Annotated in this window: 56 protein-coding genes and 1 pseudogene (2 of these 57 only partly in view); 43 read left to right on the top strand and 14 right to left on the bottom strand. The window is 68.2% G+C overall.

Translation table 11 applies throughout. The features are described 5' to 3' along the window. Both EV643_RS21885 and EV643_RS21890 read left to right on the top strand, forming a co-directional pair. A protein-coding gene (locus EV643_RS21885) for a tetratricopeptide repeat protein (RefSeq protein WP_166665531.1) crosses the window boundary here: on the top strand, positions 1–700 show its 3' portion. 296 nt of this gene lie to the left of the window's left edge; only the last 700 of its 996 coding nucleotides appear in the window; its start codon lies beyond the left edge, outside the window; its stop codon occupies positions 698–700. Between the two features lie 13 nt (positions 701–713). Beyond that, positions 714–1,532 carry a pentapeptide repeat-containing protein gene (locus tag EV643_RS21890; protein WP_133801969.1) on the top strand — a complete coding sequence of 273 codons (819 nt, stop codon included), beginning with the start codon at positions 714–716 and terminating at the stop codon, positions 1,530–1,532. 554 nt (positions 1,533–2,086) lie between these two features. Here the strand turns inward: EV643_RS21890 and EV643_RS21895 are convergent. From EV643_RS21895 to EV643_RS21910, 3 genes are all read right to left on the bottom strand, one after another. After that, positions 2,087–2,827 (bottom strand): class F sortase, encoded by a 741-nt coding sequence (locus EV643_RS21895; protein ID WP_133801970.1) that lies wholly within the window; start codon positions 2,825–2,827, stop codon positions 2,087–2,089. Between the two features lie 15 nt (positions 2,828–2,842). Further along, on the bottom strand, positions 2,843–3,622 hold the full coding sequence (locus EV643_RS21900; RefSeq protein ID WP_133801971.1) for a hypothetical protein: 780 nt from the start codon (positions 3,620–3,622) through the stop codon (positions 2,843–2,845). A 421-nt stretch (positions 3,623–4,043) separates the two neighbouring features. Next, positions 4,044–4,532: an allene oxide cyclase barrel-like domain-containing protein gene (locus EV643_RS21910; protein WP_133801972.1), complete on the bottom strand. Its 489-nt coding sequence runs from the start codon at positions 4,530–4,532 to the stop codon at positions 4,044–4,046. Between the two features lie 162 nt (positions 4,533–4,694). On the opposite strand from EV643_RS21910, the gene EV643_RS21915 reads away from it, so the two are divergent. From EV643_RS21915 to EV643_RS21930, 5 genes are all read left to right on the top strand, one after another. Further along, entirely contained in the window at positions 4,695–5,672 is a 978-nt protein-coding gene (locus tag EV643_RS21915) for an ATP-binding protein (RefSeq protein WP_166665532.1), read from the top strand. 30 nt (positions 5,673–5,702) lie between these two features. Next, complete coding sequence (locus EV643_RS21920; protein ID WP_133801974.1) at positions 5,703–7,559, top strand: LuxR family transcriptional regulator; 1,857 nt, start codon at positions 5,703–5,705, stop codon at positions 7,557–7,559. A gap of 88 nt (positions 7,560–7,647) precedes the next feature. After that, a complete protein-coding gene (locus EV643_RS44235) occupies positions 7,648–7,872 on the top strand; it encodes a hypothetical protein (RefSeq protein WP_166665533.1) in 225 nt (74 codons plus the stop codon). Beyond that, a complete protein-coding gene (locus tag EV643_RS21925) occupies positions 7,869–9,452 on the top strand; it encodes an FAD-dependent monooxygenase (protein ID WP_166665534.1) in 1,584 nt (527 codons plus the stop codon). The genes EV643_RS44235 and EV643_RS21925 overlap by 4 nt, the downstream gene beginning before the upstream one ends. 178 nt (positions 9,453–9,630) lie before the next feature. Beyond that, positions 9,631–10,629 carry a hypothetical protein gene (locus EV643_RS21930; RefSeq protein WP_133801976.1) on the top strand — a complete coding sequence of 333 codons (999 nt, stop codon included), beginning with the start codon at positions 9,631–9,633 and terminating at the stop codon, positions 10,627–10,629. 108 nt (positions 10,630–10,737) lie between these two features. Here EV643_RS21930 and EV643_RS21935 read toward each other — a convergent pair whose 3' ends face one another. Continuing rightward, entirely contained in the window at positions 10,738–11,679 is a 942-nt protein-coding gene (locus EV643_RS21935; protein WP_133801977.1) for an acyl-CoA desaturase, read from the bottom strand. Positions 11,680–12,141: 462 nt separating this feature from the next. After that, a complete protein-coding gene (locus EV643_RS21940) occupies positions 12,142–12,864 on the bottom strand; it encodes a DUF4386 family protein (protein ID WP_133801978.1) in 723 nt (240 codons plus the stop codon). A 314-nt stretch (positions 12,865–13,178) separates the two neighbouring features. Between EV643_RS21940 and EV643_RS44995 the strand changes: the two genes are divergently transcribed. The 5 genes from EV643_RS44995 to EV643_RS21960 all read left to right on the top strand — a co-directional run bounded on the left by EV643_RS44995 (position 13,179) and on the right by EV643_RS21960 (position 17,140). After that, the gene (locus EV643_RS44995; protein WP_202869683.1) at positions 13,179–13,421 is read left to right on the top strand and encodes a hypothetical protein; all 243 of its coding nucleotides are present in this window, start codon (positions 13,179–13,181) and stop codon (positions 13,419–13,421) included. Between the two features lie 87 nt (positions 13,422–13,508). After that, positions 13,509–14,618 (top strand): glycosyltransferase, encoded by a 1,110-nt coding sequence (locus EV643_RS21945; protein ID WP_202869684.1) that lies wholly within the window; start codon positions 13,509–13,511, stop codon positions 14,616–14,618. A gap of 219 nt (positions 14,619–14,837) precedes the next feature. Continuing rightward, on the top strand, positions 14,838–15,428 hold the full coding sequence (locus EV643_RS21950; protein ID WP_202869685.1) for an AMIN-like domain-containing (lipo)protein: 591 nt from the start codon (positions 14,838–14,840) through the stop codon (positions 15,426–15,428). 420 nt (positions 15,429–15,848) lie between these two features. Next, a complete protein-coding gene (locus EV643_RS21955; RefSeq protein WP_133801979.1) occupies positions 15,849–16,835 on the top strand; it encodes a GNAT family N-acetyltransferase in 987 nt (328 codons plus the stop codon). Between the two features lie 101 nt (positions 16,836–16,936). After that, complete coding sequence (locus tag EV643_RS21960; RefSeq protein WP_133801980.1) at positions 16,937–17,140, top strand: hypothetical protein; 204 nt, start codon at positions 16,937–16,939, stop codon at positions 17,138–17,140. An 800-nt stretch (positions 17,141–17,940) separates the two neighbouring features. Here EV643_RS21960 and EV643_RS21965 read toward each other — a convergent pair. Further along, positions 17,941–18,621: a TetR/AcrR family transcriptional regulator gene (locus EV643_RS21965; RefSeq protein WP_133801981.1), complete on the bottom strand. Its 681-nt coding sequence runs from the start codon at positions 18,619–18,621 to the stop codon at positions 17,941–17,943. 98 nt (positions 18,622–18,719) lie between these two features. Between EV643_RS21965 and EV643_RS21970 the strand changes: the two genes are divergently transcribed. Continuing rightward, the gene (locus tag EV643_RS21970) at positions 18,720–19,655 is read left to right on the top strand and encodes an NADP-dependent oxidoreductase (RefSeq protein WP_133801982.1); all 936 of its coding nucleotides are present in this window, start codon (positions 18,720–18,722) and stop codon (positions 19,653–19,655) included. A 41-nt stretch (positions 19,656–19,696) separates the two neighbouring features. Further along, positions 19,697–20,335: an NAD(P)-dependent oxidoreductase gene (locus EV643_RS21975; protein WP_133801983.1), complete on the top strand. Its 639-nt coding sequence runs from the start codon at positions 19,697–19,699 to the stop codon at positions 20,333–20,335. Between the two features lie 145 nt (positions 20,336–20,480). Here EV643_RS21975 and EV643_RS21980 read toward each other — a convergent pair whose 3' ends face one another. Beyond that, the gene (locus EV643_RS21980; protein WP_202869686.1) at positions 20,481–21,254 is read right to left on the bottom strand and encodes a FadR/GntR family transcriptional regulator; all 774 of its coding nucleotides are present in this window, start codon (positions 21,252–21,254) and stop codon (positions 20,481–20,483) included. A 124-nt stretch (positions 21,255–21,378) separates the two neighbouring features. Here EV643_RS21980 and EV643_RS21985 point away from each other — a divergent pair, with 124 nt between their 5' ends. From EV643_RS21985 to EV643_RS22000, 4 genes are read left to right on the top strand one after another with little or no spacing between them, the layout of a single operon-like run. After that, entirely contained in the window at positions 21,379–22,185 is an 807-nt protein-coding gene (locus EV643_RS21985) for an enoyl-CoA hydratase/isomerase family protein (RefSeq protein ID WP_133801984.1), read from the top strand. Then, positions 22,182–22,988 (top strand): enoyl-CoA hydratase/isomerase family protein, encoded by an 807-nt coding sequence (locus EV643_RS21990; protein ID WP_133801985.1) that lies wholly within the window; start codon positions 22,182–22,184, stop codon positions 22,986–22,988. The genes EV643_RS21985 and EV643_RS21990 overlap by 4 nt, the downstream gene beginning before the upstream one ends. Positions 22,989–22,993: 5 nt before the next feature. Next, positions 22,994–23,989 carry a phosphotransferase family protein gene (locus EV643_RS21995; protein ID WP_133801986.1) on the top strand — a complete coding sequence of 332 codons (996 nt, stop codon included), beginning with the start codon at positions 22,994–22,996 and terminating at the stop codon, positions 23,987–23,989. Further along, the gene (locus EV643_RS22000) at positions 23,989–24,912 is read left to right on the top strand and encodes an Rv3169 family protein (protein ID WP_133801987.1); all 924 of its coding nucleotides are present in this window, start codon (positions 23,989–23,991) and stop codon (positions 24,910–24,912) included. The genes EV643_RS21995 and EV643_RS22000 overlap by 1 nt, the downstream gene beginning before the upstream one ends. Here EV643_RS22000 and EV643_RS22005 read toward each other — a convergent pair. Both EV643_RS22005 and EV643_RS22010 read right to left on the bottom strand, forming a co-directional pair. Continuing rightward, entirely contained in the window at positions 24,905–25,780 is an 876-nt protein-coding gene (locus EV643_RS22005; RefSeq protein WP_202869687.1) for an SDR family oxidoreductase, read from the bottom strand. The two genes, EV643_RS22000 and EV643_RS22005, sit on opposite strands and share 8 nt — an antisense overlap. A 1-nt stretch (position 25,781) precedes the next feature. Next, positions 25,782–26,576 (bottom strand): enoyl-CoA hydratase-related protein, encoded by a 795-nt coding sequence (locus EV643_RS22010; protein ID WP_133801989.1) that lies wholly within the window; start codon positions 26,574–26,576, stop codon positions 25,782–25,784. 78 nt (positions 26,577–26,654) lie between these two features. Here EV643_RS22010 and EV643_RS22015 point away from each other — a divergent pair, with 78 nt between their 5' ends. The 17 genes from EV643_RS22015 to EV643_RS22095 all read left to right on the top strand — a co-directional run bounded on the left by EV643_RS22015 (position 26,655) and on the right by EV643_RS22095 (position 44,406). Then, a complete protein-coding gene (locus tag EV643_RS22015) occupies positions 26,655–27,041 on the top strand; it encodes a hotdog family protein (protein WP_133801990.1) in 387 nt (128 codons plus the stop codon). Between the two features lie 4 nt (positions 27,042–27,045). Further along, positions 27,046–28,017 carry a quinone oxidoreductase family protein gene (locus EV643_RS22020; protein ID WP_133801991.1) on the top strand — a complete coding sequence of 324 codons (972 nt, stop codon included), beginning with the start codon at positions 27,046–27,048 and terminating at the stop codon, positions 28,015–28,017. Next, positions 28,014–28,796 carry an enoyl-CoA hydratase/isomerase family protein gene (locus EV643_RS22025; protein ID WP_133801992.1) on the top strand — a complete coding sequence of 261 codons (783 nt, stop codon included), beginning with the start codon at positions 28,014–28,016 and terminating at the stop codon, positions 28,794–28,796. The genes EV643_RS22020 and EV643_RS22025 overlap by 4 nt, the downstream gene beginning before the upstream one ends. 81 nt (positions 28,797–28,877) lie before the next feature. After that, positions 28,878–29,684, top strand: a complete 807-nt coding sequence (locus tag EV643_RS22030) for an alpha/beta hydrolase (protein WP_133801993.1) — start codon at positions 28,878–28,880, stop codon at positions 29,682–29,684. Next, a complete protein-coding gene (locus EV643_RS22035) occupies positions 29,681–31,327 on the top strand; it encodes an AMP-binding protein (protein ID WP_133801994.1) in 1,647 nt (548 codons plus the stop codon). Before EV643_RS22030 ends, EV643_RS22035 begins: the two co-directional genes overlap by 4 nt. Continuing rightward, on the top strand, positions 31,327–32,505 hold the full coding sequence (locus tag EV643_RS22040; RefSeq protein WP_133801995.1) for an acyl-CoA dehydrogenase family protein: 1,179 nt from the start codon (positions 31,327–31,329) through the stop codon (positions 32,503–32,505). Before EV643_RS22035 ends, EV643_RS22040 begins: the two co-directional genes overlap by 1 nt. Position 32,506: 1 nt before the next feature. Then, positions 32,507–34,396 carry an AMP-binding protein gene (locus EV643_RS22045; protein WP_133801996.1) on the top strand — a complete coding sequence of 630 codons (1,890 nt, stop codon included), beginning with the start codon at positions 32,507–32,509 and terminating at the stop codon, positions 34,394–34,396. Beyond that, complete coding sequence (locus EV643_RS22050) at positions 34,396–35,487, top strand: acyl-CoA dehydrogenase family protein (protein WP_133801997.1); 1,092 nt, start codon at positions 34,396–34,398, stop codon at positions 35,485–35,487. The genes EV643_RS22045 and EV643_RS22050 overlap by 1 nt, the downstream gene beginning before the upstream one ends. A gap of 56 nt (positions 35,488–35,543) precedes the next feature. Then, positions 35,544–36,710, top strand: coding sequence for an acyl-CoA dehydrogenase family protein (locus EV643_RS22055; RefSeq protein ID WP_133801998.1), 1,167 nt, complete (start codon positions 35,544–35,546; stop codon positions 36,708–36,710). Further along, on the top strand, positions 36,710–37,459 hold the full coding sequence (locus EV643_RS22060) for an SDR family NAD(P)-dependent oxidoreductase (RefSeq protein WP_133801999.1): 750 nt from the start codon (positions 36,710–36,712) through the stop codon (positions 37,457–37,459). The genes EV643_RS22055 and EV643_RS22060 overlap by 1 nt, the downstream gene beginning before the upstream one ends. Then, positions 37,459–38,637 (top strand): thiolase family protein, encoded by a 1,179-nt coding sequence (locus EV643_RS22065; RefSeq protein WP_133802000.1) that lies wholly within the window; start codon positions 37,459–37,461, stop codon positions 38,635–38,637. Before EV643_RS22060 ends, EV643_RS22065 begins: the two co-directional genes overlap by 1 nt. Further along, positions 38,634–39,875 (top strand): acetyl-CoA hydrolase/transferase family protein, encoded by a 1,242-nt coding sequence (locus tag EV643_RS22070; protein ID WP_133802001.1) that lies wholly within the window; start codon positions 38,634–38,636, stop codon positions 39,873–39,875. The genes EV643_RS22065 and EV643_RS22070 overlap by 4 nt, the downstream gene beginning before the upstream one ends. Then, positions 39,872–40,798 (top strand): hydroxymethylglutaryl-CoA lyase, encoded by a 927-nt coding sequence (locus tag EV643_RS22075; protein WP_133802002.1) that lies wholly within the window; start codon positions 39,872–39,874, stop codon positions 40,796–40,798. Before EV643_RS22070 ends, EV643_RS22075 begins: the two co-directional genes overlap by 4 nt. After that, a complete protein-coding gene (locus EV643_RS22080) occupies positions 40,795–41,544 on the top strand; it encodes an SDR family NAD(P)-dependent oxidoreductase (protein ID WP_133802003.1) in 750 nt (249 codons plus the stop codon). The genes EV643_RS22075 and EV643_RS22080 overlap by 4 nt, the downstream gene beginning before the upstream one ends. A 13-nt stretch (positions 41,545–41,557) precedes the next feature. After that, positions 41,558–42,328 carry an enoyl-CoA hydratase/isomerase family protein gene (locus EV643_RS22085; protein ID WP_133802004.1) on the top strand — a complete coding sequence of 257 codons (771 nt, stop codon included), beginning with the start codon at positions 41,558–41,560 and terminating at the stop codon, positions 42,326–42,328. 15 nt (positions 42,329–42,343) lie between these two features. Continuing rightward, positions 42,344–43,498, top strand: coding sequence for an acyl-CoA dehydrogenase family protein (locus tag EV643_RS22090; RefSeq protein ID WP_133802005.1), 1,155 nt, complete (start codon positions 42,344–42,346; stop codon positions 43,496–43,498). Further along, the gene (locus tag EV643_RS22095; RefSeq protein ID WP_202869688.1) at positions 43,495–44,406 is read left to right on the top strand and encodes an LLM class flavin-dependent oxidoreductase; all 912 of its coding nucleotides are present in this window, start codon (positions 43,495–43,497) and stop codon (positions 44,404–44,406) included. Before EV643_RS22090 ends, EV643_RS22095 begins: the two co-directional genes overlap by 4 nt. Here the strand turns inward: EV643_RS22095 and EV643_RS22100 are convergent. Next, positions 44,396–45,178 carry a PaaI family thioesterase gene (locus EV643_RS22100; protein ID WP_133802006.1) on the bottom strand — a complete coding sequence of 261 codons (783 nt, stop codon included), beginning with the start codon at positions 45,176–45,178 and terminating at the stop codon, positions 44,396–44,398. The two genes, EV643_RS22095 and EV643_RS22100, sit on opposite strands and share 11 nt — an antisense overlap. Before the next feature lie 62 nt (positions 45,179–45,240). Between EV643_RS22100 and EV643_RS45780 the strand changes: the two genes are divergently transcribed. From EV643_RS45780 to EV643_RS22130, 7 genes and pseudogenes are all read left to right on the top strand, one after another. After that, positions 45,241–46,086 carry a LuxR C-terminal-related transcriptional regulator gene (locus tag EV643_RS45780; RefSeq protein ID WP_133802007.1) on the top strand — a complete coding sequence of 282 codons (846 nt, stop codon included), beginning with the start codon at positions 45,241–45,243 and terminating at the stop codon, positions 46,084–46,086. A gap of 92 nt (positions 46,087–46,178) precedes the next feature. After that, entirely contained in the window at positions 46,179–46,658 is a 480-nt protein-coding gene (locus tag EV643_RS45785) for a cytochrome P450 family protein (protein ID WP_238165712.1), read from the top strand. Further along, positions 46,655–47,503: a cytochrome P450 gene (locus EV643_RS45790; protein ID WP_238165713.1), complete on the top strand. Its 849-nt coding sequence runs from the start codon at positions 46,655–46,657 to the stop codon at positions 47,501–47,503. The genes EV643_RS45785 and EV643_RS45790 overlap by 4 nt, the downstream gene beginning before the upstream one ends. Then, a complete protein-coding gene (locus EV643_RS22115) occupies positions 47,500–48,666 on the top strand; it encodes an NAD(P)/FAD-dependent oxidoreductase (protein ID WP_133802008.1) in 1,167 nt (388 codons plus the stop codon). Before EV643_RS45790 ends, EV643_RS22115 begins: the two co-directional genes overlap by 4 nt. Continuing rightward, on the top strand, positions 48,647–48,961 hold the full coding sequence (locus EV643_RS22120) for a 2Fe-2S iron-sulfur cluster-binding protein (RefSeq protein WP_133802009.1): 315 nt from the start codon (positions 48,647–48,649) through the stop codon (positions 48,959–48,961). The genes EV643_RS22115 and EV643_RS22120 overlap by 20 nt, the downstream gene beginning before the upstream one ends. A 13-nt stretch (positions 48,962–48,974) precedes the next feature. Beyond that, positions 48,975–50,078 carry an NAD(P)-dependent alcohol dehydrogenase gene (locus tag EV643_RS22125; RefSeq protein ID WP_133802010.1) on the top strand — a complete coding sequence of 368 codons (1,104 nt, stop codon included), beginning with the start codon at positions 48,975–48,977 and terminating at the stop codon, positions 50,076–50,078. Between the two features lie 18 nt (positions 50,079–50,096). Continuing rightward, positions 50,097–51,538 (top strand): annotated as a pseudogene (locus tag EV643_RS22130) (aldehyde dehydrogenase). A 299-nt stretch (positions 51,539–51,837) separates the two neighbouring features. Here the strand turns inward: EV643_RS22130 and EV643_RS22135 are convergent. The 4 genes from EV643_RS22135 to EV643_RS22145 form a co-directional block, all read right to left on the bottom strand. Further along, the gene (locus EV643_RS22135) at positions 51,838–52,254 is read right to left on the bottom strand and encodes an ester cyclase (RefSeq protein ID WP_133802011.1); all 417 of its coding nucleotides are present in this window, start codon (positions 52,252–52,254) and stop codon (positions 51,838–51,840) included. Between the two features lie 187 nt (positions 52,255–52,441). Continuing rightward, a complete protein-coding gene (locus EV643_RS45005) occupies positions 52,442–52,993 on the bottom strand; it encodes an alpha/beta hydrolase (protein ID WP_202869690.1) in 552 nt (183 codons plus the stop codon). Next, positions 52,954–53,298, bottom strand: a complete 345-nt coding sequence (locus tag EV643_RS45010; RefSeq protein WP_202869691.1) for an alpha/beta fold hydrolase — start codon at positions 53,296–53,298, stop codon at positions 52,954–52,956. Before EV643_RS45010 ends, EV643_RS45005 begins: the two co-directional genes overlap by 40 nt. A 54-nt stretch (positions 53,299–53,352) precedes the next feature. Then, a complete protein-coding gene (locus EV643_RS22145; RefSeq protein ID WP_133802012.1) occupies positions 53,353–54,783 on the bottom strand; it encodes an FAD-dependent oxidoreductase in 1,431 nt (476 codons plus the stop codon). Positions 54,784–54,979: 196 nt separating this feature from the next. Here EV643_RS22145 and EV643_RS22150 point away from each other — a divergent pair, with 196 nt between their 5' ends. Further along, positions 54,980–56,195, top strand: the 5' portion of a protein-coding gene (locus EV643_RS22150; RefSeq protein ID WP_202869692.1) for an ATP-binding protein. It continues 326 nt past the right edge of the window; the window shows 1,216 of its 1,542 coding nt (coding positions 1–1,216); the start codon lies at positions 54,980–54,982; its stop codon lies off the right edge, out of view.

The following is a 56,195-nucleotide window of genomic DNA, read 5'->3' on the forward strand; positions in this document are numbered from 1 at the left end:
CACAGACATGGCCCCGATGGCAGCGGTCAACCTCGGGGTGCTCCATGACGATCAGGACGGGGCGGAGCGGGCCTATCGGCTGGCGATCGACTCCGGGCACGCCGACCAGGCCCCGAAGGCTGCGGTCAACCTCGGGGTGCTCTGTGAGGGGCGGGGCGACTTCGCTGGGGCGGAGCGGGCCTATCGGCTGGCTATTGACCTCGGGCACGCCGACATGGCCCCGATGGCTGCGGTCAACCTCGGGGTGCTCTGTGAGGGGCGGGGCGACTTCGCTGGGGCGGAGCGGGCGTATCGGCTGGCGATTGACTCCGGGCACGCCGACCTGGCCGCGAAGGCGGCGGTCAACCTGGGGGTGCTCCGCGAAGGGCGGGAAGACTTCGCTGGGGCGGAGCAGGCGTACCAGCTGGCGATCGACTCCGGGCACGCCGACCAGGCCCCGCAGGCGGCGGTCAACCTGGGGGTGCTCTGTCACAGTCGGAAGGACTTCGCCGGGGCGGAGCTGGCTTTCCAGCTGGCGATTGACTCCGGGCACGCCGACCTGGCCCCGAAGGCGGCGTTCAACCTCGGGGTGCTCCGTGAGGATCAGGGCGACTTCGCCGGGGCGGAGCGGGCCTATCAAATCGCCATCGACTCCGGGCATCCAGTGGCTGCTTCATTCGCGCGAGAGGCGATGATGCAGCCACGCATACGCGACGGCTAGCCTCGACAGGGACATGCCCGCTACCCACCAGCCCGTACGACGCTCGGACCTGCGCGCCAATTGCGCGCAGTGCGCCGGGCTGTGCTGCGTGGCGCTGACGCTGACCGCGTCCGCCGACTTCGCTATCGACAAGCCGGCCGGTGAACCGTGCCCGAACCTGAAGCATGACTTCCGCTGCGGCATCCACGCGCGGCTGCGGGACGGTGGTTTCCCCGGCTGCACCGTGTACGACTGCTTCGGCGCCGGCCAGAAGGTCACGCAGGTGACCTTCGGCGGCCGCGACTGGCGGCAGGCGGCGGACTCGGGCGCGCAGATGTTCGAGGTGTTCGCGGTGGTGCGGCTGCTACACGAGCTGCTTTGGTACCTGACCGAGGCGCTGGAACTGGCACGTCCCCTCCACGGCGAGCTCAGGCGTGCGCTCGACGATACCGATCGCCTGACCCTCGGCAGCCCGGAGTCGCTCGCGGAGCTCGACGTGTCCGCCCACCGCTCACGGATCAACGACCTGCTGTTACGGACCAGCGAGCTCGTCCGTGCCGGCGTCTCGCCCACACCGATGAACCGCCGCGGCGCGGACCTCATCGGAGCGAAGCTGCGCGGCGCCGACCTCCGCGGCGCCGATCTGCGCAGCGCCTACCTGACCGCCGCCGACCTGCGTCAGGCCGATCTCACGGCCGCCGACCTGATCGGTGCCGATCTCCGGGACACCGACCTGCGCGGCGCCGACCTGGCGCGGAGCATCTTCCTGACCCAGATGCAGGTCAACGCGGCACGCGGCGACGCCGGTACGACGCTCCCGCCCCGGCTGATCCGCCCGTCGCACTGGTCCTAGCCTCGATCTCTCGCGTCTTGGGTGTCTGCATCGTTCTGATGGTGGATGGAGTTATCGGTGAGGAGCCTGACCCGGTTCTCCGGGGTGGTGTGGTGACTATGCTGCTCGTTCGGGGGGTTGCCGTCGAATGCGCCGGCGGTGGCCTCACGGGCTGGGGCTGGCACATCCCGGAGTTGTGAGGTCGGCGAAGCGCTTCGGGCGTTCACGCGCGTCCGTCGTGGCTTGCTGGCTGAGCCGGGCACTCGCTTGGCTCAGCCTCGCCGCCGGAACCCGTTTCCATATGGTTCGCCCTGGAACGCGATCACGATCTACGGCTGTAGTACTAGGACGCGGCTATGCGACCCGGCGATGTCTGCGGCGATGCGACTAACCCGCGGGCCCTTACTCACCGCGAGGCATTGCCGACGATCGCAACCACAACGGCGCCAGCGGCAAGCAGTACCGCGATGCCTCTGACGCTCTTCCAAGATGCGGTACTCGGTGCGGGCTTCGGCATCGCGGGGGGTGTCGGCGATGCGCTGGTCGCGCCGCAGGTGTTGGTGATGTGTTCGTGGTCACCGGACTGGTTCGGCGATGACGACGGCGTTGCTGAGGTAGACCTTGCCGTTCCAGTCCTCGCAGGTGACGAGTACGAGCCGGCCGCGGGTGGTCTGGTCGAAGACCTTCGCGGCGTGCTTCGCGAGTGATCGTTTGGGGTGGTTCGTCACCGAGGTCGTGACGTAGGTGATCGGGCCGGTGCTGGTCATGACGGTCACGATGGCGCCCACTCGAAGTTTGTCGAGATCGTCGAAGGCGCCACCGCCGGTGTGGACGGTGTGCGCGGTCATGACGGCCGAGCCGATCTTGGCCCCGGGTCGGGCGCCGCCCGACCACCAGCCCACGACGCGCGGGTTCGACGGCGGTGTGAGAGAGCCGTCTTTGGCGGCTATCGGTATCACCTGCGCCGACACTGCGATCTGTGGGAGCAGGATTCGCCTCGGACCGCCCTGGCCGGCATTCTCGGACTGGGCAGCCGGAGGGCTCGTGGTCGGTGTGACCGGCTTGGTCGTCGGTGACGTCTGGGGGATTGTCGGCGGGCGCGCGGCCGGCGGCCAGGACGGCGAGGTCTGTGGACCTGCGGGCGGCTGGTTTGTCGGCGCGTTCGTCTCGGACGGTAGGGCGGCCTCATCGCCGGCCGGCCGGCCGAACACGACCCACCCGCCCAGCAACGCGAGCAGGACGCCGGCCACCACGACCGGCGGGCCTAGAAGTGATGAGGTCGGCCGGTCGCGGCGTGTACGCCGGTTTCTGCCCATGCGGGGCGTTTCCTGTCAGAGCTGGTGCAGTCCGCGGCGTCGCCGAACCAGGAGCGAGGCTAGGCCGATCATGATGCCGACGGCCGCCAGCAGGCCGGCGGCGACGATCGTCCGGCCGTGGTAGGAGTCATCCTGCGCGACAGGGCCAGGAAGACCAGCCTCCACCGCGGTTGGCACGCCCACCGGGGTCGACGGCACGGCGGTCGTCGCGGACGACGTGCCGGTCGTCGGCGACGTAGTCGGCGTCTCCGATGGCGATGCGGTTGGCGTACTCGTAGGCGTTTCGGTCGGCGTACCGGTCGGCGTTCCGGTTGGCGTTGCGGTTGGTGTGCCGGTCGGCGTACCGGTTGGCGTTGCGGTTGGTGTGCCGGTCGGCGGCGTGGCATCGCACAGCACACGCACCCGGGTCTGGGCGACGAAGTCCCCGTCGGCGTTCTGGACCCGGAGCAGGTAGGTGCCGTCGTTGGGGGCGCCGAACTGGACGAGTTCGGTGCCGTGGGCGGCCACCGTCACAACGTAGTCGTCATCGTCCGGTGTGATCCCGACCATGTAGTGCTGGACCGTCGTGTTGGGGTTGCGCAGCTTGGCCACGACGCTGGGGCCCCCGTCGTGGCAGGTGACCCGTGCCTTGCTGAGCACCGGCGGCCGGACCGTGGTGGCGTGGCGCTTGTGGTCTGTGCTGCCGGTGACAGCCTGGGCCGGGGTCTGGGCTGACGCAGATGTGCTCCCCACGAGGAGCAGACCTGTCGCCAGCGTTGCGGTCAACAGACTGCCCACGAACGAATGACGTTTCATTGCCAGACCTGAATTCGCGTGCCGAGGTTTCGGACACAACAGGAACAAGCCAGTGGGCGCAGAGCCGGCGCCGACGATCGCCGGGACAGCGATCGCTCCCACCGGTACGGCGGCGAGTTCGAGCACGTGGCGGGGATAGGTAGACGGATTCTGACAGAACGGATGATGTGAAAAGACTTCACGATGCCCCCCTTAGGACACCTACTTGATGCGCCGCGGGGGATCAAAGTTATCGACCCGCGTCGCATCGCGTCACGCGATCCGGGTACCTGAAGGACGTCACCCCGGATTGGTGAGCCCGACCGGTCGTCCGGCCGGCACCGGACGGCCCAGCCTGAGCCCCGATCTCGAACAACCCCAGGTCGTGGTCATTGGTCGACCCGGGCGCCCGCAGGCCGCTGGGCGAGGATCACGGGTGCGGTCAACGGGTGAGTCTTACGGCGATCTGCTCGGTGCCGCCGGGGTTGTCGGTGATGTCGGCGGATCCGTGGGCGCTACGGAATCGTCCCGTGCCGCCGGTCACCGCGAAGGTGATCTTGGTCGGCTCGCTGGGCGGCCCGGTCGGTCCGTCCGCCATGGCCTGCAGGGTCAGCAGTCCTTCCGGTAGAGCGATCGTCATCACCCAGTTGCAGGTGAGCGTCTGTGCCGTCGCCTTCACCACAGTGCAGGTGACTGCGTCGGTGCCGGCGGCCTTGCCGTTGCGGAAGACCTTGTCGGAGCTGATGATCTGGTCACCCAGCCCCAGCACGGGCCCGGGCGTGCCGACGTCGATGACGGCGAACTGCTCGGTCTGAGCCGTGAGATTGAGTACTTCGATTCCGTCGGACGACCCGCCGGCGAGGGCTCCGCCGACAGTGGTGGCCGCGAAGATGGCCGTGGCGACGGCCGCGGCGGTGTGGATGCTGCGCATCTGAATTCTCCTTGTACTGGTTGTGGTGTCGCTATGAGAGTGCGGCGCCGCCGCGCGACGAGACATCCGTGCCGCCTACGGAGTTAGCCGCGCCGGATGCGGCTCACCCGGGCGTTCTGCAGCCCTGTTCACCTGCTGGGCTCTTGGGGTGTACTGAGTGTCGTGACTGCGGCGCTGGGTCCGTCTGCACTGGTCGGCCGCGAGATCGAGGTGGCCGTACTCCGGCGCGCGGTCGATGAGGCGAGGGCCGGTACGGGCGGTGTAGTGCTGGTCACTGGCGAGGCCGGCATCGGCAAGTCGAGACTGGTTCGTGAAGCGGCGCTCTATGCGCGGGAAGCCGGCCTCACGGTGTTGTCGGGTCGCGCGGTCCCGCAGGGTGGCGCATATCGCCCGCTGGTGGATGCGCTCCTCGGACAGTTGCGCGACGCAACGATGTCCGAGTCTCCGGAGCTGCGGCCCTTCCGTTCCGCGCTGTCGCGCCTCATCCCCGGCTGGTCCGGATCGGAAGCCGCCACCGAACCGGCGGTGGACTCCGTGGTCGTCCTTGGAGAAGGCTTGGTCCGGCTGCTGCGCCGGGTCGGCGGCGACGCGGGGTGCCTGGTCGTGCTGGACGACCTGCATTGGGCAGATGCCGACAGTCTCGCGTTGCTCGAGTTCCTCGCCGGCGCCGTCGGTACGTCGCGGATCCTCGCTGTCGGCGCGGCACGAACCGATGAGCGGTGGCACCGGGACCGGCTGATGCTGAACGAGAACGTGCTCGCCCTTGCGCTGGACAGGTTCGGCCGGGACGACATAGTCGGTCTCATTTCCAGCCGCCTCCGGCAGGAAGAGTCGCTCTCACCCGGTTTCGAGGAGCTGATCGTTGCGCGTTCCGAAGGCGTACCACTCGTAGTGGAGGAGTTGCTGGCGGGGCTGGTCGAGTCGGGTGCTCTGACGCCCGTCGGGTCGGTCCAGCACCTCACTGCGGAGTCAGGCCGGTTGGTTCCGGCGGGACTCGCGGCGCTGGTGGCCCGCCGCCTCGGATCGTTGACCGAGGATCAGCGCAAGGTCGTTCACGCCGCCGCCGTACTGGGCCGTGAGGTCGACTGGGCGCTGCTTCCGCTGGTGGCCGCGCTGGATGAGGACTCCGTCCTCGAGTGATTGCGCGCCGCTGCCGACAGTCATCTTCTGGTGCCGACCGGGTCGCCCGGGCGGCTCAGCTGGCGTCACGGGCTGATCCGGGATGCTGTCCTGGCCATGGTCGGGCCCGGCGACCAGAGTGTGCTGGCCCGCCGTGCGGCTGAGGCCCTCGTCTCTCGGCCGAACCGGACCGGCTCTACTCCTGACGACCTGGCCGCAGCGGTAGAGCTCTTCGTGGCTGCGGGTGACGGACCCCGGGCGGCACAACTGCTGACCGACCTCGCCCGGCGGGCGATCGCGGTCGGAGCCCTGAGCACTGCAGACGAGCAGCTGGAGCACGCAGTACGGCTTGCACCGAACGAGCCCGGTCTCGCTGCCGATCGCGTCCGGGTCCAAACCTTGTCAGGCCAGATGGATGCCGCGTTCGCGACAGGTGACGCGGGCCTCGGGCAGATGTCGGGAGACCAGCATGCCGACCTGTGCTTCCAGCTGGCCCAGGCGGCCGTTGCGGCCGGTCGCTGGCAGCGGGCGAGTGGCTACCTCGAGCGGGCCGGACGACCGGCGGATGCCCGGACACCCGCGATCGCCGCAGATGTGGCCTTCGGCAACGGTCAGATCGTCGAAGCCGCACGGCTCGCCGGTCGTGCGGTCGATCAGGCGGAGCGCGATGGTCTGCCCGAGCAGTGCTGCGCTGCACTCGAGGTACTGGGGCGCTGCGCCCGTGAAACGGATCCTCAAGCCGCGGCGGCCGCCTTCCGGCGTGCCGCGCAGATCGCCGCGGATCATGGTCTCGCGCCGGCCAGGATCAGCGCGCTGCTCGCTCTGGGAACGACCGAGCTGCTCGAGTCGGACACGTCGGACACGCTGCTCGAAGCACGCCGGCTGGCGCTCGATTGCGGGATGCTCGGCCGGGTGTGTGACATCGACCAGCTGCTCACCGATTGTGCCCTGGTGGTCGAGGGTCCGGCAGCCGGCGCCGTGATCGCCCGCCGTACTGCGGAGTTGGCCGCGGGGATCCGGCTGTACCGGGTGCAGTCGATGGTCGAGATGATGGCTGCGGCCGGAGCCGGCGTACGCGGTGATCTGGCAGCGATGACGGCGGTTCTCGATGCTGCCGCGCTGCGACCCGACGCGCCGTTCGAGGCGACCGCCGCGCGCCCTTGTATCGAGGCGATGGTGCCACTCGTCGGCCACGACCTGCCCCGTGCCAGGGACCTGCTCGACCTCGGCATCGATGCGCTGGCAGCCCATGGCTCGTCGGCTCCGATCGGCCATTGGGGTCTGTGGGCGCTGGTCCGGACGGTGCTTGACGACCGGGGAGACGAGGCCCGCGAGGCGCTACGGCACGCTCCGCCGGTGATGCGAGCGATCAATCGAGCCGCGCTCGAATTCGCCGATGCGGTCGCCGCTGGACGAGCGGGCCGGTCGGCTGAGGCGGTTGCCCTGCTGGCGGCTGGGAACGGGAGTCTGCCGGGTCAGCACTGGTGGCGCAGGCTGCTGCGGCTGCTGACCGCTGAGGCGATGATCGCGGACGGTTGGGGCGACCCGGTCGCGATGTTGCGGGCGGACCTCACCGCCTTCGAGGCCGCGGGTGACGAGCAGCTCGCTCGGACCTGCCGGACCCAGCTGCGGCGAGCCGGTGTGACCGTGCGCCGCGGCCGCGGTAGCGCCGCAGTACCGCCTGCGTTGCGGGCGATCGGAGTGACCAGCCGCGAGATGGACGTCCTCGGCCTGGTCGCCGACGGGCTGACTAACCAGCAGGTCGCCGAGCGGCTCTTCCTGTCACCACGCACGGTGGAGACCCATGTCACGAACCTGCTGGCCAAGACAGGCACCACCAGTCGTACCGATCTCGTCGCCTATGCAAGTCGCGCGATCGGGGCTGACAGGGATGCCTTAAGTCCGTAGCGGCCACGGATCCGCCAGCAGCCCGGCAAGTGGAGTCTCGGACCTGTAGACCTCGCATCCTGACGAGGTCCGGACCGGAAGGACTCCCATGATCATCGGATTCGACTACGTGGTAGCGGCCGCCGAGGCCCCTGTCGTCGGCCATCGGCGCCATGCAGACCAGTTGCGGGTGGGACAAGATACTGAGCCACGGCCCTCCCAATGGCGTTCCCGGCTGATGGCGGCTCTGCGCGCGATCGCCTTCGCTTCGGCCGCGCAGTACTCGCTGCCGTTCGTTCCGGAACCTCGCGACTACCCGGTGAGTCGGCCGTGACAGCGGATCGGAGGTCCACGTCGAGCACCGTCGAGCACGTCGAGGTGCTCGTCGTGGGTGCGGGACCCGCGGGTCTCGCCACGGCGATCAGCATGGCCTGCCATGGAATCTCACCGGTCGTGGTCGAACGGCACCCCGGTACGTCGATCTTCCCGCGCGCGACGTTCGTCAGCACGCGGACGATGGAGGTCCTTCGGTCGTGGGGGCTGGACGAGGAGGTTCGAGCCGGCGGAATGGACATCCAGCCGCAGATGTCGGTGTCGGCGACGCTGGCCGCCGGCCGCCACACTGTGGTGCCGATGGGTGTCCCGTCCGCCGACGATCTCCGGTCGATCAGTCCCACGGCTCCGTGCCTGTGCCCGCAGGACCACCTCGAGCCTGTTCTGGCGGAGCACCTCCGCAAGCTCGGCGGCGAGCTGCTCTTCGGCACCGAGGTCGTCTCGCTCGACCAGGACGCCACCGGTGTCACCGTGTCGCTGCGCGACCGCCGTACAGACGCAGTGCGCACGCTTCGGGCTGGGTATGTCGTTGCCGCTGACGGCGCCGGCAGCGCGATCCGTACTGGTCTTGGGCTGCGGATGGAGGGCCCGGACAACCTGGGCGACTTCGTCAGCACGCTGTTCCGAGCCGACTTGTGGGACACGCTGGGCGAGCGTCGCTGTGCGCTCTATAGGATCGAGGCCCCAGAGGCCGCGGGTGTCTTGCTGCCTACCAGTTCCGGCGATCGCTGGGTCTACGGGCGGGAGTGGCACCCCGAGCTCGGTGAGCAATTGACGGACTACTCGGTCGAGCGCTGTACCGAGCTGATCCGTGCGGCCACCGGTCTACCTGACCTGCAGCTCGAGGTTCTCGCCGTTCAGACCTTCGAGTTCGCTGCCCAGGTCGCCGAACGCAGCCGTGAGGGCCGGGTCTTCCTGGTCGGCGACGCCGCGCACCGGATGACGCCCGTCGGTGGGATGGGTATGAACACCGCATTCCTGGACGGCCACAACCTCGGCTGGAAACTGGCCTGGACTGTGCGAGGTTGGGGCGGCGAGACACTACTGGACAGCTACCAGGCGGAGCGGCGGCCGGTTGGTGTGCGGAACACGCTCCGGTCGATGGGCGACAGCAGCAGATCGGTTGCCGACGGCCTCGCCAACGATCTCGGCGTCAGGTACCGCTCGGAGGTCGTCCAGCAGAGTCCTGTCGAGGAGGACGAGGTCGGGGAGTTCCGTCAATCGGCTCGCCCCGGCGAGCGAGCCCCGCACGTCGAGGTCTGCCGCTCCGGTCGCCGACTGTCCGCCCATGACCTGTTCGGCGCTCACTTGACCTTGCTGGTGGGCGCGGATGGGGACGCGTGGAACGGAGCAGCAACAGAAGCAGAGGCTGGCGGGCCGTTGGTATCCCTGCGGTGCGGTGCCGACTTCGAGGATCCAACCGGGACCTTCCACGACTTGTACGGCATCGGACCGGACGGCGCCGTACTCATCCGTCCCGACGGACACGTCGCCTGGCGCAGCCACACCGTCACCACTGATCCGCTCACGACTCTGCGCTCCGCCATCACCGGCTGCCTCGGCACAAGCCTCCAACACTGAGGATGGATGTGCTCGCGGGCGCTCGGTGGTGGGGTGTGGTTGCCGGTGGCAATCGGCAGAGTCAGCCGGCTGCCTGGATAGTCCACAGGGTTCACCCAGCAAAGTTGTCGGCGGTTCAGTCTCGGCCCATTGACGCCCCTTCCTCGATGGCTGAGGCTCAAGAAGGGTGGGGGGCGCGATGCGACGCGAGCGACGAGCGAGGCGGCTGGGGTCGCCGGTGGTCACGATCGGCACGGTCGGGTTGTTGTTCGCTGGTGCCGCGGCGCTCGGCGTTGATGACTCGACCGGAACCAAGGACAGCAAGGACTTCGTCAGCAGTGTGCCCTGGACGGTCTGGCGGATGGTTGCTGCCGCGGCGATCCTGTTGTTCCTCGGGATGCTGCTGACGGCGGCCCGCGTGTTGGCCGAAGGCGGCAAGTGGGGGATTGTGGCGACCCCGGGCCGCCGTTGGGTGTATGTCGCAATCGCGGCAGCGGCGATCGGCGCCTTCTTCGTCTTCCTCAGCTTGGCCGGCGGCCGGTTCCCTGATGTGCCCGTCAAGAGTTTGGTGCTCCGCCTCCGCGCGGTTCTGTTGACCGGGATGGTCGCTAGCGTTCCTTGGCTCGCTCTGGTCTGGCTCGCGCACGAGGCGTGCCACTCCCTCCACGACCGGATCGAGTCACTTTCACCGATCGCGACGAAGCCAGAGAAGGCGGCATCGCCTCCGGCCTCGCGCGCGGAGCCCGCGCCGTACCGGGAAGTGATCGCACAGCTCTTGAACCTGTGGAGCCTGCTCGTCCTGTGTGTCGGGGCGTTCGCGTTGGGTGTCGTGGCCGCCATCGTGACCTCAGGCGCGCTGCGCGCCGCCTTCATCGCTGCCCATCCTGATCGAGCCGGGGAGTTCCCGGCGGTCAACGTTTTGTACTACGGCGCGCTGTTCGCCGTGCTCCTGTCTGTACTCGCCGTACCGCTGGCCGCAAGCTGGCGGTCCTGCGCACGCAGCATCGTCGATCATGCCTACCCCCTTCCGCCCGACGGCCAACCGACCGAGGAATGGGTGGCTAGCCGGGCCCGGCTCGAGGCCCTGTTGCACCTCGACGTATCGCTGCTGCGCAACCCCCTGACTGCGCTAACCATCCTGTCGCCGCTACTCACCGGCGCGCTCGCGGCCTTCATCCCGGAGCTCGGCAGGGCCTGACGTGCGGTGTCGTGTCAGCACTCGTCGGGGCGGGGCGCTGGATAAGTTGCGTCGAGCAACTTTCCAGCCTGGTTCTGGTACGGTCGCGGATGGCTGGAGCTCATCAAGTCAAGCGGCGGCCGCGCGCTTTTTCTCGAGGCGTTCGTGGTCTGGCCATTTGACGTCGTACGCCAAGCCAAGCCGTTCGAATCGCTTGATGAACCAGGCGTTGACGTCGGCCTGGCCTTTGAGTACACCGTGGCGTGCGCAAGTGGGGTCGGCGTGGTGGAGGTTGTGCCATGACTCGCCCTGACTCAGGATGGCAAGCCACCAGACGTTTCCCGATCGGTCGCGGGCGTCGAAGGGTTTCTCGCCGGTGACATGACAGATCGAGTTGATCGAGAATGTGACGTGGTGCATCAGGGCGATGCGGACCAGAGTGCCCCAGAAGAATCCGGTAGCGGCACCGTGCCACGACCTGTCCCAAAGCCCGCCGATGAGCGCCGGTGCTAGCAAAGAGACCGCCGCCAATCCACGGAAATGCCGCGAAATCCAAACCATGTCGCGGTCGTTCAGGAGGTCTGGGGCGTAGTGCTTCGGGTCAGCGCGATCCTCGCCCCAGAGCACCCACCCGACGTGGGCGAAAATGAACCCCTTGGTCACCGCCCAAGCGGTGGTGCCGTAGCGCCAGGGCGAGTGTGGATCTCCATCTCGATCGGAGAACTTGTGGTGTTTGCGGTGGTCGGCCACCCAGCGGATGACGGGTCCTTCAAGCGCCATACTGCCGGCGATTGCGAGTCCGATCTTGAGGCCACGCTTGCTCTTGAAGGAGCCGTGGGTGAAGCCTCGGTGGTAACCGGCGCCTATGCCGGTGGCGGTGATCACGTAGAACACGACCAGGAGGACGATGTCGCGCCAGCCGATCCAGCCGCCCCAGGCGAAGAAGATCCCTGGCAGTAGCGCGAGAGTAGGCACGACGATGAAAACCCAGATGAGCCCACGCTCGAGCTTGCCACCAACGGGTTGGAATTCGCCCGGAGGCGAATTATCGGAATCTGCTGTTGAAGTCATGGTCCACTCCTAGACGTTGGTCTCCTTGGACCGACACCCGAGCACGGGTGGGGCCGGTGAGCCGCCTCTTGGGTGGCCCCGGCGTGTCGCTTCTGAAGGCCGAAGCGTCGACGTCTCGGTCGGCCCGGGCGGACCGGCGCATATCCACCAGGTGCCCCGATGCACGATCATCCACTCGCGGCTCCGCGCGGGTTCGGCCGATCTAGCCGGGTGGTTAACCGGTTCCTTGAATTTCCGTGCCACGTCATGCAGTTCACGACGGGAGGGTTTCACCAGCGGCCGTCCGGCAGCGAGCGGCCGCCGTGGGTTCGGTGCCTCGCGCAACCACTTCACGAACTCGCCCACATCCAGCCGCTCCGCTCGCTCCCGCTGCCCCATCCGCGGTGCAGGACCGCCTGCTGGCACCCGCACTCCCTTCCGCGCTCGCAGCCGCCCCCCACGATCAACAGCAAGGTCGCCGCGCTACGCCATTTTACGGGTTCCACCGGCGCTGGTGGTCGCGCGTCGGCGGAGCAGGCATATACCCATGCTGACCATGAACACGAAGAAGCCGATGAAGCCGAGGAAGGAGATGCCGCTGATCACATCCGACACGGGACTGAGCAATCCGAGCCATCCGGCGAAAGCTGCGACGAATAGGCCAAGCCATCCGATCCACCGCGGCAGCGCTCGCGTCGTGAAAATCGCCAGCGCGTAGAGCGGTAGCGCCACACCCCAGCCTAGGAAGTTGCCCGCAGCATTGGTGACAGCGGCAATCGAGGCAAAGGTCTCGAACACGCCGCCCAGACTCGACTGAGTGGCGGGGGCGGCGTCGGTGTACGCCGGCACCAACTCGTAGGCCAACGCGATGGGAACCAGGTGGGAGACGGTCACCAGCGTCATGCCGACAGCGCCCAGGACCGGTGCCAGCACGAGCATCTGGCCGGCGTCCCGCAGGACGTCGTAGAACGCCACGAATGCCACGATCGCCAGAAACCCCATCAGGACGATGAGCCATGCACCCGCGAAAAAGAGCCCGCTGGCGCCGTCCACATCCGTGATCCAGGAGCGGCCCTGCTGGCCGGTGTCCGGGATGAGAGTGTCGACCCCGCTGATCCCCATGGCGACGGCCCCCAGCACGAAACAGAACGAGGTGGAGATCGCACAGACGGCCCCGATCGAGGAAAGGCGCACGGACTGAAGCATGGGTCCCCCTTTGCTGCTGTTATGAGGCTGCGCCGCGCGATGCCTAACGTCAATAGCCGCACCCGGACCGCGAGATTGCGAGTCGTGCCCTCACCTCGCCAGGCGGATTCCAACGCCATTGGCCGTGAGAACACGCCTGCCATGCGGTTGCACACCACCGACACGGGTGCCCGTTACAACATCGGCGTACGGGTTCTGATATCGCCCACCTCCTACCCCCACGTCGGATTCGCCGTCATGGTGATGACCGCTAGCCTGACTACTCGCAAATGGACGCGGCGGATCGGATACGGTCCGGCCGGACAGTCGGTACTGTGCGGCCGATACGGATCTTGTTCACGTTCAGCGGGGGTAGCGGGCATTTCCGGCCCCTGGTTCCAGTTGCTCGCGCGGTCGAGGCTGCTGGGCACACCGTCGCGGTCGCCGGGTCGGGCAAGGTCAGGCCGAGCTTCGAAGCGGCTGGGTTCACGGCCTTCGCCACCAGCGGGCCGCGGCCGAGTGGTGCGCCGGCTCCGGCTCCGGAGCGGCTGGTGAAGGTCGACCCTGCGGCGGAGTAGCGGCACTTCAGCGAGACCTTCGCGCGGCGTGGAGCACGTCGGCACGCGGCTGCCGGGCTCGAGATCGCCAGCCGGTGGAAGCCCGATGTGATCGTGCGCGATGAGGTCGATTTCGGCGCCGCGATCGCCGCCGAACGGCTCGGTGTTCCCTGTCCGAGCGTGCTCGTCCTCGCGGCCGGATCGCTGCTGCGCAAGGAGCTCATCGCGGAACCGTTGGCGGAGTTGCGGGCCGAGTACGGCCTGCCCTCGGATCCCGGGCTCGCCATGCTCGACCGGGATCTGGTCCTGACTCCGTTCCCGCCGAGCTTCCGGAGCCCGGGATTCCCGTTGCCTGCGAGTGCGTTCTCCTACCGGCCCGCGGACGTCGTACCGGCCCTGGTCAGGTCGAAGACCCCGACCGTCTACTTCACGTTGGGGACGGTGTTCCAGCCGGACGCCGACGACTTGTTCTCGCGGGTGCTCGCGGGTCTGCGGACGGTGCCCGCGAAGGTGATCGTGACAGTGGGCGAGCGCAATGATCCCGCGGCGCTGGGACCGCAGCCTGACCACGTCCGAGTCGAGCGGTTCATCCCGCAGGAGGAACTGCTGCCGTACTGCGATCTGGTCGTCTCGCACGGCGGCTCCGGCAGTCTCCTCGGAGCCCTCGCGCACGGTCTGCCGTCCGTGCTGCTGCCCCTCGGCGCCGATCAGCCGCACAATGCTCAGCGCTGCGTCGAACTCGGCCTCGGCCAAATGCACGACGCGGCGACCGTCACCCCGGACGAGGTCGCCGCGACGGTTTCGGCCGTGCTCGCCGACCAGAACTACCGCCACGCAGCCGAGCGCTGGCGATGTTCGGGACCACGGAACCCACCTCCGGACGGATGCTCCCAGGGCTGTCCGGTCGCCCGCGCACATTATCGAGTCCGCTTCGCTGTGTCCAACGCCACGAACAGCGGTGAGGCGACCGTTCTACCCCCCGCAGGTATTCGACCGATTGAGCGATCGCAACGGAGCGATCCTCGACCTCATTTGCGTCGGGGACGTGGTCGGACTACGAGCCGGTCTTTTGCCAACGCGGACGGCGACTACCGCGATCCGGCCAACGTACGGCGGGATCCGAGGAGGCGCGATCACCGATCGGTAGCGAGGCGCTCGCGTCCGGTTGGAGATGCCCGCCGTCGGCCCGTTGCTCGACCTGTACCACGTCGCTGGTAGCGACCGAGCCGAACTGATGGGCGTCGCCACACAGGCCGCCAGAGGAAGTCAGGCCGACCGCGGACCTCGAGGAGGCCCGGGAGTGGCATGTTGTGGCGGAAATCCCTCGCGATGTCTGATCGCGGTGCGTGCCGGTTCGGGCACCTGAAATCACCGCGGCATTATGTCAACTTCGGTTCGCGGGAGTGCATCTAAGAGGTGTCTCTAAGGGGGGACCAAGTGAAATCCATTCACACCATCAAAACCATCCGAAGACCGATCCGTACCGCATTCGCCGTCCTCGCGGTCGCCGCAGTCCCGGTGGGCGCGGTCGCTGTGCCGGCGGTCGCCGGCGCCAACGCTGCGGCGAGCTCCAGCACCACCTGCCCGACCGGCTGGGGTTCGTTGCCTGAGGCAAACACCCGGGTCAGCACCGCGACGCTGGAGGCGGTCCGGACCGGTCGGCATGCCTGCTTCGACCGCGTGGTGTTCGACATCGCGGGCAAGCCGCCCGGCTACACCGCGCGGTACGTGTCGAACGTCTTCCGCCCGGGGGCGGGCCATCTCGTCCCGCTCCGTGGTGGCGCAAAGCTGGAGATCATGCTGGGCGTCCGCGAGTTCGACGAGGCCGGCCACTGGGCCTTCCAGCCTACGCACGAATCAAGTGTGACCGGTTACCGGACCTTCCGGCAGGTCGAGTACGCCGGCAGCACCGAGGGCGCCGCCTGGATCGGGCTCGGACTCCGCGCCCGCCTGCCGTTCCGCGTCTTCACCCTCGCAGGTCCGGGCGCCGGCAGCCGGATCGTGGTGGATGTCGCCCATCGCTGGTAAAACGGCCGCTGGACCTGCCGCCTCTCGGCGGCAGGTCCAGACTCATTTCGCCTCGGGGCCAGTACGACTGGGCGGATCGATAACTTTGATCTCCCCGGGTGCATCTAAGCAAGTGTCCTGAGGGGGCACCGTGAAATCCTTTCACACCACCCGTTCTGTCAATCTCCGTCTACCGATCCGCACGGCGTGCGCGCAATTGTCCCAGTCGTCGCCGTACCGGTGGGAGCGGTTGCTCTCCCGGCGATCGTCGGCGCCAACTCTGCGGCGAACCGCTTCTACCTGCCGCGCGCGGGACCTCTGGATGCAACTGCCGGTTCGCGGAAGGGGCCGGCGATGAAACGCCGTTCGTTCGTTGGCGGTGCGGTGCAATGTCAAGCCGCCGGCCCTTCCGCGGCAATGCGTACAGGTGCACGCTGAATCATGAAGACCATCGCTGGACTGCCCGACGGTTACACCGTCCGTTCGCCGGAGCCGACCGATGCCGAGGCACTGTTCGACATGCTCGCGGCCTACAACAAGGCGGTGGTCGGGTTCGCCGACACCACGTTGGAGGAAGTCGCCTACTGCATAGACAGGCCCGGCTTCGACCGCTCGACCGACGGCTGGCTGGTGCTCGCCGCGGACGGCCGGCCGGCCGGGTATGCGACCACGCTCGGCATCGGTGACCGTCAGCTGATCAACATCGAAGTGGCGTCGCAGGACCCAGAGGTCGCCGCCTGGCTGGTCGATCGGACGATGCAGCGCGCCCGGGAGATGGGACGCGAGCGTGGCCATGCCGAGGTCACCGTCGACGCGTTCGTGTACCGGGCCGACGAGTCGCTGCGCGCGCAGTTGTCCGACCACGACTTCACCACTGGTACGACGTACCACCGGATGCGGATCGACCACACCGGCCCGGCTGCCACCCCGGACGGACCCGCGGGCGTCGTGGTCCGCCGCGGTGCCTTCGACGAGGCCGCCCGCCGGGCCGCACACGAGGCCATCAACGAGTGCTTCCGCGGCCAGTTCGGCTGGGTCGAAACCCCACGCGAGGAGTGGCTCGAGGCGCACGAGGGTCTGCCCATCTTCGAGTGGTCCCAGCTCACGCTGCTCGAGGTTGATGGCCGGGCGGTCGCGGTCCGCGTGTGCAACGACGGGTACGTCGAGACCGAGAATTGCGGTCACATCGGCATGCTCGGCGTGGTCGAGGAGTTCCGGGGGCGTGGTCTGGCGAAGTTCCTGCTGCGCGACGCCTTCGCCCTCGACGCAGCCACCGGCCGGGCCGGCACGATCCTGCATGTCGATACGAACAACCCGACGCCGGCCCTCGGCCTGTACCTGTCGGTCGGCATGAACGCCACCGTCGTCTTCGACGGCTGGCGCCGCGTCGTCCCCGTCACCTGGCTCCCGGGCCGCATGCCCCGCTGACTCCGGACCTCCCGAGCGGTGTCGCGGATACCACCAGGAAGGCCCAGATGCGACAGCGCACGACGGTTTCCAACGCCCGATGAAAGGTGAAGCACCGCGCCATGGAGGAAGCAGTCGTCGGCGGGGTACTCGGCCCGATCGACCGCTTCGACGACGTCGTTGTCGACGAACTGGTCGACCGGATCCGGTCCATCGTGGCCGGTACCGCGGCGGCGCAAGGAGTCGAGGCGGAGGCCGGGGTGATGGGCCAGTCCGCGACTCTCACACGTCCAGGGGCCGCGGCGGTCAGGGCGCGTACATCATGATCGGCGCGTCGAGTCCCGGGCCCCACCACAGTGCGACCTTCGACCTCGCCGAGGACGCCATCGCCATCGGCATCTACACCCTGGAAGCCCTGATCCGCTCCAACTGACGAGTTCCTGGTAGGCGATTCCGGCGGAAGAACCGACCGGTGGCAGGAGACAAGGTGAACGGACTTGTCGGTCGCGTTGCATGCGGGGCTGCAGGCTTCTCGTTCGCATCCCGTGACCGCATACGCAGCGGACCTCGCCTTGGTCGCACCACAGTCCGGGGCGACCTGAGCCCATCGGCACCGGACCGCAATTCCAGGAGTCCGGGACTAACCGTTCCGGGTTCGTGCCCGTCCGATGTACGGCGACACTGGTGCTGTGAACACGCAGTGGAGTGTGAATGGCGGACCGCCGCCGCGAGCCCAGAAATGAGAAAGGGTTCATATCCCTAGGGACATGAACCCCCACGTGTCCGAGGAGGGACACGCACCCTAACCACACGCATCGCACTCAACGTCTGAGCGGGCGACGCATGTGCCGGTGGTTTGTGCCCCGGGTCGCGCTCGGGTCAGCTCGCGGGTGGTCAGGTCTCGGGGACGGTGACGGTGGTTCGGTCTTGTACTTCCAGGACGACGGACTGGTCGAGCTCGACGTGTACTGGGTACAAGTGGCGGGTGTCGATCCGCAGTGGTGGTGGGCGAAGTCGCCGAGAGGGTCCGCTTCCTTCAGGTTAAGGATGGGCCGGGGCTGCGGTCCTCGACGTGATCCGTCAGTCGGACGGTGGGGCGTAGGCCGCGGCTTGGTGGGGGTGTGGGTCAGTCGCGAGATGGTGGGGTCCGGGTCAGGCGGATCATGGCGCGGTACAGGGCTCGGGGTGCTGGGGCGGGTGGTAGCTCCTCGGATCGGGCCGGGTTGGCGGCGTACGACTGGAGCATGTAGGCGACCAGGCGTCGCCAGGTGTCGCGGGCGGCGTCGCCGGTGGCGGTGATGACGCCGGCGTTGGCCATCAGCAGGACCGGCAGGTCCTCGGGGGAGAAGTCTGGACGCAGTTGTCCGCTGTCCTTGGCATGGGCGATCAGTTCGAGCCATCCGTGGTAGGCCGTGGTGCGTTTGGCCTCCAGCGCCTTGGCGGTGGGAAAAGTCAGGGTGAGCAGGTCGGCGAAGCCGCGGTCGGCCGCCTGCATGGCGCAGATGCGCTCGATGTAGGTGGTGAAGCCGTGCCAGGGGTCGGGGTCGGCGAGCGCCTCGGTGATGGCGTCCACGTAGGCGTCCATTCGGTCGGCGAAGACGGCTCCGATGAGGTCCTCGCGGGTGGGGAAGCGCCGGTAGAGGGTGGCGATGCCGACCCCGGCCCGGCGGGCGATCACCGTCATCGGCACCTCGAGGCCCTGCTCGCAGAAGACACTCCGCGCCGCCGAGAGCACCCGCTCGCGGTTGCGTTCGGCATCGGTGCGCAGCGATTGCCGCGCGTCGTCGGGAGTCGCGGGCGGTGTCATGTCGCCATCCTAGCCAACTGGAATACCCCGTCCAATTCGGCTGCTAAGGTAGAGGGAGGAATCGGAAAACCCCATCCACTTCGTCGAGGAGAGCTTTCATGCGCGCTCTGACCGTCCACTCCGTCCCCGCGGCCCCCGCCGTGACCGAGACGCCCGTGCCGCGGCCCGACGCCGGCGAGCTGCTGGTCCGGGTCCAGGCGTCGTCGGTCAACGGCTTCGACGCAGCCACGGCCGCCGGCTACGTGCAGGGGATGATGGAGCACCGCTTCCCGCTGGTGCTCGGCAAGGACTTCGCCGGCACAGTCGAGGCGGTCGGTGAGGGTGTGACCGAGTTTGCCGCCGGTGATCCTGTCTTCGGCGTTGTGGCGAAGCCGTTCCTGGGTGCCGGCTCGCTGGCCGAGTATGTCGTCGTTCCGGCCGGGTCGGGTGTGGCGCGCATCCCCGACGGCGTCTCGGTCACCGACGCCGGTGCACTCGGTCTCGCCGGCGCGGCCGCTCTCGACAGCCTCGCGGCTGTCGAACCCGCGGAGGGGGAGACGGTCCTGATCGCGGGGGCGACCGGTGGCGTGGGTGCGATCGCGGTGCAGTACGCCGCGGCGCGGGGCGCCCGGGTGATCGCCACCGCGCTGCCCGGCGCGCAGGCCGACTTCGTCCGCTCCCTCGGCGCGAATGTCCACGTCGTGGATTACACCGGCGACCTCGCCGCACAGGTGAAGGACTTCGCTCCCAGCGGTGTCGACGTCGCGCTTCACCTGGCCGGCGACGGTCAGGCCGTCGCCGAGTTGGTGAGAGCAGGCGGCCGGGTCGCCTCCACACTCGGCTTCGGGCCGGACGCGGTCGCGGGCCGCGACCTCACCGTCGTCCCCGTGATGGCCGACGCGAACGCCGCGACTCTGGAGCGCCTCGCAGCCGACGTGGCCGCAGGGCGACTGCGCGTGCCCGTCACCACCACCTACCCGCTGGAGCAGGCGCCGCAGGCATTCGCCGACTTCGGCGCCGGGTCGCTCGGCAAACTCGGCATCACCTGCGCCTGACCACTCACCTCCCTTCAGCCCGACCCCGCAAGGAGATGTCCATGCGCGTCACCGTGTTCGGTGCCACCGGAAAAGTCGGCCGGCTGGTCGTCGACCAGCTACTCGGCGACGGCCATCAGGTCACGGCATTCGTCCGCAACCCTGCCAAGCTCGAGCAGCCCCGGCCCCGACTAGCCGTGCAGGTCGGCCAGTTGGGAGAGGTCGCCACCGTACGGCAGGCGATCGACGGCACCGACGCGGTGATCAGCGCACTTGGGCCCACCCTCAAACCATTCGCCAACGGCACCGCCCTGACCGAGGGCACCCGCGCCATCGTGCAGGCCATGAAGGAGACCGGCGTACGCCGGTTCATCGGACTGGCCACACCATCCGTGCCGGACGAACGCGACCTGCCCACGCTTCAAGGCCGGATCATCCCGTTGATGGCCAAGACCATGTTCCCCCGTGCCCTCGCGGAGGTGATCGGCATGTCCGCAGCCGTCGCCGGCTCCGGGCTCGACTGGACCCTGGCCCGCATCACCAACCCCACCGACCGACCAGGCGTAGGCACACTGCGAGCCGGGTTCCTCGGCCACGACAAGATCGGCGGGGCCATGACCCGCACCGACATCGCCGCCTTCCTGGTCGCCCAACTCACCGACTCCACCTATCTCGAGGCCGCCCCAGCCATCAGCAACTGACCAACAACCATGGAAGCGCTCGCCTTAACCCACGTGGGCGGTTGCGGCACCCGTCAACCACACGCCTCGAGCTCAACGGCTGGGCGGGTGACTCATATGCCGATGGTTCGGGCGCCGTGCTGCGCTTGGGCCGGGTCGCGGGTGGTCAGGTTTCGGGGACGGTGACGGTGGTTCGGTCTTCTACTTCCAGGACGGCTTCGGCGTAGGTGTGGACGTGGCGACTCATGCGGCGGTTGGCGGCGTCGGGGTCCTGGTCGCGGATGGCCTTGGTGACGGTGCGGTGGGCGCGCAGGGTGGTCCGGCGTACTTCGGCGTCCACGAAGCCCTGGTTGTCGGTGGCGTCGTAGATGCTGCGGGACAGGGCGAGCATGATGCCGGTCAGCAGTTCGTTGTGGCTCGCGGCGGCGACGGCGATGTGCCAGTCGACGTTGGCCTGGAGGAAGTCGGCGAGAGTCCCGTCCGCGGCGATGTCGGTGTTGGCCTGGTCGAGGCGTTCGAGGTCTTCGTCAGTGCGATTCCGAGCGGCGAGCTGCGCGCAGTACGGCTCGATCGCCTCGCGGGTCTCGAGCAGCGCCGGGATCCGGATCTGCCGGCCGCGGATCAGCAGGTTGACCGAGTCGGCGACAGTGTCCTTGCCGGGCCGGTACACGAACGCGCCACCGGACCGTCCGGTCTTGACCCGGACGAGCCCTTGGACCTCGAGGATGCGCAGCGCCTCGCGGACCGTGGTCCGGCTCATCTTGGTCTGGCTGACCAGCTCCCGCTCCGGCGGCAGCGCGGTGCCCTCCGGGAACTCGCCGCGGATGATGCGCTCCCGCAGGTCGTCGGCGAGGACGTCGGATGCCTTCGGGACCTGCATGGGGCTGAGCTGGACAGCGTGCCGCCTCGGCCCGGTCTCCGAGCTTGGTTGAGCGGCCATGAGGGTCTCCTGAGGGTCCAAGCATTTGGTCGTACCTAAATTAGCATTGTCGCGGTCCAATCGTCCGCGCAACGACTCTGCTACTGTTTGGTCCTACCATTGATCCAATGGGAGGAGGCTGTCTATGAAAAGCCTGACCGCGACGTACGAGACGCTCACGCTGGACGAGCCGCGACCCGGTGTCGTCGTCATTACCCTGAGCCGCCCGCAGCGAAGCAACGCGATGACGAACACCATGTTCGCCGAGCTCGAGCATGCGGCGGAGGCGCTCGACGCCGAGGACGACTGCCGAGTCGTCATCCTCACCGGAGCCGGCACGGCGTTCTGCGCCGGTTACGACCTCGCGGACGCGGACGATCTTGCCGGGCTCGGCGCTCTGGGCATGCTCGACCAGCAGGAGCGGGCCGCGCGGGCTCTGCTGGCGGTGCGCTCGCTCAGAGCTCCCGTGATCGCCGCGATCAACGGCGCCGCGGCCGGTGGGGGACTGTCCCTGGCACTCGCCGCCGACATCCGGATCGCAGCGCCCACCGCGAAGTTCAACGCTGCCTTCGTCCGGATCGGCCTGTCCGCCGGCGACCTCGGTACGTCGTGGCTGCTCACACGCCTCATCGGCCCGGCCCATGCCAGCGAGATCTGCTTCACCGGTCGACTCGTCGAGGCGGATGAGGCGGCCGGAATCGGCCTGGTCAACAGCATCAGCGATCACCTGCTGGACGACGCGATCGCACTGGCTGAGCGCATCGCACAGAACTCGCCCGGCGGCGTACAGCTCTCGAAGCGTGCGCTCCAGGCCAACCTTGAAGTCTCGTCCTACGCCGCCGCGTTGGAGTTGGAGAATCGCGGCCAGGCCCTGCTGACCAGAAGTGCCGACATGCCCGAGGCGCTCAACGCCTTCAAGGAGCACAGGCCGGCGGTGTTCACGGGCCGATGAACTTCCCCGAGCTGGAAACCCTGACCTTCGAGCCGCTCGACGGCGGCATCGGCGTACTTCGAATCAATCGCCCGCATCGGATGAACTCCCAGACTGTCCGGATGTTCACCGAACACGGCTTGGCCGCCCGCGCCCTGCGTGACAGCGGACTGCGCGCCCTCATCCTCACCGGCGCCGGCGAGCGGGCGTTCTGCGCCGGGTTTGACCTCGACGAGCTGGATGTCATCACGCGGATGGGCGTGCTGGAGTTCCTCCGGTTCCAGGAGACCGCAACGGGCGGCATCCAGGCGATCCGGCACCTGCCGTTCCCCGTCATCGCCGCGATCCACGGGCCCGCGACCGGAGGCGGGATGGCGCTGGCGCTGGCGGCCGACATCCGGCTGGTCGCCCCGACGGCCAAGTTCAGTACGGCGTTCATCCGGGTTGGCCTGTCGATCGGCGAGCTCGGTACGTCGTACAACCTCAGTCGTTTGGTCGGACCAGGCCGAGCCGCCGAGATCGGCTACACCGGCCGCATCGTCGGCGCCGAGGAGGCCGCCCGGATCGGCCTGGCCAACCGTGTCGTTGCCACCGAGGAGTTGTACGACGAAGCAATCGCCTGCGCACGGTTGATCGCGGCCAACTCACCTGGCGGGGTCCGGATGTCCAAGCGCGCGATCCAGCACAACCAGGAGATCACCTCGTACGCCGCCGCCCTGGAACTCGAGAACCGCGGCCAGGCGCTCCTGACCCGCACCGCCGACATGCCCGAAGCGCTCGCCGCGTTCAAACAGAAACGCGAGCCCCGCTTCACCGGGACCTGACGCCGATGCCCTGGGACTGGACGCCCGATACCCGCGCCCGGCTGGCGTCGTACTTGGAAGATCGAGGCGTGACGTCCGGCGAGATCACCACCACACCGATCGGCGACGGCCACTCGAACCTGACCCATCTCGTGTCCGACGGCGTGCATCAGGTCGTTGTACGACGCCCGCCGCCGCCACCCTTCCCGCCAGGCGCACACGACGTGCTGCGGGAGGCTCGCGTCATCAATGCACTCGCGACCACGCCGGTCCCCGTGGCGCGACTGCTGGCGACAGCCCAAGCGGGTGAGGTTGTCGACGTACCCCTCTATGTGATGTCGTTCGCGGCCGGCCCAGTCGTCACGACCGAGACTCCGTCGTCCCTGCAACCTGCGCGGCAGCGGATCGGCGAAGCACTCGTGGACACGCTCGCCGACCTGCACGCGGTCGACTGGCGATCCGCGGGCCTCGAAGGCTACGGCCGGCCGGAAGGATTCAACGACCGGCACCGGCGCCGAATCGCCCAACTCGTTGCTGATGACAACAGTCAGTTCGCCGAGCTCGACGCCTGGCTGGCCGAGCAGGTACCCACCGAGTCGGGCGCGTCGATCGTCCACAACGACTACCGGATCGGCAACGTCGTCCTGTCGGCCAAGCGCCCCGGCGAGCTCGTCGCCGTCCTCGACTGGGAGCTGGCAACGCTTGGCGACCCGCTCCTCGATCTCGGCTACTTCCTCGCCTCGGTGCCCGACGACGACGGCCCGTTGACGCCAACCCAGCAGCTCGGACGAGCGATGCTCGAACCCGGCTACCCGACCCGCAAGGAGCTGGCCGACCGGTACGCCGTACGGACCGGAGCGGAGCTGAAGAACCTCAACTGGTACACAACGCTCGCGCTCTGGAAGCTCGCCGTGCTGTACGAGTACAGCCGCCGACAGGGCCAGGATCCGTACTACGCCGATCTGGCGCACGTGCAGTCGTTCCTCGCGGCTGCTCAGCGCGCCGCCGAACTGGAGGTGTGATGTTCTTCGACCGCTTCATGTTCAACCTCCACCCGGCCGACGCGACGACACCCTCGATCATCCTCGGCGTCGGCAGCTACCCGGACCGCAACAGCATGGACGGCTTCGTGATCGCCTGTCTCCCGCACGAGCAACGCAACGTACGCTTCGGCGGTGAACTCGGCCCCGACAGCTGCGGCCCGCTTTCCTGGCAGGCCCTCGACCCAGCGGAGACCTGGCACTTCACGCTCGGAGCGAACCCCACCGATGTGGAGTTCGACCTCACCTGGCGCGCCCGGACCCCGGCCTGGTCAGGCGACATCAAGGTCGGCGAATCGACGAACTTCGAGCACCTCTTCCAATCCGGTCTGTACGACGGCGTCGTGAGCATCGACGGAATCGCCAACAACATCCAAGGCTGGTACGGACAACGAGACCGATCGCGCGGCGTCCGGACGATGAGCGGCGGCCAAGGCCTCCACATCTGGTACCAGGCGCAGTTCCCGGACCGCTCGATCGGCTTCCTCCTGGTCGAGGACCGAGCGGGTGAGAGGCTGCTGCTGGAAGGTGCGGTGATGCACACCGACGGCCGCCTGGACCCGATCGTCGACGTACGCCACGACCTGCGCTTCGACGACACGCTCGACCTCAGATCCGGCACCGTCGAGGTGACCACCAAGGCCGGCATCTCCAGGATTGAAGCCGACGCCTCCGGCCGCGGCGCCCTGATGGCCGGCGGCGGGTACGGCGGTCAGCACGGAACCGTCCGCGGCCTGGAGTCGGACGTGTATCCACTCGACGGCACGATCACGCCGCTCACCGCCGACACCTCACTGACGGATCGCCTGTGCGAGTTCAACCAGGACGGCACGCGCGGCCGGGGCATCTTCGAGTTCGCGCTCACCCGTAGTACGTCGTACACCTATCGCCCGACGCTCAGGTAGAACGCTGCGCCTTGCTGGCGGCAGTGGCCGCCGTGCTGCGCTCCCTGACCTGGGCCCAGTCCGCGTCCGTCAGCGAGGTGAGCCCGGCGAAGGTGCCGGGACCGGCGAGCATCTGGCCGCCGTCCATCGCGATCGTCTGCCCGGTGAGGTAATCGCACGCATCGGACAGCAGGAAGATCGTCAGGTTGGCCAGCTCCTCGATCGTTCCCGCACGTCCGGCCGGCACCGTGTCAGTCTGTGTCGCGCCGACCGAACTGCTCTCGGTCGGATTGAGCATCTCCCAGGCATAGTCGGTCGGGATCGGTCCAGGCGCGATCGCGTTGATCCGGATGCCGTACTTGGCCCACTCGACCGCGAGTGACATCGTCATCGCGTGGACCGCGGCCTTCGCCATCGCCGACGGTACGACGTACGCCGATCCGGTCCAGACCCAAGTGGTCAGCGTCGACAGGATGCTGCCGGGAAGGCCGTCGCGGATCCAGCGCCGGCCGGCTGCGAGGGTGGTGTGGAAGGAGCCGTTCATGACCGTGCCGGTGACAGCCTCGAAGGCACGCGGGCTGAGCTTCTCGGTTTGAGCGATGAAGTTCGCCGCGGCGTTGTTGACCACGCCGGTCAGCGGGCCGTGCTCCGACCAGATCGACTCCATTGTCGCGTCGACCTGATCGAAGTCGCGGACATCGACGATGTGGACGTGGACGCTGCCGGGTCCGGCTGCCTCCGCGGCGTCTTGCAACACCGCGAGGCGGCGACCCCACAGGTGGACCTCGGCGCCGTGCTCGACCAGGTGTCTGGCCACCCCACGACCAAGACCGGTGCCGCCGCCCGTGATCAGGATGCGCTTGCCGTCCAGTACGTCTTTACTGAACACGTCAATTCCCGCGGTACGCCGAGAAGTCCGGGCTGCGCTTCTCGTTGAACGCGGTGATGCCCTCCTGCGCCTCGGCGGTCTCGCCGAACAGCTTCAGGCTGGAGTAGGCCATCTGCCCGATGCCGGCAAAGTGCTCGGTGTCGGCGTTGAACGATTGCTTCAGCACCTTGAGCGCGGTGGGGGAGAGCTTGAGGATCTCGTCGGCCCAGGCCCGGACTTCCTTGTGCAGTTGGTCCGCCGGGACCACCTTGTTGGCGAGTCCCCAGTCGAGCGCCTGCTCCGCGGAGTACTTGCGGCACAGGAACCAGATCTCCCGGGCCCGCTTCTCGCCGATCGCCCGCGCCATCAGCCCGGTGCCGAAGCCGGCGTCGAACGAGCCGACCCGCGGGCCGTTCTGGCCGAACGTCGCGTTGTCGGCCGCGATGGTCAGGTCACACAGCAGGTGCAGCACGTGGCCGCCGCCGATCGCGTAACCGTTGACGGCGGCAATGACCGGCTTCGGTACGTCGCGAATGACGCGGTGCAACGAGTCGACCTCGAACAACCCGCTCTGCGAGGGACCGTAGTCGCCGGTCTCCATCCGCTGCTTCTGATCGCCGCCGGTGCAGAACGCCTTGTCGCCCGCGCCGGTCAGTGCGATCACGCCGACCTCGTCGCTGGCCCAGGCCCGCTTGAACGCCAGCACGAGCTCGTCGACCGTCCGGGCGCGGAACGAGTTGTACCGCTCGGGGCGGTTGATCGTGATCCAGGCCAGGCCGTCCTCGACCTCGTAGACCACGTCGGTGAAGTCGTCCATCGGCTCTCCTCGTTGACGGTCACGTTTTGGTCTGACCATAATACCCTTAGCCGGTGCCTGCAAGGCCAAGGAGGATCGATGATCGAGCTGACGGTGGCCGAACTGGCGGACGTGACCGTGCTGGATCTCGGCGCCTCGAGCTGGCGCCGCGTGGATCAGGCGATGGTCGATCTGTTCGGGGCCGGCGCCACCGGCTATCTGGCGCTGTCGTTGGTGCCGGTGATGTTCAAGGACCTGCTGCGGATCAAGGATCACGCCCGCGGTACGAACTACGGCCTCGACGCTGTGCGCTTCCCGGCGCCGGTGCCGGTGGGGTCCGAGATCCGCCTGGCCGCGTCGATCACCGATCCGGTATGGCGGGACGACGGCGGCGTGCAGTACCGACTTCGGCTGCGCATCGAGATCCGCGGTCAGGATCAACCCGCGGCCGTCGGCGAGTCCATCTATCTGACGTACGCCGGGTGATCCGATGCGCGCCGTGGTGCAGACCCGATTCGGCGGACCCGAAGTCCTCCAGCCCGCCGAAGTGCCAGATCCAGTACCGGAGCGCACGTGGGCTGTCGTGCGACTCAAGGCGTCCGCGCTCAACTGGCACGACGTACTCGTCCGCCAAGGCCGCTACAACTCCCCACTGCCACACATCCCCGGCGCGGACGGCGCAGGCGTCGACATCGAGACAGGCGAAGACGTGCTTGTGCTGCCGTCGCTGTGGTGGGGTGACGACGAGTCCGCGCCCGGGCCGCGCTGGGAGATCCTCGGCGACCATCGGCCGGGCACCTATGCGGAGTTCGTGAAGGTCCCGCGCGAGTGCGTCGTACCGAAGCCGTCCGGTCTGAGCTGGCCCGAGGCCGCCGCGTTGCCGCTGGTCGGGCTGACCACCTACCGGGCGCTCTTCTCCCGGGCGCGGCTGAAGGCCGGCGAATCGGTGCTCGTATCAGGTGCGGGCGGCGGCGTCGCGACCATGGCCGTGTCGCTCGCGGCCGCCGCGGGTTGCCAGGTGATCGTCACATCATCGTCCGAGGAGAAGATCGCCCGGGCCCGCGAACTCGGCGCGGCTGCCGGAGTTCTGTATGCCGACCCCGGCTGGCCCGAAGCGGCCAAGGAGCTGACACCGCATGGGTTCGACGTCGTGCTGGATTCGGTCGGCAGCTGGGGTGATTCGTTGTCCGCGCTGCGACCGGGTGGCCGGTTGGTGGTCCTTGGAGCGTCCCGGGCTGACAGAGCTGTGCTGGACGTCCGGCCCTTCTACTTCGGGCAGTTCGAGCTGATCGGCACCACGATGGGCAGTCCCCGGGACTTCGCCGGCCTGCTGCGCTTCCTCGAGGAGTACGACGTAAGCCCGCCTGTGGTCGATCGAGTCTTCCCATTGGACGAGGCGTCGGCCGCACACGGCTATCTCGAGAGTGGTCAAGGATTCGGGAAGGTGGTGCTCTCGCCGTGACCGGCCTGGTGCGTTACGAAGTGGACGATCATGCGGTGGCGTTCGTGACGCTGGACTCGCCCGCGACCCGCAACGCGCTCAGCGACGAGCTGCTGGATGATCTCCTGGCAGCGCTCGACGACGCAGCCGCGGACGCCGAGGTCCGCGTGCTCGTGCTGGGTTCCTCGCATGAGCGGGTCTTCTCGGCCGGCGGCGACCTGAAGGCGTTCGCCGCGGATGTGCCCACGATCGCGAAGTACGCCGCGCTCGACCGGTTCCCGCGGCTCTATCGGGCGATTGGAGAGCTCGGGAAGCCGGTGATCTGCGCGGCCGGCGGCGATGTGCTCGCCGGCGCGTTCGGGCTCGCCCTGGCGTGCGACCTGGTGATCGCGAAGGAGGGTGTGCGCTTCGGTTGTCCGGAGATCAACGTCGGGGTTTTCCCGTTCATGATCTCGGCGCTGATCTACCGCAATGTCGACCGCCTCAAGGCAAACGAGTTGATGATGCTCGGCGAGCCGATCGACGCCACCGAGGCCGCCCGGCTCAACCTCGTCAACGCCGTGGTTCCGGCTGACGACTTCGACGAGGTCGTCCGCGAATGGGCACACAAGCTGGCCGCGAAGTCGCCGCTGCTGATGCGGATGGGCAAGGACGCCATCGCCGCGACCCGCGACTTGAGCCTCCCGGACGCGTTGTCCGCGCTGCGTTCCCAGCTCGCCCTCGCATTCACCACCGAGGACATCGTCGAGGGCGTGACCGCGTTCCGTGACAAGCGCGATCCGGTCTGGAAGGAGCGCTGAAATTTCTGGTCAGACCATTGAACTATCAGGCCGAATGTTGCATGCTCGGGTCATCACCTCAGGGCTTCAGAGGAGGGGCGCATGACCGCCTTCATGATCGACGGCACGGTGGGCGACGTCTTCGTCCGGACGTGGAGCGCCGAGCAACCGTCGTACGGCGTCTTGCTCGCGCACGGCATCGGTGAGCACAGTGGCCGGTACGACCACGTCGCGCGGCGGCTCGTCGCGGACGGCGCGGTCGTGTACGCCGGTGACCATCACGGTCACGGTGGGTCGGCGGGGGAGCGGTGCGAGATCGAGGATGTCGACAAGATGGTCGCGGACTTGCACCATGTCGCCGAGCAGTTGCGGGCCGACCACCCCGGGCTGCCCGTCGCCCTGATCGGCCACTCGCTGGGTGGCATCATCGCCACCCGGTTCGCGCAGTCGTTTCCTGGCGAACTCACCGCCTTGGTGCTGTCCGACCCGGTGGTCGGCGGAAACCCGGGCTTCGAGGCACTCCTGGCGATGGATCCGATGCCCCAGGTGCCCATCGACACGGCGATGCTCTCGCGCGACCCGGCGGTCGGTGAAGCCTACTTGGCCGACCCGCTCGTCTACCACGGACCGCTCAGCCGCCAGACCTTGTCCGCGATCTTCGCTGCGGTCGCGGACATCGCCGCCGGTCCGCCGCTCGGTGACCTCCCGACCCTGTGGCTACACGGCGAACTCGACCCGCTGGCGCCGTACGACGTCACGGCCAAGGCCTTCGAGCACCTGGCCGGACCCGCGCTGGAGCAAAAGGTCTACCCCGGCGCGATGCACGAGATCTTCAATGAAACCAACCAGGACGAGGTGATCGCCGACGTGCTGGCATTCCTCACCCGGGTACTAAGGAAACAGTCATGAGCGCACCGACCAAGACCGTCCGGGACCGGTACACCGAGGACCAGATCGCCGGCTTCTACGCCGCGGGCTATTGGGCACCGTCGAGCTTCAACGCACTCGTCGCCGAGGAGGCCGAGCGGCGCGGTGACCAGACCTTCATCTTCGACAGCACGACGTCGCTGACCTACGCGGACTTGCGCGAGAAGGCGCTGCGGCTCGCGGTCGGGCTGCGCCGGCAGGGTGTGGAACGTGGCGACCGGGTCGCCGTCCAGCTGCCGAACTGGACCGACTTCGCCGTCGTCGCTGCGGCACTCTCGCGGATCGGCGCGATCCTGGTGCCGATCATGCCGATCTACCGCGAGGAGGAGGTCGGCTACGTCCTGCGGCATTCCGGCGCGGTCGCGGCGGTGACGTGTGAGGAGTTCCGCGGCTTCGGCCACCTCGCGATGTTCGAGGAGCTGCGCTCGTCGACTCCGGATCTCCGGACCGTGTACGTCGCCCGCGCGACAGGCTCGGCGGACGCACCGGCGCTCGACAGCTTGGTAGTGGACGGCGATCTCGCGGAGCTGGACGCCGAGGCGGGCCCGGATTCGTCGCCGGACGACGGCTTCCTGATCGTCTACACCTCCGGTACTACGTCCCGCCCCAAGGGCTGCTACCACACCTTCAACACCGTGCGAGCGAGTGCGACCGCGATCATGAAGAGCCTCGACTACACCGAGAACGACGTCGAGTTCGGGCCGTCACCGGTGACGCACAGCACGGGCCTGGTGACCAGTGTTGTGCTGCCCCTGATCGCCGGCGCGAAGTCGTACCTGATGGAGGCATGGGACCCGCAGGAGGGCCTGAACCGGATCGAGCAGCACGGTTGCACGGTCACGGTCACCGCGACCCCGTTCCTGCAGATGCTGATGGGGGCGTACGACCCGTCCAAGCACGACGCGAGCAGCATGCGGCTCTGGGTCTGCGCCGGCTCGCCGATCCCAGGCGCGATTGTCGAGAAGTCCCACGAGCTGCTCGGCTTCCAGACGCTCAGCCTGTACGGGCGGTCGGAGAACTTCCTCACCACGATGTGCACAGTCTCGGATCCGCCGGAGCGATCGGTGACGTCGGATGGCTCGGCACTCCAGGGTGCCGAGGTGAAGGTCGTCGGTGGGGACGGCCTCGAGGTTCCGCGCGGCGAAGAGGGTGACATCGCGTACCGCGGCCCGAGCCACATGATCGAGTACTACGACGATCCCGAGCAGACCGCCGAGTTGTTCACGCCGGAAGGCTTCTCGCGGTCCGGCGACCTGGGCCGGATGGACACGGACGGCTTCGTCCGGGTGACCGGGCGGCTCAAGGACATCATCATCCGCGGCGGGCTGAACATCAGTGCCCGCGAGATCGAGGACCACCTGCTCCGTCATCCGGCCATCGCGAGTGTGGCGATCGTCGGCATGCCGGACGAGCGACTCGGCGAGAAGGTCTGCGCGTACGTCGTACTGGCCGAGGGACAGCCGGCGGTGACGCTGGACGACATCACCGCGCTGCTGCACGAGCACAAGGTCGCCACCCAGAAGCTGCCGGAGCGGCTGGAGATCGTGCCGGCGATGCCGATGACCGCGACCGGCAAGATCCAGAAGCACGTGCTGCGGGCCGACATCCAGGCGAAGCTGGGCTGATGGATCTAGCAGACGCCCCGGACGAGGCCCGGTTCCGGCAGGAGCTGCGCACCTGGCTGGAGAAGCGACTGCCCGAGCTGCCCTGGCCCGAGCCCGCGGACCTGACCGAGAAGCTGGCGTTCTGGCGTGCCTGGCAGGCGATGCTCCACGAGGCCGGGTACGCCGGTCTCACCTGGCCGCGCGAGTACGGCGGCCAGGGCCTGGACGAGCGGATGCGGGCGATCTTCGGCGAGGAATGCGACTTGGCCGGAGCGCCGGAGCGGCTCAACACGATCGGCGAGGACTTCGCCGGCCCGACGATCGCCCACTTCGGGTCCGAGGAGCAGAAGCAGCGGTACCTTCGCCCGATCCTGACCGGCGAGGAGATCTGGTGCCAGCTGTTCTCCGAACCCGACGCGGGGTCCGATCTCGCCTCGCTGCGGACCAAGGCGACGAAGGTCGAGGGCGGCTGGCGGATCCAGGGGCAGAAGATCTGGACGAGCCGTGCGCAGATGGCGGCGGCTGCGATTCTGCTGGCCCGCACCGGCGGTGGCCCGCGGCACAAGGGCATCACGTACTTCCTGCTGCCGATGGACAGCGACGGCGTCACGGTCCGTCCACTCCAGCACATGCTCGGCGAGGCGGAGTTCAACGAGGTCTTCCTCGACGACGTGTTCCTGCCCGACGAGGCCGTGGTCGGCGAGGTCGACGGCGGCTGGAAAGTTGCCATGGGCACCTTGTCCTTCGAGCGGGTCGCCATCGCCACCGGACGGGTGAACACCACCAAGGCGGTTGACGACCTCATCACCGACATCCGGGGCATGACCGACTCGTCCAGCCGGCCCGTCGGCGCGGACCCGCAGGTCCGGCAGAAGGTCGCCGACCTCTGGGCGCGTGCCTTTGTGCACCGCACGATCAGCCAACGGGTGATCAGCGGCGCGTCCGGTCCGCCTGGTCCGGTCGCCTCGATCGGCAAGCTGTACTTCTGCCCGCTGGTCGAGGATCTTGCCGACTTCCGCTTGTCGCTCGAACCGCTGGCCGGCCAGTTCGACCTCGACGACACGTCCGAGGAAGCAGAGCGCTCACGGCGATGGCTGCGGCTCGCCAACCAGGCCCGCGGTACGGCGATCGCCGGCGGATCCACCTTCATCCAGCGCAACATCGTCGCCGAACGCATCCTCGGCATGCCTCGGAGCTGACATGACCTACACCTGGCACCCGACCGCCGACTATCTCGAGAACTCCAACGTGGCAAGGCTGATGCGCGCGCTCGGTGTCGGAGATGTGGATGCCCTGCGTGCCCGGTCGGTGGCGGACATCGGTGCGTTCTGGGACGCCGTCGTGTCCGACCTCGGTATCGCGTTCGGTACGCCGTACACGAAGGTGGTCGACCTCAGCCGGGGGATCGAGTACCCGGAATGGTTCGTGGACGGCGGTATCAACATCGTGGACGCGACCGTCGTGCGCTGGGCAGCGGCGACGCCGGATGCGGTCGCGATCGTGCACGAGACCGAGGCCGGGACCGTGCGGCGGCTGACGTTCGCCGAACTCGACGACCAGGTCGCGCGCGTCCGGGCCGGACTGCGCGCTCACGGCATCGGCAAAGGGGACGCGGTCGCGATCTATCTGCCGATGACGCCCGAGGCAGTGGTTGCGACGTACGCGGTGGCGAGCATCGGCGCGATGGTCGTGCCACTGTTCTCCGGGTTCGCCCCGGCCGCCATCGCCGCGCGGATCCAGGATGCGGACGCCAAGGCCGTCATCACCACGGCCGGTACGACGCGTCGTCGCCGTGCCGTCTCGATGGAGTCAAAGCTGGACGAGGCGCTGAAGAGCTGCCCGAGCGTGCGGCTCGTTGTCGCGGACGACACCTGGCGAGAGTTGCTGAGCGCGGACCCGGATCCGGTCGTCGAACCCACGTCCGCGTCGGACGTGCTGCTGCTCGCCTACACCTCCGGGACGACCGGGCGGCCGAAGGGCGCGGTGCACACGCACGCCGGCTTCCTGGTGAAGGTGGCAAGTGAGGTGGCGTACGGGTTCGAGATGGCGCCCGGGCGGACGTTCTGCTGGATCACCGACATGGGCTGGATCATGGGGCCGCTGTCGATCGTCGGCACCCACGCGTGCGGGGGAACGCTGCTGCTCTACGAAGGCTCTCCGGACGTGCCGGACACCAACCGGTTGTGGGACCTCGTTCAAAAGCATCGGGTGTCGATGCTCGGGGTCTCGCCCACGCTGATCCGGACATTGCGTGCCGCTGGCAACGATCCGGCCGGCGACCTGTCATCGGTCCGCGTCCTGGGCTCCACCGGTGAGCCATGGGATCCCGAGTCGTACGAGTGGCTGGCCCGTGACGTCTTCGGCGGCCGGATCCCGGTGATCAACTTCTCCGGCGGGACAGAGGTGGGTGGCTCGTTCCTGTGCCCGTACCCGGTCGAGGACATCCGGAGCTGTTCGCTCGGTGGACCGGCGCTCGGCATGGATGTCGACGTGGTCGACGACGACGGACAGCCGCTGCGTGGCAGTGTCGGTGAATTGGTGTGCCGGCAGCCGTGGCCGTCGATGACGCGTGGGGTGTGGAAGGACGACGAGCGCTACCGGGATGCGTACTGGTCGACGTATCCGGGTCTGTGGCGTCACGGCGACTACGCCCTGGTGGACTCGTCTGGCTGGTACATCCTCGGCCGCTCAGATGACGTGATGAACATCGCCGGGAAGCGCGTCGCGCCGGCCGAGATCGAGTCCGTGCTCGCCACTGATCCGGACGTCGCCGAGTGTGCGGTAGTCGGTATCCCCGACCCGGCGAAGGGCGAGTCGGTCTGGGCCTTTTGGGTACGACGCCCTGCCGCGGATGCTGACGACCGGTCGATGGCGATACGGCTCACCAACCTGGTGGCCGTCGAGCTGGGTAAGCCGTTCGCGCCTGCTCGTGTGGTCCGGGTCGAACAGTTGCCCAAGACAAGGTCCGCGAAGATCCTGCGCCGGGCCGTCCGCGCGGCCGTGCTCGACGCGGATCCGGGCGACCTGTCCGGCGCGGAGAATCCGGAGGCGGTCGAGGAGATCCGCCTTCAGGTGAAGGGACTGCCCTGATGCGCTGGCAGCTCTCCGAGGAACAAGACGCCTACCGCGAAACGTTGGCCGGCTGGCTCGCCGACGTCGCGCCGCCCGACGTCGTACGCCGCTGGCTGGATGCCGGCGATTCGCTCTCGTTCGCGGATCGCTTCGCCGGCGATGGCTGGTCAGGCGTCGGACTACCCGAGTCGATCGGTGGCCAGGGCGGCGGACTCGTCGAACTCGCGCTGACGTCCGAGCTGCTCGCGCATGCCTGCGCCCCCTCCGCGACCTGGCTCGCAACCGTCGTGACTGCGTCGGCTCTCGCCGCCGCGCCTGCGGCGCTCGCGGTCGGGCAGGGCGTTGGCAACGTGGCAGCGGCTCTCACCGGCGATCCGCTGGCACTGCTGTCTCCAGCGGACGACATCCCTGGCGAGGGACCGCGCCTCGCGCCGGGCGCCGAGGGTCGTTTGCGCGGGACCGTTCGGCGGGTGCTTGCCGGTGGCGTCGCGACTCGTTTCATCGCAGTCGTCGACGAACCTGACGGTGCAGCTGCGCTGCGGCTCGTGTCGGCTGAGGGTGTGCGTGTTGTTGCCCGGCATTTGCTCGACCGCAGCCGGTCGGTGGCTGATGTGGTTGTCGACGATGAGGCGTCCGAGTCGCTTGACGTGGATGCTTCGGCGTTCCTGGCGGAGTGTGCCGCGCGAGCCGCCGTACTGACGGCTGCGGACACGCTGGGAGCGATGGCGAAGATGCTCGACATGACTGTTGCCTACAGCAAGCAGCGGCAGCAGTTCGGCGTACCGATCGGATCGTTCCAAGCGGTCAAGCATGCCGCCGCGACGATCCTGGTCGAGGTCGAGGCGGCCAGGTCCGCGGTGTACTACGCCGCCGCCTCGGTAGACGCCGCCGCACCGCAATCGGACCTGCACGCCGCCGCGGTCAAGGCCCAGGTGACAGCGGCCGGTAGTCGGGTCGCCGACAGCGCGCTGACCCTGCACGGCGCGATCGGCTACACGTGGGAGCACGACCTGCAACTGTTCTACAAGCGGGCCAAGCTCAACGAATCCCTGTACGGCCGCCCGGCCGCCTGGAACGAACGCATCGCCAGCGCCCTTGTCCTGGCCTAGTTTTTTGGTCAGACCATTTGTTATGATCGTGCCACAAACTTGAGGAGGGAACGGTCGTGGACTTCGAGCTCACCGAGGATCAGGTGACGATCCGTCGCGCGGTCGCCGAGCTGGCCGGCAAGTTCGACGACCAGTACTGGATGGAGAAGGACGCCGCGCACGAGTTCCCGGCCGAGTTCTACCAGGCGTTCGCGGACGGCGGCTGGCTCGGCATCACGACCCCGGAGGAGTACGGCGGGCACGGGTTCGGGATCAGCGAAGCGGCGTTGCTGCTCGAGGAAGTGTCGGCGTCCGGCGCGGGGATGAACGGCGCGAGCTCGATGCACCTGTCGATCTTCGGGATGCACCCGGTGATCGTGCACGGCTCGGAGGAGCTGAAGCGGGACAACCTGCCGCGCATCGTCACCGGCGACCTGCATGTCTGCTTCGGCGTGACCGAGCCCGGCGCAGGCCAGGACACCACCCGGATCACGACGTTCGCCAAACGGGACGGATCGGACTACGTCGTCAACGGCCGCAAGGTGTGGATCTCGAAGGCGATGGAATCGGAGAAGATCCTGCTGCTCACCCGGACGACGAGATTCGAGGACGTCACGAAGAAGACGGACGGGCTGACGCTCTTCCTCACCGATCTGGACCGCGATCACATCGACATCCGGCCGATCGCGAAGATGGGCCGCAACGCGGTCACGTCGAATGAGCTGTTCATCGACGACCTGCGCATCCCGGCTGAGCACCGGGTCGGCGAGGAGGGTCAGGGTTTCAAGTACATCCTCGACGGCCTCAACCCCGAGCGGATGCTGGTGGCCGCCGAAGCCCTTGGCCTCGGCAGGGCCGCGCTGCGCCGCGCGGTCCGGTACGGCAACGAGCGGGTCGTCTTCGGCCGGCCGATCGGCATGAACCAGGGACTCCAGTTCCCGCTGGCCGATTCGCTGGCACGCCTCGACGCCGCCGAGCTCGCACTACGCAAGGCCACCTGGCTCTACGACAACGGACGCCCGTGCGGCCGCGAGGCGAACACCGCGAAGTACCTGTGCGCCGACGCCGGCTTCGAAGCCGCGGATCGCGCGCTGCAGACGCACGGCGGGATGGGGTACGCCGAGGAGTACCACGTCGCGAGGTACTTCCGGGAGGCCCGGCTGCTCAAGATCGCCCCGCTCAGCCAGGAGATGGTGCTGAACTACCTGGGTTCGCACGTCCTCGGCCTGCCGAGGAGCTACTGATGTTCACCCTGACAGGCCGGTCGGCCCTCGTCACGGGAGCGGGCAGCGGCATCGGAGCAGCAGTCGCCAAGGCCTTCGCGACCGCAGGCGCGGCCGTTCTCGTCACCGACCTGGACAAGGACTCGGCGGCCGCGGTCGCCGACGCGATCGTCTCGGCCGGCGGCCGGGCGGAGTCCGCGGTGCTCGACGTACGCGACGCCGAGCAAGCTGCCCGTGCGGCCGGCCAGGCTGCCGACCTGACCGGCGGCACCTTGCATATCGTAGTGAACAACGCCGGGGTGATCGCGCCGGCGATGTTCCCGAAACTGACGGCCGAGCAGTTCCAGCTCGTCCTCACCGTCCATGTCGGCGGCACGTTCACCGTGAGCCAGGCCGCGTTGCCGTACCTGGCCACGGACGGCACCGGCCGCATCATCAACGTCACCTCGGCCGCCGGTCTGGTCGGCACGATCGGGCAGGCCAACTACGGTGCCGCCAAGGCCGGAGTCGTCGGCCTGACCAAGTCATTGGCCAGAGAGCTGGCGAGGAAGCAGATCACCGTGAACGCAGTCGCTCCGCTGGCGGCCACCGCGATGACCGAGAACATCCGCGGCAACGAGAAGCTGGCCGATCTGACACTGGCGCGGATCCCGCTGGGTCGCTGGGCCGAGCCGGACGAGATTGCGGCCACGTTCGTGTTCTTCGCCTCGGACGCAGCGTCGTACATCACCGGCCAGGTCCTGCCGGTCGACGGAGGGACGGTCATCTGATGGCACGCATGGCAGGTCGCGAGGCACTGATCGTCGAGGCGCTCCGCACGCCCATGGGCAAGGCTCACCCGGAACGCGGCTGGTATCGCGACACCCACCCGAACGAGATGCTCGGATCCGTGTACGGCGCATTGCTGGCGAGCACCGGACTGGCGCCGTCCGCGATCGAGGACCTCGTCATCGGCTGTACGGCGCCGTTCGGTGAGCAGTCGCGGAACGTCGCGCGCAATGCCTGGCTACAGGCCGGCTATCCACCCGAGGTGCCGGCGACCGTACTCGATCGCCGATGCGGCTCCGCGCAGACCGCGGTCGAGATGGCCGCCGCACTGGTTGCCTCAGGCACGCATGACGTCGTGATCGCCGGCGGTGTCGAGCACATGGGACACGTGCCGATGAGCTCGCCTGCGAAGATCTCCGAGCTGTACGGCGATCCATGGCCGGCGGCGCTGCGGGAGCGCTACGACTTCGTGCCACAGGGTGAGAGCGCCGAGCTGATCGCCGAGCGGTGGGACCTCAGCCGCACCCAACTGGACGAGTTCGCGGTCAGGTCGCACCGGCTGGCCGCCGAGGCCGTCGCCAGTGGGCGCTTCGAGCGGGAGATGATCTCGTTGCAGCTCGACGGCGAGCGTCGTACCAGCGATCAGGCGATCCGGGGGGAGACGTCGCTTGAGACGCTGGCGGGTCTCAAGACCGTGTTCAGGGAGAACGGGCGGATCACCGCGGGAACGTCTTCGCCGATGTCCGACGGTGCGGCCGGGGTCGTCATCGCGTCGCCAGAAGCCGCCGACAAGTACGGGCTGCAGCCGCGGGCGCGAATCCTCGACCAGACGACGGTCGGAGTGGACCCGATCATCATGCTCAGCGGCCCGATCCCGGCGACCCGCAAACTGCTGGAACGCAACGGGATGACGATCGACGACATCGACCTGGTCGAGATCAACGAGGCCTTCAGCTCGGTGGTGCTCGCCTGGGAGCGCGAACTCAAGCCCGACATGGACCGCGTCAACGTCAACGGCGGCGCGATCGCCCTCGGCCACCCGGTGGGCGCATCCGGCGCGCGCCTGTTCGGCACCCTGCTCGCCGAAATGGAACGCCGCGACGCCGAGATCGGACTGGTCACCATGTGCTGCGGTGGCGGCCTCGGTACGGCGACGCTCGTGCAGCGGGTGGACACATGATCGACCTCAGCAAGTACGTCTCGGCCGGCGACGGCGTCTGGTGGGGCCAAGGTGGCGCCGAGCCGGAGCCGCTGGTCAACGCCCTGCTGGAGCAGGTCGACGACATCGGGCCGATCCGCGCCTTCTGCGGCCTCACGTGGAACGACCGGCTGTCCAGTGACCTGCCCGACTCCGTCCCCGACGGCCTGACAGTTCTCTCGTACGGCGGTCTGGGGGAGCTGCGTCGGTTATCGCGGCACGGGCTGCTCGACGTCGTGCCGTGTCACTACTCAGCGCTGCCGCGGATGTTCGAGCGCGGTCTGCTGCCGTGTGACGTCGGGCTGCTGCAGGTGTCGGCGCCGGACGCGGATGGGGTGGTGTCGCTCGGCATCGGTGTGGAGTACGTCGCGGACGCGCTCAAGTACACGCGCACGTTGGTTGCCGAGGTCAACCAGCGGATGCCGCGGACGAAGGGCAGCCCCGGGTTGCCGCTGTCGGCGTTCGCCGCCGTCGTCGAGACCGACCGACCGTTGCGTGAGGCACCGATCCGCGAGCCGGACGCGGTGGACCGGGCGGTCGCGGAGAACGTGGCCGGGCTGATCGAGGACGGCGACACCCTGCAACTCGGAGTCGGTTCGCTGCCGAACGCCGTACTCGAATCGCTGACCGGGCACACGGATCTCGGCTTCCACACCGGCATGGTGACCGACGGGGTCGTGGCGCTGGTGGAGAAGGGCGTCGCCACCGGGGCGCGGAAGGAGATCGACCCAGGTGTCGTCGTCACCGGCGCGGCGCTGGGCAGCACGCAGCTCTACGACCGGTTGCCTGACTACCCGATCGAGTTCCGGCCGGCCAGCTACACGCATGCACCGGCGGTGCTGTCGCAGCTCGGATCGCTGGTGTCGATCAACTCGGCGATCGAGGTCGACCTGCTCGGTCAGGTCGGTGCCGAGCTGCGCCGCGGCGTCCACATCGGCGCGGTCGGCGGCCAGGTCGACTTCAGCCGGGCGGCTTCGCTGACCGGCGCGCGATCGGTGATCGCCCTGCGCTCGGAGATCGGCGGCGAGTCGACGATCAACGCAAGGCTGCGCGGCGGGGTGGTGACGACCGCGCGCGTCGACGTTGACGCGGTCGTCACCGAGTACGGTGTCGCGCTGCTGACCGGATGCACCGTCGCCGAGCGGGCCCGCCGGCTGATCGCGGTGGCCGCACCGGCCCATCGAGAAGCCCTGATGAGGACGTTGGTGGAGCTGTCATGACAAGCGTGCACATCCGGGAGGTCGGTCCCCGTGACGGCTTCCAGAACGAGCCGGAGACGATTGCGACCGCGGACAAGATCCGGCTGATCAATGCGTTGGGTCGCGCCGGGTTCACCCGGATCGAGGTCGCGAGCTTCGTCCGGCCGGACGTGATCCCGCAACTGTCCGACGGCGTGGAGGTACTGCGTGGGATCGAGGTGCCGGACAGCGTCGACCGGATGGTGCTGGTGCCGAACAGCAAGGGCCTCGACAACGCCCTCGCGGTGCGCGAACTGTTCGCGGAGGTGGCGCTGTTCGTCAGCGCGTCGCAGACCCATAACCGGCGCAACATCAACCGCACGGTCGAGGAGACCATGGCCGACGTGAAGGTGATGGGCAAGCGCATCGTCGCCGACGACCTCCGCTTCTGCGCTGTGATCGCCACTTCGTTCGGCTGCCCGTACGAGGGTCGCGTGCCGATGGACCGGGTCCTTGGGCTCGCCGAGGAGTTCGCCGAGGCGGGCGCGACCGAGATCGGGTTCGGCGACACCACCGGCATGTGCAACCCGGCGTACGCGTCGAAGTTTTTCACCGCTGCGATCGAGCGGCTGCGCGGCGCCGAGGTCACCGCGCACTTCCACAACACCCGCGGTCAGGGTCTGGCCAACGCCTACGCCGCGTTGCAGGCCGGCTGCACCAGCTTCGAGTCCAGCTTCGGCGAGCTCGGCGGGTGTCCCGTGCCCGCCGGGTCGACCGGCAACATCGCCACCGAGGACCTGGTCGGCATGTTCCACGAGATGGGTGTCGACACCGGCCTGGACCTGGACGCCGTCATCGACGCCGCCCGGATGGCGCAGACCGTGCTCGGCCGCAAGCTCACCAGCCACTCGATCGTCGCCGGTCCGGTGCGCTGGTACCCGTCACCTTCGGAGGAGAACCAATGAGAGTCGCCATCGTCACCGGCGGTGCCCAGGGCATCGGCAAGGGGATCGCCACGGCGCTCGGGGAGGCCGGCTTCAAGGTCGCCGTAGCCGACCTGAACCTGCCGGTCGCCGAGCAGACCGCGAAGGAGATCACCGCTGCCGGAGGTACAGCGATCGCGGTCGAGATCGACGTGACCCGGACCGACTCCGTCGCCTCGGCGGTCCGGACGGTCGGGGCCGAACTCGGGCCGATCGAGGTGGTGGTCAACAACGCGGGCTGGGACGACTTCATGCCGTTCATCGACACCACCGAAGAGTTCTGGGACAAGATCCTCGACATCAACTTCAAGGGCGCCCTGCGGGTGCTGAAGGCCGTCGTACCCGGAATGACCGAGCGTGGCTTCGGGCGGATCGTCAACATCGGCTCGGACGCCGGCCGGGTCGGCTCGTCGCTGGAGGCGGTGTACTCCGGCGCGAAGGGCGGCATCATCGCCTTCGGCAAAACACTCGCTCGTGAGGTCGCAGCGAAGGGTGTGACCGTCAATACCGTCTGCCCAGGACCCACCGACACTCCCGCCTTGCGGAAGTTCGCCGAGGGAGCGGGCGACGCGGAGAAGGTGATCGGCGGGATGACCCGGGCGGTGCCGATGAAGAGGCTCGGTACGCCGGAGGACATCGGACCGGCCGTCGCCTTCCTCGCCTCCGACCGAGCCGGGTTCATCACTGGTCAGACGCTGTCGGTCAGCGGCGGCCTGACAATGGCGTGAGAAGGGAGCCCGGATGACAGAGGTGGTCAGCTGGCGGTCCGAGAGTCCCGGCGTCTGGGTCGTGACGATGGACCGGCCGCCGGCGAACGCGCTCGGCGTACCGATCCTCGACGGGCTGCACGCCGCCATCGACGCGGCGGAGCAGGCCGGCGACGTGAAGGTGATGATCGTGTCCTCGGCCCTCGACGGCTTCTTCGCCGCCGGTGCCGACATCAAGCACCTGTCGTCCATCGACGCCGAGTCATTCCTTGCGTACGGCAACCAGATGCGCGCCGTCAACGACCGGCTAGCGGCCGCGCCGTGGATCTCGATCGCCGCCATCGACGGCCTCGCGCTCGGTGGCGGTCTTGAGCTGGCCTTGGCGTGCACGCTGCGGGTGAGCGGCCCGCGTGGTGCCTTTGGCCTGCCCGAGGCGAAGCTCGGTCTGATCCCCGGCGCGGGTGGCACCCAGCGGCTACCCCGGCTGGTCGGTCGCGGCCGGGCCCTCGACATCATGCTGACCGCCCGCCAGGTCCCGGCCGACGAGGCGCTGGCGATCGGCCTCATCGAGCGGCTCACCGCCGGTGACGTTCTGAAGGAAGCCCTCACTCTCGCCGCGGATCTCGTGACGTCGTCGCTTCTGGCGCAACTCGCCGTGATCCGCGCGGTCGACGCCGCCTACGAACTTCCACTCGACGAGGGCCTCCAGGCCGAAGCGCGCGAAGAACAAGGACTTTTCGAGCACGGCGAGGCCGCCGAGGGTATCCGCGCCTTCATCGCCAAACGCCCACCGGAATTCCGCTGACGGAGGTCGGGACCCATGCTGTCATTCGCCTTCAGTCCGGAGCAGGAGGACTTTCGCCTCCAACTGCGGAAGTTCGCCACCGCTGAGCTCACACCGCACTACATCGAGCGCGCGGCTCGGCCGGAGTTCAGTTGGGAGGCACACCGTCAGCTGGCCGGGCTGGGGGTGTTGGGTATCGGGCTGCCGGAGAAGTACGGCGGCAGTGGTGAGCTGGACCCGGTCACGCTCGGCATCGCCACCGAGGCGCTTGCGTACGGCGATGTGAACGTGGCCTCGGCTCCGGTGCTGTCCGGGCTGGTCGCGTCCCAGCTCGCGGAGAACGGGCAGGCGGCGGTGGTCGATCGTTGGCTGCCGCAGTTGGTGGCTGGCGAGGCCGTCGCGGCGATCGCTGTGACCGAGCCGTCGGGTGGGTCGGACGTGTCGGGTATGCGGACGGAGGCACGGCGGGTCCCGGGTGGCTGGCGGATCAGCGGCGAGAAGATCGCGATCACTCTCGCGACGGCGGCAGCGGTCGCATTGGTGTACGCGCGTGAGCCGGGGTCGGAGGGGTATCGGGGGATCAGTTGCTTCGCCGTACCGCTCGATGCCGATGGCGTCACGCGCACGCACACTCCGGGCATGGGTGCGTTGCCGTTGTGCTGGGGTCAGCTGTCGTTCGAGGACGTCTTCGTGCCGGGGGACCATCTCGTGGGTGAGCCTGGCCGGGGGTTCGCCGCAGCGATGGAGCACTTCGACTTCAGCCGACCGGCGCTCGGTCTGCTCTGCCTCGGTGCCGCGCAGGCGAGCATCGACGAGGCCTGTGCGTGGGCGGTGCAGCGGGAGGCGTTCGGCCGGCCGCTGGCGGCATTCCAGGGTGTGTCCTTCCCGCTCGCCGAACAGGCGACGTACCTGGAGGCTGCGCGCTGGCTGTGCTATCGGTCGCTGTGGACGCGTGAGGCGGGGGAGAAGCACACGCAGTACGCCGCGATGTCGAAGTGGTGGCCGCCGATCGTTGCCAAGGATGCGATCGAAACCGCTCTGGTGACGTTCGGGAATCTCGGCTACTCGACGGAACTCCCGCTGCAGCAGCGGTACCGCGACGTCGCCAGCTACCTGATCGCCGACGGCACCGCCGGGATCCAGAAGCGGATCATCGCCACCGCGATGCTGGGCAAGGTCGCCGCCTCGTGAAAGTGGGCGTCGCGGTCAACGAGGACCTGCTCATCCCCGACCCGGCCGCGCGGCGACGACTGCTCGACCACATCGCCGAGGTCGGCCTCGACCACGTCACGACGGGCGACCACATCAGCTTCCACGGTGGTGCGGGGTTCGACGGACTGGTCTCGGCGACCTCGATCCTCACCGCGCACGACGGTCTCGACGTGGTGGTCGGGGTCTATCTCGCGGCGCTGCGGCATCCGATGCTGATCGCGCGGCAGCTGTCGACGATCTCGCAGCTCGCGCCCGGGCGGCTGGTGCTCGGCGTCGGCGTCGGTGGTGAGGACCGTAGCGAGGTCTCCAACGCCGGCGTCGATCCCGCGACCCGCGGGCGCCGGCTCGACGAGACACTCGAGCTGCTCCGGAGGCTCGCGGACGGCGAGACCGTCGACCACGACGGGCGGTTCTTCTCGTTGCGGAAGGCAAGCATTCTGCCGGTGCCCGATCCGCCGGTTCCGCTGGTGGTCGGTGGTTCCGGCGACGTTGCTGTACGGCGTACGGCGAGGTACGGGGATGGTTGGCTGGGTCTGTTCTGCTCGGCCCGCAGGTTCGCCGACACCGTCGAACGGATCCGCGCCGCCACCGCGGACCTGGGTCGTCCGGCGCCGTCCTGGTTCGGCCTGAACATGTGGTGCGGACTTGGGCTCGACGCTGCGCGGGCGCAGGACCTGCTGGGTCGCAGGCTCGAGGCGCTCTACAACCTGCCCGCCGAGAAGTTCGAGCACGTCACGGCGTCCGGCACCCCGGAGATGGTCGCCACGAAACTGGCGCCGTACGTCGCCGCCGGCGCCGAACATCTGACGCTGATCATCGCGGCGGGGGACGTCCACGAGGGCGTCGACCTTGCCGCCGAGGTCCACCGCCTGCTCGTCAGTGGGTGACGAGGGTGGTGACTGTGCAGGGTTTGCCGGCTTCGTTGTGGCTGGTCACGTGGGCAACGCCGAGCGTGCGGCCGGCGTGTACGACGCGGGGGGTGAAGCGGACTCGGGTGCCGATCGGGATGGGGCGCAAGTACGCCACGTGTACGGACGTCGTGGTCAGGGGAGCGGCGACGCGGCTGAGGGCCAGAGCGCCTGCCCATTCAGAGACGCACAAGCTCACGCCGCCGTGCAGATTGCCCATCGGGTTGGCCAGGACCGGAGTCGTGGTCAACTCGAGGACGTCCTCCGCCAGCGAGGCGACAGCGCCGATCCGGCTCATCAGGTCGGCCTCTCTGTCACTCCGTAGTCCGTCGGTCCGGCCGTTCGTGGCGGCTGGTTCGGGCGCCGAGACGAAGCGGCCGCGCTGCCGGCAGCGGGCGATCACGTTGCCAGCGGCATCGATGACGTCACCGGTTGCGAACGCGCCGATGGTTGCGACCTCGATCGACTCGACGGTGGCCCGGACAGTGCTGCCGTCGACCGGAATCGCCCCGACGACATCGATCCCGATCTCGGTGCTGACCGACCAGTCGCCATCGGGGTGCGCGGCGGAGATGGTCGTACCGAGCACGTTGTCGACCAGCACGCCGAGCGCCCCGCCCCGCGGGATCCCACCCGGACCGGCCAGCCAGGCTCCGGTGCTCATCGAGCCGGTACGACGCCCGTCGGCATGGTGGGCCCGGAAACCGAAGAGCCGTTCAGGCCCGCCGTCGACGATCAGGTGTGCGGACACTGACCCTCCTCCGATGAATAGCTACGATTGTTTTTAAGGTCATACCATTCTACAGTAGCTAGATGATCGGATCGACCGCGGTGGGCGACGCCCATGAGGCGTTGCGCTGCCTGCGGTCGATGGACTCTGTCTCGGAGCTCGTCGAGTCGGTGCCGGCTGTCGCGCACCGGCTCGGCTTCAACCGCGTGCTGCTGTCCCGGCTGCGCGGCACGACCTGGACCGCGAGGTCCGGTTATGTCGCGGGGGATACGACGATGACGCAGGAGATGATCCGGATCGGGGTTGCGACGCCGGGCCGGACCGACGCCGGGTGGCCCGAGGGTGACGTCGTGCGGCGTCGTCTGCCGGTGCTGGTCCACGACGCACAAACCAATCCACGGGTGCATCCGCAACTCAAGGCGCTGATGAGCACTCGGGACTACGTCGCGGCGCCGTTGGTCGCCGAGGACGCGGTGGTCGGCCTGCTGCACGCCGACCAGAACGGAACGAGCGGCGGTCTCACCGAACTCGACCGAGACCTGCTCGGGCTGTTCGCCGAAGGGCTGGGGTTCGTGTTCGAGCGGGCGATCCTCCGCGAGCAGTTGATCACGTTGAAATGCCGGCTGGACGAGCAGGCCCGTTCCGTCGGGGATCTGATCGACGGTCTCCGCGACTCCGACGTACTCGGACCGGAACGACCGCTCACCCCGCGTCAGTCGTACGTCGTGAGCGGGCCGCTCGCGGAGCTCACCCGGCGCGAGCTGGAGGTGCTGCGGCACCTGGCCGCCGGAGAGTCCAACGACCAGATCGCGGCCAGGCTGTACATCTCGGCCGGCACGGTGAAGACCCACATCAAACACGTGCTGCACAAGCTGGGCACGGTGAGTCGCGCCGAAGCGATCGCTCGCTATCACCACCTCACCCCGTAGGGGTAGGAATCTCTCCCTCCGGGGTGATGTGTCTCTCCCATTAATGGACCAAGTATTGGACCATAACGTCTCCGATCCTGGTGGGAGAGACCATGACCACAGTCGAGAGTGCCGACGTTCTGGTGACGCCGGAGGAGGTGGCCCGGCGGATCGTCTTGCCAGAGGGCCACCGCGACGACGCCGGACTGTTCGAGGCCTATCGCTGGTTGCGGCAGAACAACCCGCTCGCGAAGATCTCGGTCGACGGCTACGACCCGATCTGGCTGGTCAGCAAGCACGCCGACATCATGGAGATCGAACGGCAGCCGCATGTGTTCACCAGCGGCGGCGCCGACCGGCCCGGCTCGCACAACCCGATCCTGCAGAACCAGGCCGGCGACGCCTTCACCCAGCAGTTGACCGGCGGCAGCCTCCGCATCCTGGACACCCTTACATATCTCGGCCCGCCAGAGCACACGGCGATGAAGGACATCGCCGCCGACTGGTTCCGGCCGGCGAACCTGAAGAGTGGGAGGACCAGATCCGGTCGCTCGCCCGCGACGCGATCGGCAAGTACCTCCGGCCGGGCGTGAACGAGCTCGACTTCGTCCAGGAGTTCGCGCTGTTCTACCCGTTGCACGTGATCATGACGCTGTTCGGCGTACCCGAGTCCGACGAGCCGCGGATGATGGCGCTCACCCAGGAGTTCTTCGGCACCGCCGACCCGGACGCGCAGCGGGCCGATGTCGAGCCGCTCACGCCGGAGGCCGCCGCGCAACAACGGGCCGCGGCGATCAAGGACTTCTACGCGTACTTCGATGTCCTTGTCGAGGATCGTCGTACGACGCCCCGGGAGGATCTCGCGACCCTGATCGCGTCGGCCAGGACCGAGTCGGGGGAGTACTACGCCAACACGTTCGCGTACGGCTGGTTCATCGCGATCGCTACCGCCGGGCATGACACCACCTCGAGCACGATGGCGGGCACGATCGAGCAGTTGGCCTTGCACCCGGACCAGCTCGCGGTGGTGCAGGCGGACATGTCGCTGGTGCCTGATCTCGTTAACGAAGGTCTGCGCTGGTCGTCTCCGGTCAAGCACTTCACCCGGCAGGCGACGCAGGACTACACCCTGCGCGGCCGGGAGATCCGGGCGGGCGACCGGTTCATGTTGCTGTACCAGTCCGCGAACCGGGACACGGATGTGTTCAACGATCCGGACACCTTCCGGCTGCAACGCAAGCCGAACAAGCACATCGCCTTTGGCTACGGGCCGCACATGTGCATCGGCCAGCACCTGGCCAAGCTCGAGCTGCGGGTCCTGTTCGAGGAGTTGCTGCCGCGGATCAGGAGCATCGCGATCACGGGCGACCGGAAGGTCGTGCAGACCAACTTCGTGGGCGGGCTGCGGAACCTGCCGGTGCGGCTGGAGCTGGCGTGAGCCCGCGAGTCGTGGTGGTCGGCGGCGGTCATGCCGGTACTACGCTGGCCGCGCTGCTGCGGCAAGGCGGTCATCGCGGCGAGATCATCATGTTCGGCGACGAGGTCGACTTCCCGTATCACCGGCCGCCGTTGTCCAAGAAGTTCGTCGACGGCGAGCTCGAGCAGTGGTTGCGTCCGGCCCCCTTCTACACCGAGCAGCGCATCGACGTCCGCCTGGGCGAGCGGGTGTCCTCGATCGACCGGGCCGATCGACGCGTGCACGCATCGAGTCCTTGTCCGTACGACGTACTGGTACTGGCGACTGGAGCTCGCCCGCGCGACCTGCCGGTACCCGGCGTGACCGTTGGTGGCGTCGTCTCGCTCCGGACGCTCGAGGATGCGCGTGCACTGCGCAAACACCTCACCGCGGATCGCCGGGTCGTGATCATCGGCGGCGGCTATATCGGCTTGGAGGTCGCCGCCGCGGCTCGTGCGAACGGCGTCGAGGTGACCATCGTCGAGCGGGAGCAGCGGGTGCTCGCCCGGGTGGCGAGTGAGGAGTTGTCCGCCATACTGGCCTCGTACCACCGCGAGCGCGGGACGACGATCATCACGGGTGCTCAGGTGCGACGCCTCACCAGCCGGGATGGTCAGGTGCGAGCCGTCGTACTCGACGACGGTACGGCGATCCCGTGTGACGTCGTGGTTGTTGGGGTGGGCGCCGTACCTCGTGATGAGCTCGCCGTCGCGGCCGGGCTGGACTGCGACCAGGGGATCGTCGTCGACGGATCCGCGCGGACCAGTGACTCGGCGGTGTTCGCGATCGGTGACGTCACCCGGCGGCCGGTGCCCGGCGTGGACGGCTTGATGCGGCTGGAGAGCATTCCGAGTGCTACCGAGCAGGCGCGGCAGGTGTCGGCGGCGATCCTCGGCGCTGAAGCGCCGGCTCCCGAGGTGCCGTGGTTCTGGTCGGATCAGTTCGATCTCAAGCTCAAGATCGCGGGTGTGGTCGTCCCGGGGTGTCACGTCGTACGACGAGGTGAGCCGGCGTCCGGGCGGTTCGCGCTGTTGCACCACGACGATGCCGGCGCCGTCACCGCCGTCGAGACGGCCAACGCGCCGGGCGAGTTCATGGCTGCCAAGAAGCTGCTGAGGAGCGGTCATGCCCACAGTCACCTATGAGTTGCCAGACGGCTCTGTGCACGAGGTCGACGTTCCGTGCGGGCAGAGCGTGATGGACGGGTCGGTCCGGAACAACCTCGCGGGCATCGTCGCCGAGTGCGGTGGCAGTTGCTCGTGCGCGACTTGTCATGTGTACGTCGACGCGGGGCTCTTCGACGAGGTCTCGGACGAGGAGCGCGAGTTGCTCGAGTTCGCCGAAGGCGTCCGTCCGGAGTCGCGGCTGTCGTGCCAGCTGATCGTCGGCGAAGGCTGCGGTGGGGTCCGCGTCCGGGTTCCTGACACCAACGGTTTATGAACGGAGAGAAGTCATGGAAATCACTGCAGCGGTGGCGAGGGAACTCGGTGGGTCGTTCTCACTCGAGCAGGTCACGCTCGATGATCCCCGCGCCGGTGAGGTGCTGGTCGAGATCGCCGGTGTCGGCTTGTGTCACACGGACCTCGCGGCGAAGGACGGTCATCTGCCGTTCCCGTTGCCCGGGGTGTTCGGGCATGAGGGGAGTGGGGTGGTCGTTGCCATCGGTCCGGGTGTCTCGAAGGTTGCTCAAGGCGACAAGGTGGCGCTCACCTTCAACAGCTGTGGGGAGTGTGTGCAGTGCGTCCGCGGCGAGCCGTCGTACTGCCAAAGCTTCATGCCGCTCAACTTCGCCGGAGTCCGGCCGGACGGGAGCAGCACGCTGCGGTCCGGCGACACGGTGCTGGGTTCCGAGTTCTTCGGGCAGTCGTCGTTCGCCACGCATGCGATTGCTCACGAGCGCAACGTGGTCAAGCTGCCCGCTGACGCACCGCTGTCGATGGTCGGTCCGCTGGGGTGTGGCGTGCAGACCGGTGCGGGCGCCGTACTGAATTCATTGGACTGCTCACCCGGGTCCTCGTTGTTGGTGCTTGGTGGTGGGTCGGTTGGTCTGTCCGCCGTACTGGCGGCCGGGGTCCGCGAGCTCGGCACGGTCATCGTGGTCGAGCCGCTTGTCCAGCGTCGCGAGCTCGCTCTGGCGCTCGGCGCGACGCATGCGATCGACCCGGCCGACGGGCCAGTGTCCGAGCAGGTCCGGGCGATCATCGGCCGTGGTGTCGACTACGTGATCGACACGACCGGTGTGGTGGGCGTCCTGGAGCAGGCGATGTTGTCGCTCGCGCAGCGCGGGACGGTCGGGATCATCGGCGTACCGTCCGATCCGGCGGCCGCCTTGCCGGTCAACCTGATTCAGGCACAGATGCTCGGGGCAACTATCACCGGCATCGTCGAGGGCGACAGCGTCCCCGACGTGTTCATCCCGCAGTTGCTGGAGCTGCACCGCGCCGGGCGGTTCCCGTTCGACAAGCTCATCACCACGATGCCGTTCGCCCGCATCAACGAAGCCGTCGCCGCGCAGCACCGTGGTGACGCCGTCAAGATCGTGCTCGTGCACGACTGATCATCTGAGGACATGGCCATGATCGAGTACGACAAGCTGTACATCGGGGGCGGCTGGACCTCGCCGGCCGGATCGGGCACCATCCCCGTGCACTCCGCGACGTCCGAGGAGCAGGTCGGCGTCGTACCGGAAGGGTGTAAGGCCGATATCGACGCCGCGGTCGCCGCCGCGCGCAAGGCCTTCGACGATCCTGCGGGGTGGTCGCGGTGGGAGCCGGCGCGCCGCGCGGAGGTCCTCGAGCGGTTCGCGGTCGCGCTGGAGAAGCGCAGCGAGGAGATCCAGCGCCGGGTGAGCGTGCAGAACGGGATGCCGATCTGGCTGGCGCAGCAGTTCGAGGGACCGTTTCCACCGCTGCTGCTGCGGTACTACGGGGGTCTCGTGCGCGACGTGGCGCATGAGGAGGTCCGGCCGGGCATGCTCGGCGGCAACTCGGTGGTGATCCGCGAGCCCGTCGGGGTTGTCGCGGCGATCGTCCCCTGGAACGTGCCGCAGGCAATCACCTTCCTGAAGCTCGCACCCGCACTGGCCGCGGGCTGCACCGTGGTACTCAAGCCGGCACCGGAGACCGTGCTGGACGCTCTCCTGATGAGTGAGGCGGCTTTCGACGCTGGGCTGCCCGACGGGGTTCTGAACGTCGTTCCCGGTGGGCGCGAGCTCGGTGCCTATCTGGTCTCGCATCCTCAGGTGGACAAGGTGTCGTTCACCGGCTCGACCGCCGCCGGTCGTGCGATCGGGGAGCCTGCGGACGACTGCTCCGGCCGGTCACCCTCGAACTCGGCGGGAAGTCGGCCGCGATCGTGCTCGACGACGCCGACCTGCAGCCGTCGATCGAGAGCTTCTTCGCGGCGACCTTGCTGAACAACGGGCAGATCTGTTGGCTCGGCACCCGAGTGCTCGCGCCTCGATCGCGGTACGACGAGGTCGTGGACACCGTCACCGGTCTGGCCGGATCCCTACGTCTGGGCGATCCGATGGACCCGGCGACGCAGGTCGGTCCACTCGTGTCGTCGCGGCAGCGGGATCGGGTCGAGTCGTACATCGCGAAGGGCCTCAACGACGGCGCCCGGCTGACCACCGGTGGCGGACGGCCGGCCGATTTGGACCAGGGGTGGTTCGTCGAGCCGACGGTGTTCGCCGAGGTCGACAACCAGCACGCCATTGCCCAGGAGGAGATCTTCGGACCAGTGCTGTCGGTGATCCCGTATTCCTCTGAGGAAGAAGCGATCGCGATCGCGAACGCCAGCGACTACGGCCTCGGCGGCACCGTCTGGACCACCGACCCCGACCGCGGCGAGTCCGTCGCCCGCAGGGTCCACACCGGCACGATCGGCATCAACGCCTACGTCAACGACCCCACCGCCCCCTTCGGCGGCGTCAAGGCCAGCGGCCTAGGCCGAGAACTCGGCCGCGAGGGAATCCACGCCTACCGACTGCTGAAGACCATCTACCTGGCGTCCTAGCCCCAGCCCGCACCTCAGAACAAGTACAGCCGAGCCCGCGAACGGCGAGCTCGGCTGTACTTGCGTACCAAAACTTCAGGGTTCGTATCCCCCAGGGACTTGAACCCCACGTGTCCGAGGAGGGACACGTACCTTAACCACACGCATCCAGCTAAACGTCTGAGCAGCGGGAGTGTCCGGGCGGAGCGAGTGTTCCGTCCGTTCTCCATGGCCCTGCCCCCTGGATTCGTTCGGGGCAGGTCCCGTGGAGCTCAGGCGGCGGGCTGTGCTTGTCGTGTTGGTCTGCAGTCCGGTGTTGTCTACTTCGCGGGGATGACGCCGAGTTGCTGGAGGAAGCCGAGGGTGTCCCAGACCTGCCAGGTCTCCGCGATCTTTCCGTCTTCCATCCGGTGGACCGAGATCCCCTCGATGTCGCTGACCTCGCGGCCCGTGGCCGGGATTCCGTTGACGTCGCCGACATGCCGTCCGCTTCCGGTCCACCGCGCGACGACCTTGTCGCCGGCCGAGAAGATGTCACGGATCTCCCAGTGGCCGTCGACACCGGTTTGGTAGGTGCTGATGGCCGCGGCCATGCCGGCCGGTCCGTCATCGGCGTTGACCTGCGGGTCGTGCACTCGGTGGCTGGCGGTGACAAGGTCGTCGGCGAGCTCGTTCTTCCGGTCGTTGCACAGCTCTTCGTAGAACCGCTTGACGACGGCCTCGTCTGTTGTGCCCATTGCTCTTCCCCTCCTGTCGCCCCCCAGGCCGGAGAAATAGGCTCTCTCACGTCACGATGCTCCGCGCTTGGCAGGCGGTCAAGACATCCTGTGATCCCGGATCCGTTGTGGATGCATGGACAGTTCGTCATACCTGGTGTCGTCTCGCATGTAACAGTCACTCGACTGGTCGCAATCGGTCGGCGGGCTATCGGACTGGCGTGCCTCCTGCGGTGGCGGTGGTCGGGGCGGGAAGGCTGGTCAGGAAGTCGAGTAGCAGGGCGTTCACCTGGTTCGGTGCGTCGAGCTGTGGCCAGTGGCCGATGCCGTCGATCCGCTCGTATCGCCAGGGGCCGTGAACGAAGGCTGCGGTGCCGGTTAGCGCTTGTTCGGTGATCGCGAAATCCTCGGTGCTCCAGAGCCCCATGGTCGGCGCATGGATGGGCGGCAGCTCGGTCGGTGGTCGGATCAGCGATTCCGGCGGCAGGATCGCCCGGTACAGGGCGAGGCTTGCGGTGAGGCCGGCGGGGTCGCGGAGGTGTGCGACGACGGAGTCGATGTCTGGATGCCTGCTCCAGCTGGGGAGGTTGGCGAAGTCGTCGGCGGCGAGCCAGTGCTCGGCTACGCCGGGGAACTGGAACAGCAGCATGTACCACGACTTCTCGCGTTGTTCCCAGCCCGCGGCGGCGAACGCCGCCGGATGGCCGACCGAGAGGCAGGTCAGGCTGGCGACCCGCTCGGGCGACAGGGCGGCGAACACCGCGCCGATCGCACCGCCCAGTCGTGGCCCACGACGTGGGCGTGGGGCACATCGAGGCGATCGAGGTGTCCGATCAGGTCGCTGACCATCTGAATGATGCCGTAGCTTGCGACGGTTTCGGGCTTGTCCGAGTGACCGAATCCGCGAAGATCGGGTGCGATGGTTCGGTATCCGGCCTCGCCGATCGCGGTGATCTGGTGGCGCCAGACCTCGTGGGTGTCGGGCCAGCCGTGGAGTAGGAGGACGGGCTGGCCGTTTCCGTTGTCGTTCACCTCGAGGACTGTTCCGTTGATGTCTAGACGCATGGCGAGCTCCTTACTGGTTTCGGCTGGTTGCGGTGATCGGTCCGGTTGTCGGCGTCAGCGCGGCGTACCTGGGTCGGCGATCGCGGACAGCAGCTCCGCGCGGCCGGGGCTCGGTATCGGGTACCGGGGCGCGTTGGCGCCGAGCGTGAGGACCATGCCGACCATGCCGGGCGCTGCCAGCGCCTGCTGGGGTGTGCACAGCATCGACATGACGGACGCGTACGCACGCAGTACGTCGGGATCGTGCTGCGCGGCCGCGTACAGCGCTTTGCTCATCGCCCAGCTGGCGTCCGACGTGTGGCATGGCTCGCCGGCGGCGTCCTCGGCGATCTCGCTCAGCCGGTGCCGGTCGAAGGCGACGGTCATCCTGTACAGCGGGGTGACCGTGCTCTCGGTGATTTCGTCGAACCGCCGTACCAGCTTCTCCGGCTGGTCCGGGTCGACCTCGCGGAGCAGGTCGCGGAGCGCGCAGGCGTGGAGCATCCCGATCGACGCCCCGCGCCCGAGCGAGGGGTTGGTGCACGCCCACGCGTCGCCGACCGCGACCAGCCTGGTGACCACGGGTTCGCCGTCGACGACGAACCGGCGATAGCGGTCCTCGATGCCTGCGATCACCTGTACGTCGGTGATCGGATCGGCATCGCCCCAGTGGGCGACAGTCGGGAACAGCTTCAGCGCCGCGAGCCAAGACGATGTGTCGCGCAAACCGCGCAGCTGCTTGTCCCGCGCGGACGTGATGAACCCGACGCCCCAGGTGCTGTTGTCGCAGGGAAGGGTCAGGACCGACAGGCTCTCGAAGTGCTGGAGAAGCGTGCCCATGGCCGCGGGGTGGAATCCGTCCGTCGAACGGAAGTGGCGGGCGTAGTACACGAATCCCGAGTCCTCGCGCTCCTCGCGGGGGCGGCGGCCTCCGGCGGACTCGACCATGGAACCCACTGGCGACCGTCGCCCCGTCGCGTCGACGACGAGATCGGCACGGAGTTCGGCGCCGTCGTCGACCACGACACCGGTCACGTGTGGCGCCGCTGCGATCACGCGGCGCCCGGTGAGCAACCCGGTGACCGCGACGCCGCGGCGGATCCGGACACCGTCGGTCCGGTTCGCGACGGTTGCGGCCGCTGCCTCGAGGATCGGACGCCGGGCCGTGACCGTCTCGAACCGCTCGTCGCCGTCGCGCCATCCGCCGGACATGTCGGCGGGCAGCGCACCGACCACGTTCACGCGGGAGCCGCCGAAGGCGATCACCTGCTCGAGTACGGCCGGCAGTTCGTGCTGCATCTGCGCCCGCCAGCGGGGCAGCATGAAGTGCAGCTGGCGGAACTGGTTCACTCCCGGCCGTTGCCACCTGCGCCAAACGCTGTCGGCGTCGTCGCCGGGTGCGGCGTCGTCCCGTTCCAGGACGGTCACGCTGTGGCCGTCGCGAGCCAGGAGCATCGCGGTGACCAGGCCGTTGAGGCCGGCGCCCAGCACGAGGATTTCCGCCATGTCACACCTCCGGAGTTGTATCAGTGCCGGAAGCGTGCGGCGCCGACCTGCTCACCTTCCAGACCAATCGCTGTCCAATCGCTGTCCGAACGCGTACGAGACGTCCATCCGTCTTGACCGCCAACCCGGCGCGGGGCACGTTGGACTGAGGCGCAGTGCACCCTGCCGCTCGGGGTGGTGCCGAAGGGGGTGGCGCATGACGAGCCGTGGCAAGTCGGCACAGATCGGTGTGATCACGGTTGCGGACCGGCTCCGGCAGGCGCGGCGCCGGCGGTTCGTCGGGCGGACCGGTGAGATCGAGTTGTTCCGGACCGCGTTGACGTCGGACGAGCCCGGCTTCACCGTGCTGTTCGTTTACGGGCCGGGAGGGATCGGTAAGACCGCTTTGCTCGGCGCCCTCGCTCAGGTCGCCGAGGAGGCGGACGCCACGCCGGTCCGCCTCGTCGCCCGGACGATCGAGCCGTCGCCGTCCGCGTTCTTCGCGGCACTCGGAGCGGCCCTCGGCATACCGGAGCGCGCCGCACCACTGGAAAGCCTGGAGGCGCACCGTCGCCCGATTCTCTTCATCGACACCTACGAGCAGCTGGTGCCGCTGGACAACTGGCTGCGTGAGGAGTTCCTGCCGGCGCTTCCCGCAGCCGCGCTGGTCGTGGCGGCCGGGCGGACGCCGCCGTCACCGCAGTGGGCGAGCGACCTCGGCTGGGGTGAGTTGTTGCGAGTGGTTGCCCTGCGCAACCTGCAACCCGACGACGCACGCGCCTACCTTCATGCCGCGGGTGTGCCCGAGGACTTGCATGGGCAGGTGCTCGAGATGACTCACGGTCATCCGCTCGCACTGTCCCTGCTGGTCGATGTCGTCGAGCAGCACCGAGGTGCCCTCGCGCCGGGCCTGTCCCTGCAGGAATCGCCGGACGTGGTGCGGGTGCTGCTCGAACACTTCGTCGAGTGGGTCCCCAGCCCCCGGCACCGGGAAGCGTTGAAGGCCTGTGCCCATGCCCGGTTCACCACGGAAGACCTGCTGCGCACCGCGCTCGGGGGCGATGACGCGCATGAGCTGTTCGGCTGGCTGCGCGGGCTGTCGTTCATCGAGGAGGACCCGTACGGCGTGTTTCCGCATGACGTGGCGCGGGATGTCCTCGACGCGGATCTGCGCTGGCGGGACCGCGCCTCGTACGCCGAACTGCATCGGCGGGTACGTCGGCACCTAGTGGAGCAGGCAGGACGGACCAGGGGACTGGAACAGCACCGCTGGACCGCCGACATCATCTTCCTGCACCGCAACAACCCGGCGATGAGCAGCTTCTGGGACTGGGTGAGCTTCGGTCAGGCATTCCCCGACGAGCTCCGTGACGAGGATCGAGCCCCGATCGTCGCGATGACCAGGCGGCATCAGGGGGCCGAGCAGGCCGAGC

Source organism: Kribbella caucasensis, from assembly GCF_004361855.1.
In the GTDB taxonomy this organism is placed as follows: Bacteria; Actinomycetota; Actinomycetes; order Propionibacteriales; family Kribbellaceae; genus Kribbella; species Kribbella caucasensis.

What these genes read in the sequence shown, in the direction of transcription:
- EV643_RS21995 (WP_133801986.1), top strand. Translation starts at nt 22,994, where the DNA reads ATGCCCTGGGACTGGACGCCCGATACCCGCGCCCGGCTGGCGTCGTAC.
- EV643_RS22040 (WP_133801995.1), top strand. Translation starts at nt 31,327, where the DNA reads ATGGATCTAGCAGACGCCCCGGACGAGGCCCGGTTCCGGCAGGAGCTG.
- EV643_RS21965 (WP_133801981.1), bottom strand. Translation starts at nt 18,621, where the DNA reads ATGACACCGCCCGCGACTCCCGACGACGCGCGGCAATCGCTGCGCACC.
- EV643_RS22060 (WP_133801999.1), top strand. Translation starts at nt 36,710, where the DNA reads ATGTTCACCCTGACAGGCCGGTCGGCCCTCGTCACGGGAGCGGGCAGC.
- EV643_RS21980 (WP_202869686.1), bottom strand. Translation starts at nt 21,254, where the DNA reads ATGGCCGCTCAACCAAGCTCGGAGACCGGGCCGAGGCGGCACGCTGTC.
- EV643_RS22135 (WP_133802011.1), bottom strand. Translation starts at nt 52,254, where the DNA reads ATGGGCACAACAGACGAGGCCGTCGTCAAGCGGTTCTACGAAGAGCTG.
- EV643_RS22075 (WP_133802002.1), top strand. Translation starts at nt 39,872, where the DNA reads ATGACAAGCGTGCACATCCGGGAGGTCGGTCCCCGTGACGGCTTCCAG.
- EV643_RS44235 (WP_166665533.1), top strand. Translation starts at nt 7,648, where the DNA reads ATGATCATCGGATTCGACTACGTGGTAGCGGCCGCCGAGGCCCCTGTC.
- EV643_RS22065 (WP_133802000.1), top strand. Translation starts at nt 37,459, where the DNA reads ATGGCACGCATGGCAGGTCGCGAGGCACTGATCGTCGAGGCGCTCCGC.
- EV643_RS21930 (WP_133801976.1), top strand. Translation starts at nt 9,631, where the DNA reads ATGCGACGCGAGCGACGAGCGAGGCGGCTGGGGTCGCCGGTGGTCACG.
- EV643_RS22080 (WP_133802003.1), top strand. Translation starts at nt 40,795, where the DNA reads ATGAGAGTCGCCATCGTCACCGGCGGTGCCCAGGGCATCGGCAAGGGG.
- EV643_RS45785 (WP_238165712.1), top strand. Translation starts at nt 46,179, where the DNA reads ATGACCACAGTCGAGAGTGCCGACGTTCTGGTGACGCCGGAGGAGGTG.
- EV643_RS21895 (WP_133801970.1), bottom strand. Translation starts at nt 2,827, where the DNA reads ATGGGCAGAAACCGGCGTACACGCCGCGACCGGCCGACCTCATCACTT.
- EV643_RS22010 (WP_133801989.1), bottom strand. Translation starts at nt 26,576, where the DNA reads ATGGACGACTTCACCGACGTGGTCTACGAGGTCGAGGACGGCCTGGCC.
- EV643_RS22120 (WP_133802009.1), top strand. Translation starts at nt 48,647, where the DNA reads ATGCCCACAGTCACCTATGAGTTGCCAGACGGCTCTGTGCACGAGGTC.
- EV643_RS21970 (WP_133801982.1), top strand. Translation starts at nt 18,720, where the DNA reads ATGCGCGCTCTGACCGTCCACTCCGTCCCCGCGGCCCCCGCCGTGACC.
- EV643_RS22085 (WP_133802004.1), top strand. Translation starts at nt 41,558, where the DNA reads ATGACAGAGGTGGTCAGCTGGCGGTCCGAGAGTCCCGGCGTCTGGGTC.
- EV643_RS45010 (WP_202869691.1), bottom strand. Translation starts at nt 53,298, where the DNA reads ATGCGTCTAGACATCAACGGAACAGTCCTCGAGGTGAACGACAACGGA.
- EV643_RS21960 (WP_133801980.1), top strand. Translation starts at nt 16,937, where the DNA reads ATGGAGGAAGCAGTCGTCGGCGGGGTACTCGGCCCGATCGACCGCTTC.
- EV643_RS22125 (WP_133802010.1), top strand. Translation starts at nt 48,975, where the DNA reads ATGGAAATCACTGCAGCGGTGGCGAGGGAACTCGGTGGGTCGTTCTCA.
- EV643_RS21935 (WP_133801977.1), bottom strand. Translation starts at nt 11,679, where the DNA reads ATGACTTCAACAGCAGATTCCGATAATTCGCCTCCGGGCGAATTCCAA.
- EV643_RS22050 (WP_133801997.1), top strand. Translation starts at nt 34,396, where the DNA reads ATGCGCTGGCAGCTCTCCGAGGAACAAGACGCCTACCGCGAAACGTTG.
- EV643_RS21955 (WP_133801979.1), top strand. Translation starts at nt 15,849, where the DNA reads ATGAAGACCATCGCTGGACTGCCCGACGGTTACACCGTCCGTTCGCCG.
- EV643_RS21900 (WP_133801971.1), bottom strand. Translation starts at nt 3,622, where the DNA reads ATGAAACGTCATTCGTTCGTGGGCAGTCTGTTGACCGCAACGCTGGCG.
- EV643_RS22045 (WP_133801996.1), top strand. Translation starts at nt 32,507, where the DNA reads ATGACCTACACCTGGCACCCGACCGCCGACTATCTCGAGAACTCCAAC.
- EV643_RS22015 (WP_133801990.1), top strand. Translation starts at nt 26,655, where the DNA reads ATGATCGAGCTGACGGTGGCCGAACTGGCGGACGTGACCGTGCTGGAT.
- EV643_RS21910 (WP_133801972.1), bottom strand. Translation starts at nt 4,532, where the DNA reads ATGCGCAGCATCCACACCGCCGCGGCCGTCGCCACGGCCATCTTCGCG.
- EV643_RS21890 (WP_133801969.1), top strand. Translation starts at nt 714, where the DNA reads ATGCCCGCTACCCACCAGCCCGTACGACGCTCGGACCTGCGCGCCAAT.
- EV643_RS22070 (WP_133802001.1), top strand. Translation starts at nt 38,634, where the DNA reads ATGATCGACCTCAGCAAGTACGTCTCGGCCGGCGACGGCGTCTGGTGG.
- EV643_RS21990 (WP_133801985.1), top strand. Translation starts at nt 22,182, where the DNA reads ATGAACTTCCCCGAGCTGGAAACCCTGACCTTCGAGCCGCTCGACGGC.
- EV643_RS45780 (WP_133802007.1), top strand. Translation starts at nt 45,241, where the DNA reads ATGATCGGATCGACCGCGGTGGGCGACGCCCATGAGGCGTTGCGCTGC.
- EV643_RS22035 (WP_133801994.1), top strand. Translation starts at nt 29,681, where the DNA reads ATGAGCGCACCGACCAAGACCGTCCGGGACCGGTACACCGAGGACCAG.
- EV643_RS22090 (WP_133802005.1), top strand. Translation starts at nt 42,344, where the DNA reads ATGCTGTCATTCGCCTTCAGTCCGGAGCAGGAGGACTTTCGCCTCCAA.
- EV643_RS21940 (WP_133801978.1), bottom strand. Translation starts at nt 12,864, where the DNA reads ATGCTTCAGTCCGTGCGCCTTTCCTCGATCGGGGCCGTCTGTGCGATC.
- EV643_RS22145 (WP_133802012.1), bottom strand. Translation starts at nt 54,783, where the DNA reads ATGGCGGAAATCCTCGTGCTGGGCGCCGGCCTCAACGGCCTGGTCACC.
- EV643_RS22000 (WP_133801987.1), top strand. Translation starts at nt 23,989, where the DNA reads ATGTTCTTCGACCGCTTCATGTTCAACCTCCACCCGGCCGACGCGACG.
- EV643_RS22030 (WP_133801993.1), top strand. Translation starts at nt 28,878, where the DNA reads ATGACCGCCTTCATGATCGACGGCACGGTGGGCGACGTCTTCGTCCGG.
- EV643_RS22020 (WP_133801991.1), top strand. Translation starts at nt 27,046, where the DNA reads ATGCGCGCCGTGGTGCAGACCCGATTCGGCGGACCCGAAGTCCTCCAG.
- EV643_RS21985 (WP_133801984.1), top strand. Translation starts at nt 21,379, where the DNA reads ATGAAAAGCCTGACCGCGACGTACGAGACGCTCACGCTGGACGAGCCG.
- EV643_RS21975 (WP_133801983.1), top strand. Translation starts at nt 19,697, where the DNA reads ATGCGCGTCACCGTGTTCGGTGCCACCGGAAAAGTCGGCCGGCTGGTC.